Origin of the sequence: Psychromonas arctica, from assembly GCF_038155225.1 — a bacterium.
Classification (GTDB): Bacteria; Pseudomonadota; Gammaproteobacteria; order Enterobacterales; family Psychromonadaceae; genus Psychromonas; species Psychromonas arctica_B.
In genome coordinates this window covers 1-57,671 of sequence record NZ_JBAKBA010000013.1, presented here as the reverse complement: position 1 = coordinate 57,671, position 57,671 = coordinate 1, and the positions used below count along the sequence as shown (strand labels likewise).

The 57,671-nt window shown below is 35.9% G+C and carries 50 protein-coding genes and 1 pseudogene (1 of these 51 running past the window's edge); 24 read left to right on the top strand and 27 right to left on the bottom strand.

From position 1 onward, the window contains the following. The 5 genes from V6255_RS07520 to V6255_RS07500 all read right to left on the bottom strand — a co-directional run. On the bottom strand, positions 1 to 587 hold the 5' end (the start) of the coding sequence (locus V6255_RS07520; protein ID WP_341627590.1) for a glycoside hydrolase family 1 protein. The gene continues 823 nt to the left of window position 1, outside the view; the window shows 587 of its 1,410 coding nt (coding positions 1-587); it begins with the start codon at positions 585 to 587; its stop codon lies off the left edge, out of view. Between the two features lie 177 nt (positions 588 to 764). After that, positions 765 to 2,168: a glycoside hydrolase family 1 protein gene (locus V6255_RS07515; RefSeq protein ID WP_341627589.1), complete on the bottom strand. Its 1,404-nt coding sequence runs from the start codon at positions 2,166 to 2,168 to the stop codon at positions 765 to 767. 68 nt (positions 2,169 to 2,236) lie between these two features. Further along, positions 2,237 to 2,545 carry a PTS lactose/cellobiose transporter subunit IIA gene (locus V6255_RS07510; protein ID WP_137297465.1) on the bottom strand — a complete coding sequence of 103 codons (309 nt, stop codon included), beginning with the start codon at positions 2,543 to 2,545 and terminating at the stop codon, positions 2,237 to 2,239. A gap of 77 nt (positions 2,546 to 2,622) precedes the next feature. Continuing rightward, the gene (locus V6255_RS07505) at positions 2,623 to 3,915 is read right to left on the bottom strand and encodes a PTS sugar transporter subunit IIC (protein ID WP_341627588.1); all 1,293 of its coding nucleotides are present in this window, start codon (positions 3,913 to 3,915) and stop codon (positions 2,623 to 2,625) included. 13 nt (positions 3,916 to 3,928) lie between these two features. Further along, positions 3,929 to 4,234 carry a PTS sugar transporter subunit IIB gene (locus tag V6255_RS07500; protein ID WP_137297467.1) on the bottom strand — a complete coding sequence of 102 codons (306 nt, stop codon included), beginning with the start codon at positions 4,232 to 4,234 and terminating at the stop codon, positions 3,929 to 3,931. A gap of 883 nt (positions 4,235 to 5,117) precedes the next feature. On the opposite strand from V6255_RS07500, the gene codB reads away from it, so the two are divergent. From codB to V6255_RS07445, 11 genes are all read left to right on the top strand, one after another. Further along, complete coding sequence (gene codB, locus V6255_RS07495; protein ID WP_341627587.1) at positions 5,118 to 6,374, top strand: cytosine permease; 1,257 nt, start codon at positions 5,118 to 5,120, stop codon at positions 6,372 to 6,374. Positions 6,375 to 6,377: 3 nt separating this feature from the next. Further along, on the top strand, positions 6,378 to 7,571 hold the full coding sequence (locus V6255_RS07490; RefSeq protein ID WP_341627586.1) for a PucR family transcriptional regulator: 1,194 nt from the start codon (positions 6,378 to 6,380) through the stop codon (positions 7,569 to 7,571). A gap of 11 nt (positions 7,572 to 7,582) precedes the next feature. Further along, on the top strand, positions 7,583 to 8,833 hold the full coding sequence (gene codA, locus V6255_RS07485; RefSeq protein WP_341627585.1) for a cytosine deaminase: 1,251 nt from the start codon (positions 7,583 to 7,585) through the stop codon (positions 8,831 to 8,833). A gap of 405 nt (positions 8,834 to 9,238) precedes the next feature. Further along, complete coding sequence (locus tag V6255_RS07480) at positions 9,239 to 9,391, top strand: hypothetical protein (protein ID WP_341627584.1); 153 nt, start codon at positions 9,239 to 9,241, stop codon at positions 9,389 to 9,391. Positions 9,392 to 9,636: 245 nt separating this feature from the next. After that, on the top strand, positions 9,637 to 10,920 hold the full coding sequence (locus V6255_RS07475; RefSeq protein ID WP_341627583.1) for a hypothetical protein: 1,284 nt from the start codon (positions 9,637 to 9,639) through the stop codon (positions 10,918 to 10,920). An 87-nt stretch (positions 10,921 to 11,007) separates the two neighbouring features. Beyond that, positions 11,008 to 11,385 carry an ankyrin repeat domain-containing protein gene (locus V6255_RS07470; RefSeq protein WP_341627582.1) on the top strand — a complete coding sequence of 126 codons (378 nt, stop codon included), beginning with the start codon at positions 11,008 to 11,010 and terminating at the stop codon, positions 11,383 to 11,385. A gap of 296 nt (positions 11,386 to 11,681) precedes the next feature. Beyond that, a complete protein-coding gene (locus V6255_RS07465) occupies positions 11,682 to 12,125 on the top strand; it encodes a hypothetical protein (protein WP_341627581.1) in 444 nt (147 codons plus the stop codon). A gap of 312 nt (positions 12,126 to 12,437) precedes the next feature. After that, positions 12,438 to 13,559 carry a DNA cytosine methyltransferase gene (locus V6255_RS07460; RefSeq protein WP_341627580.1) on the top strand — a complete coding sequence of 374 codons (1,122 nt, stop codon included), beginning with the start codon at positions 12,438 to 12,440 and terminating at the stop codon, positions 13,557 to 13,559. An 85-nt stretch (positions 13,560 to 13,644) separates the two neighbouring features. Further along, entirely contained in the window at positions 13,645 to 15,564 is a 1,920-nt protein-coding gene (locus V6255_RS07455) for a DUF262 domain-containing protein (RefSeq protein WP_341627579.1), read from the top strand. Beyond that, positions 15,561 to 16,685, top strand: a complete 1,125-nt coding sequence (locus tag V6255_RS07450; RefSeq protein ID WP_341627578.1) for a DUF3696 domain-containing protein — start codon at positions 15,561 to 15,563, stop codon at positions 16,683 to 16,685. The genes V6255_RS07455 and V6255_RS07450 overlap by 4 nt, the downstream gene beginning before the upstream one ends. A 1-nt stretch (position 16,686) precedes the next feature. Continuing rightward, positions 16,687 to 17,685, top strand: coding sequence for a hypothetical protein (locus V6255_RS07445; RefSeq protein WP_341627577.1), 999 nt, complete (start codon positions 16,687 to 16,689; stop codon positions 17,683 to 17,685). Positions 17,686 to 18,110: 425 nt separating this feature from the next. On the opposite strand, the gene V6255_RS07440 is transcribed toward V6255_RS07445, so the two are convergent. Then, the gene (locus V6255_RS07440) at positions 18,111 to 19,490 is read right to left on the bottom strand and encodes an RNA-binding domain-containing protein (protein WP_341627576.1); all 1,380 of its coding nucleotides are present in this window, start codon (positions 19,488 to 19,490) and stop codon (positions 18,111 to 18,113) included. Positions 19,491 to 19,575: 85 nt separating this feature from the next. Then, entirely contained in the window at positions 19,576 to 20,439 is an 864-nt protein-coding gene (locus V6255_RS07435; RefSeq protein ID WP_341627575.1) for a YicC/YloC family endoribonuclease, read from the bottom strand. 84 nt (positions 20,440 to 20,523) lie between these two features. Between V6255_RS07435 and V6255_RS07430 the strand changes: the two genes are divergently transcribed. After that, the gene (locus tag V6255_RS07430) at positions 20,524 to 21,099 is read left to right on the top strand and encodes a GTP-binding protein (RefSeq protein WP_341627574.1); all 576 of its coding nucleotides are present in this window, start codon (positions 20,524 to 20,526) and stop codon (positions 21,097 to 21,099) included. 44 nt (positions 21,100 to 21,143) lie between these two features. On the opposite strand, the gene V6255_RS07425 is transcribed toward V6255_RS07430, so the two are convergent. From V6255_RS07425 to V6255_RS07415, 3 genes are all read right to left on the bottom strand, one after another. Beyond that, positions 21,144 to 21,974, bottom strand: a complete 831-nt coding sequence (locus tag V6255_RS07425; protein WP_341627573.1) for an HDOD domain-containing protein — start codon at positions 21,972 to 21,974, stop codon at positions 21,144 to 21,146. 251 nt (positions 21,975 to 22,225) lie between these two features. Beyond that, positions 22,226 to 24,109 carry a bifunctional diguanylate cyclase/phosphodiesterase gene (locus tag V6255_RS07420; protein ID WP_341627572.1) on the bottom strand — a complete coding sequence of 628 codons (1,884 nt, stop codon included), beginning with the start codon at positions 24,107 to 24,109 and terminating at the stop codon, positions 22,226 to 22,228. A gap of 272 nt (positions 24,110 to 24,381) precedes the next feature. Beyond that, positions 24,382 to 26,724 carry a fatty acid cis/trans isomerase gene (locus V6255_RS07415; protein WP_341627571.1) on the bottom strand — a complete coding sequence of 781 codons (2,343 nt, stop codon included), beginning with the start codon at positions 26,722 to 26,724 and terminating at the stop codon, positions 24,382 to 24,384. Between the two features lie 192 nt (positions 26,725 to 26,916). Here V6255_RS07415 and V6255_RS07410 point away from each other — a divergent pair, with 192 nt between their 5' ends. The 3 genes from V6255_RS07410 (at position 26,917) to dapB (ending at position 28,274) form a co-directional block, all read left to right on the top strand. Further along, complete coding sequence (locus tag V6255_RS07410; protein WP_160064977.1) at positions 26,917 to 27,132, top strand: DUF1289 domain-containing protein; 216 nt, start codon at positions 26,917 to 26,919, stop codon at positions 27,130 to 27,132. 64 nt (positions 27,133 to 27,196) lie between these two features. Then, a complete protein-coding gene (locus V6255_RS07405) occupies positions 27,197 to 27,523 on the top strand; it encodes a DUF2956 domain-containing protein (RefSeq protein ID WP_341627570.1) in 327 nt (108 codons plus the stop codon). A gap of 19 nt (positions 27,524 to 27,542) precedes the next feature. Beyond that, positions 27,543 to 28,274 (top strand): 4-hydroxy-tetrahydrodipicolinate reductase, encoded by a 732-nt coding sequence (dapB, locus tag V6255_RS07400; RefSeq protein WP_341627569.1) that lies wholly within the window; start codon positions 27,543 to 27,545, stop codon positions 28,272 to 28,274. 91 nt (positions 28,275 to 28,365) lie between these two features. Here dapB and V6255_RS07395 read toward each other — a convergent pair whose 3' ends face one another. From V6255_RS07395 to V6255_RS07355, 9 genes and pseudogenes are all read right to left on the bottom strand, one after another. Further along, positions 28,366 to 29,544: a hypothetical protein gene (locus V6255_RS07395; RefSeq protein WP_341627568.1), complete on the bottom strand. Its 1,179-nt coding sequence runs from the start codon at positions 29,542 to 29,544 to the stop codon at positions 28,366 to 28,368. Then, positions 29,545 to 30,450: a cyanophycin synthetase gene (locus tag V6255_RS07390; protein ID WP_160064969.1), complete on the bottom strand. Its 906-nt coding sequence runs from the start codon at positions 30,448 to 30,450 to the stop codon at positions 29,545 to 29,547. After that, positions 30,450 to 31,298, bottom strand: a complete 849-nt coding sequence (locus V6255_RS07385) for a hypothetical protein (RefSeq protein WP_341627567.1) — start codon at positions 31,296 to 31,298, stop codon at positions 30,450 to 30,452. Before V6255_RS07385 ends, V6255_RS07390 begins: the two co-directional genes overlap by 1 nt. 18 nt (positions 31,299 to 31,316) lie before the next feature. Further along, positions 31,317 to 31,808 carry a hypothetical protein gene (locus V6255_RS07380; protein ID WP_341627566.1) on the bottom strand — a complete coding sequence of 164 codons (492 nt, stop codon included), beginning with the start codon at positions 31,806 to 31,808 and terminating at the stop codon, positions 31,317 to 31,319. Between the two features lie 2 nt (positions 31,809 to 31,810). Beyond that, the gene (locus V6255_RS07375) at positions 31,811 to 32,266 is read right to left on the bottom strand and encodes a YHS domain-containing (seleno)protein (protein ID WP_341627565.1); all 456 of its coding nucleotides are present in this window, start codon (positions 32,264 to 32,266) and stop codon (positions 31,811 to 31,813) included. A 249-nt stretch (positions 32,267 to 32,515) separates the two neighbouring features. After that, positions 32,516 to 34,009: a sodium/proline symporter PutP gene (gene putP / locus V6255_RS07370; protein WP_025563473.1), complete on the bottom strand. Its 1,494-nt coding sequence runs from the start codon at positions 34,007 to 34,009 to the stop codon at positions 32,516 to 32,518. A 307-nt stretch (positions 34,010 to 34,316) separates the two neighbouring features. Continuing rightward, a pseudogene (locus tag V6255_RS07365) lies at positions 34,317 to 35,270 on the bottom strand (DUF2860 domain-containing protein). 341 nt (positions 35,271 to 35,611) lie between these two features. Further along, entirely contained in the window at positions 35,612 to 35,833 is a 222-nt protein-coding gene (locus V6255_RS07360) for a DUF3820 family protein (protein WP_341627564.1), read from the bottom strand. Continuing rightward, positions 35,827 to 37,236 (bottom strand): PLP-dependent aminotransferase family protein, encoded by a 1,410-nt coding sequence (locus V6255_RS07355; protein ID WP_341627563.1) that lies wholly within the window; start codon positions 37,234 to 37,236, stop codon positions 35,827 to 35,829. The genes V6255_RS07360 and V6255_RS07355 overlap by 7 nt, the downstream gene beginning before the upstream one ends. 106 nt (positions 37,237 to 37,342) lie before the next feature. On the opposite strand from V6255_RS07355, the gene V6255_RS07350 reads away from it, so the two are divergent. Together V6255_RS07350 and V6255_RS07345 are read left to right on the top strand one after the other, a co-directional pair. After that, positions 37,343 to 38,212: an EamA family transporter gene (locus V6255_RS07350; RefSeq protein WP_341627562.1), complete on the top strand. Its 870-nt coding sequence runs from the start codon at positions 37,343 to 37,345 to the stop codon at positions 38,210 to 38,212. 88 nt (positions 38,213 to 38,300) lie between these two features. After that, complete coding sequence (locus tag V6255_RS07345) at positions 38,301 to 38,966, top strand: HAD family phosphatase (RefSeq protein WP_341627561.1); 666 nt, start codon at positions 38,301 to 38,303, stop codon at positions 38,964 to 38,966. A 31-nt stretch (positions 38,967 to 38,997) separates the two neighbouring features. Here the strand turns inward: V6255_RS07345 and V6255_RS07340 are convergent, their stop codons facing one another. Next, a complete protein-coding gene (locus V6255_RS07340) occupies positions 38,998 to 39,534 on the bottom strand; it encodes a lipocalin family protein (protein ID WP_341627560.1) in 537 nt (178 codons plus the stop codon). Positions 39,535 to 39,602: 68 nt separating this feature from the next. Next, positions 39,603 to 40,616: an AraC family transcriptional regulator gene (locus V6255_RS07335; RefSeq protein ID WP_341627559.1), complete on the bottom strand. Its 1,014-nt coding sequence runs from the start codon at positions 40,614 to 40,616 to the stop codon at positions 39,603 to 39,605. 627 nt (positions 40,617 to 41,243) lie between these two features. Between V6255_RS07335 and V6255_RS07330 the strand changes: the two genes are divergently transcribed. The 6 genes from V6255_RS07330 to V6255_RS07305 all read left to right on the top strand — a co-directional run bounded on the left by V6255_RS07330 (position 41,244) and on the right by V6255_RS07305 (position 49,517). Then, the gene (locus tag V6255_RS07330; RefSeq protein ID WP_341627558.1) at positions 41,244 to 42,224 is read left to right on the top strand and encodes a rhodanese-related sulfurtransferase; all 981 of its coding nucleotides are present in this window, start codon (positions 41,244 to 41,246) and stop codon (positions 42,222 to 42,224) included. Between the two features lie 695 nt (positions 42,225 to 42,919). After that, positions 42,920 to 46,243 carry an MHYT domain-containing protein gene (locus V6255_RS07325; protein ID WP_341627557.1) on the top strand — a complete coding sequence of 1,108 codons (3,324 nt, stop codon included), beginning with the start codon at positions 42,920 to 42,922 and terminating at the stop codon, positions 46,241 to 46,243. Between the two features lie 23 nt (positions 46,244 to 46,266). Continuing rightward, entirely contained in the window at positions 46,267 to 47,250 is a 984-nt protein-coding gene (locus V6255_RS07320; RefSeq protein WP_341627556.1) for a two-component system response regulator, read from the top strand. Positions 47,251 to 47,452: 202 nt separating this feature from the next. Next, a complete protein-coding gene (gmk, locus tag V6255_RS07315) occupies positions 47,453 to 48,079 on the top strand; it encodes a guanylate kinase (RefSeq protein WP_341627555.1) in 627 nt (208 codons plus the stop codon). A gap of 86 nt (positions 48,080 to 48,165) precedes the next feature. Further along, complete coding sequence (gene rpoZ, locus V6255_RS07310) at positions 48,166 to 48,441, top strand: DNA-directed RNA polymerase subunit omega (RefSeq protein WP_025563521.1); 276 nt, start codon at positions 48,166 to 48,168, stop codon at positions 48,439 to 48,441. A gap of 92 nt (positions 48,442 to 48,533) precedes the next feature. Then, positions 48,534 to 49,517: a calcium/sodium antiporter gene (locus V6255_RS07305; protein ID WP_341627554.1), complete on the top strand. Its 984-nt coding sequence runs from the start codon at positions 48,534 to 48,536 to the stop codon at positions 49,515 to 49,517. A 274-nt stretch (positions 49,518 to 49,791) separates the two neighbouring features. On the opposite strand, the gene V6255_RS07300 is transcribed toward V6255_RS07305, so the two are convergent. From V6255_RS07300 to V6255_RS07280, 5 genes are all read right to left on the bottom strand, one after another. Beyond that, a complete protein-coding gene (locus V6255_RS07300; protein ID WP_341627553.1) occupies positions 49,792 to 50,604 on the bottom strand; it encodes a formate/nitrite transporter family protein in 813 nt (270 codons plus the stop codon). A 161-nt stretch (positions 50,605 to 50,765) separates the two neighbouring features. Then, positions 50,766 to 51,092, bottom strand: a complete 327-nt coding sequence (gene nirD / locus V6255_RS07295) for a nitrite reductase small subunit NirD (protein WP_341627552.1) — start codon at positions 51,090 to 51,092, stop codon at positions 50,766 to 50,768. Further along, complete coding sequence (nirB, locus tag V6255_RS07290) at positions 51,092 to 53,638, bottom strand: nitrite reductase large subunit NirB (RefSeq protein ID WP_341627551.1); 2,547 nt, start codon at positions 53,636 to 53,638, stop codon at positions 51,092 to 51,094. The genes nirD and nirB overlap by 1 nt, the downstream gene beginning before the upstream one ends. A 255-nt stretch (positions 53,639 to 53,893) precedes the next feature. Continuing rightward, complete coding sequence (locus tag V6255_RS07285) at positions 53,894 to 54,703, bottom strand: dTDP-glucose 4,6-dehydratase (RefSeq protein ID WP_341627550.1); 810 nt, start codon at positions 54,701 to 54,703, stop codon at positions 53,894 to 53,896. Positions 54,704 to 54,727: 24 nt separating this feature from the next. Beyond that, positions 54,728 to 54,919, bottom strand: a complete 192-nt coding sequence (locus V6255_RS07280; protein WP_025563515.1) for a DUF1289 domain-containing protein — start codon at positions 54,917 to 54,919, stop codon at positions 54,728 to 54,730. Between the two features lie 99 nt (positions 54,920 to 55,018). On the opposite strand from V6255_RS07280, the gene V6255_RS07275 reads away from it, so the two are divergent. After that, entirely contained in the window at positions 55,019 to 55,375 is a 357-nt protein-coding gene (locus tag V6255_RS07275) for a glutathione S-transferase N-terminal domain-containing protein (protein ID WP_025563514.1), read from the top strand. Positions 55,376 to 55,426: 51 nt separating this feature from the next. Here V6255_RS07275 and V6255_RS07270 read toward each other — a convergent pair whose 3' ends face one another. Then, a complete protein-coding gene (locus V6255_RS07270) occupies positions 55,427 to 57,367 on the bottom strand; it encodes a permease (protein ID WP_341627549.1) in 1,941 nt (646 codons plus the stop codon). Between the last annotated feature and the right edge of the window lie 304 nt (positions 57,368 to 57,671).

Sequence of the window (57,671 nt, the reverse complement as noted above, 5' to 3'; positions counted from 1 at the left end):
AAAACATTATGAATGGCTTGGAAATATTTTTTAGGGTCATTCTGAATGCCTGGTGGATGTGCACCCGCTAAATAACCTAAATTACAAAATACGAAGGTTTCATTAAAAGTGATAAAGTTTTTGACACGGTCGCCAAATGCTTCAAAACAAATTTGGGCAAAATTAAGATAGGCTTCACCCGTTTCTCTGTTGAGCCATGCGCCCTTTCTCTCTAGAGGTAACGGTAAGTCCCAGTGGTAAAGCGTCACAAAAGGCACAATGCCATACTTTAAGCATTCATTGATAATATTGTTATAAAAATCAATGCCTTTTTGATTAATCTCTCCGGTACCCGTCGGTAAAATTCGCGCCCAAGAGATAGAAAAACGGTACGACTCTAAGCCCATTTCAGCCATTAAAGCGATATCTTCTTGATAGCGGTTATAATGGTCAATGGCAACGTCACCATTTGTGCCTTCAAAAGTTTTTCCTGGTATTTTTGTAAATTCGTCCCAATTAGTTGGACCTTTACCATCTTGATCCCATGCCCCTTCAATTTGATAAGAAGCGGTGGCAGCACCAAATAAAAAATCATGTGCAAACTTCATAATAGATTCCTAGTGATACCAATCACAGTCAGCCATTATGCTACTTTGCTGTTTAAAGCTTACTTTGCATAAAATAGACATAATGGACTGAATGCTATTGGTATTAAAAATTCAATAAACGATGAGAAATAATGCAGTTATAAACGCTCACCGTGTAGATTAATAAGAATGACTTACTTATAAGCCATTCTTTTCAATCAATGATTGATACCAGTAAAAGCTTTTCTTCTTGCTGCGTTTTAAAGCCTTAAGATCAAACTCTTCGCGGTCAACATGAATAAAGCCATAACGTTTTGAACAACCTTGATGCGTACTAATTAAATCAATTGCTGACCAAGGGCTATAACCAAAGACTTCAACACCATCACTAATCGCTAACTGCACTTGCTCAATATGTTGCTGTAAGTAGGTAATACGGTAATCGTCATTGATCTCATCGTTTGCTTCCACCTTATCGAAAGCACCTAAACCATTTTCGGTAATAATCAGTGGTAATGCGTAGCGTTCGTAAATTTCACGCATCGTAGTACGAAAGCCCACGGGATCTATTTCCCATCCAAATTCATTTTTAACTAAATGCTTATTTTCAACGCCTTTGTAAGCCCCAATCTCTCCGATAGTGATTTGTTGATCGCCCGTAGAGTTGATATCACTTTCATCACCCGCACTTTGTGCGACGGTTTGCGAGTTGTAATAATTAAAAGCAATAAAGTCTGGTTTTGCCTTAGCCAGTATTTCCATATCACCAGATGTAATAGTTGGTGTCGCATCTCGCTCTTCTAAAAAGCGCCATGCCGTTGAGTTATAACGACCATAAACTGCCATATCCAAATACAACCAGTTACGCAAAGCAGAAAAAGTATTCGCAGCTAATATATCTTCAGGTTTACATGAAGCAGGGTAGATAACTGAGATGTTAGGCGCTGGGCCAATTTTTGCTTGTGGTAATAATTGATGACAAAGCGACATTGCTTTTGCCTGAGCCACCAGCATATGGTGGTTTTGTTGATACAGGTCTTTCATCGGATTATTTGCATCTACATGCTTAGTACCCAATGCATCGCCGTGCAAAATCATCATGTTTTGTTCGTTAATTGTCAGCCAATATTTAACGCGATCTCCAAAGGCTTCAAACAAGGTTCTACTGTAAGTTGCAAAAGCTTCCACCGTTACCCGATTCGACCATCCGCCTTTTTCTTGCAAAGCATAAGGCAAATCAAAATGATACATAGTGGCAATTGGTTCAATACCATTAGCAATTAATTCATCAATTAAATTATTATAGAAATCAATGCCTTTGGAGTTTACTTCTCCTTCACCACTTGGGAATATTCGTGTCCAAGCGATAGAAAATCGATACGCTTTCAAACCTAATTCTGCAAATAATGCGATATCTTCTTTATAACGATGGTAATGATCACTGGCCACTTTAAAATCTGTTGTGCCTTCCACAACTCTGCCCATATCAATCACTGATGGGCCTTTGCCATCTTCGTCCCATGCACCTTCAACTTGATAAGCTGAAGTAGAACCGCCCCAGAAAAAATCACTTGGAAAACCGTTAAGATGTTTGCTTTGCATGTTCATTCCTCATCATTTAATACTTAACTATTAATAAATAACTGTGCTGTTACGATCTACATAGATAATCACTTTAATTTGCGATGAATATCTATAATCTCTTCAATTAATTCACGCGCTAACATAGCTGTCATAATATGATCCTGGGCATGTACCATAATCAAATTCACTGGTACCTTACCTTCGCCTTCATCCAAACCAATTAGTTCTGTTTGTACTTTATGTGCTCGTTTTGACGCTTCTGTCGACTCCGCGAGCAAACTATCAACCTCAGCCCATTCGCCTTTCTTTGCTGACATCAAGGCCTGCATTGCTAAACTTTTTGATTCACCGGCATTGATGATTAACTCCATCACCGTCATTTCTAAATCCATCATAAAACCCCGCGACTTATTAAGGAGCTACAGGGCAGTAGCTCCTTAATAATATAAAATTGAGAATGTACGATTAACACTTATGCGTTTGCTTCACTTTCTTTTGTTTCTTCAGCAATAAGTTGTTTCTCGTAAATTTTGAAGAATGGGTAATAAAGCACCATATTGATCCCGATAAGAATGAATACCAAAATGGCATTATTAATCTGCCAACCTGCACCCCACGCAGCACCGATTGGCGCAGGAGCAGTCCAAGGTACTAATGAAATCGTTTTACCAATTAAATCCCAGCTTGCTGCACAATAAGCGATAGTCGCATTGACCATCGGAATACAAACAAACGGAATAAACATAGTTGGGTTCATCACAAAAGGTGTACCAAAGATAATTGGCTCATTAATGTTAAATATGGAAGGTACTAAGCTTAATTTACCAATGGCTTTTAGGTGAGCTGATTTACTGCGTAAATACATCAATACCAAGCCAAATGTTGCCCCAGAGCCGCCCAAGGTCACAAAGAAAGACCAGAATGATTCTATAAAAATATGTGGTAACTCCATACCAGCCGCTAATGCTTCTTGGTTTGCACCTAAGTTAGAAAGGAAGAACGGTGCCATAATACCGCCAACAATCGCAGCTCCGTGAATGCCTGCAAACCAAAGCACGTGTGCAACTAATACCGCTAACAAAATAGCCGGGAGCGTGTCAGATGCAGAGATTAAAGGTTGGAACACTGCCATGATTGCACCTGGGATAATCAAGTTGAATTCATGCTGTACTAATAAATTAATTGGATAAATGGTTAAGATGATAATCAATGCAGGAATTAATAAATTAAATGACTCACGAATCTTATCTGGCACTTGCTCTGGCATTTTAAAGCCAATGTTTTTTCGATGAAGGAAATAAGCTAATTCTGTCACTAAAATTGAGATGATAATGGCAGTAAATATCCCTGTACCTCCTAGATATGAGGCAGGAAGTGCCCCCTCTTCCATCGGCGCAGAAATTAATAAAAACGTCATTAACGCTAACATACCTATTGATAAACCATCGAGTTTGTAGGTTTTTGCTAAGTTGTAAGCGATACAAGTACAGATATAACAGGACATAATGCCCATCGTCATATGGAAGGGCGTCATGATCTCACCAAAGTACTGCTTAGATAACCCTAGCCACCATTGACCAAAACCAAAAGAGGTTTCTGGTGAAAATGGTGGGAAAGCAAATACGAGGAGAAAGGAACCTACAATCATAAAAGGCATTGCGCCAATAAATCCGTCACGAATAGCACAAATATGCCTTTGAGCAGCGAACTTACCAGCGATCGGCGTTAACGTATTTTCTAAAAATTCAAAAAATTTGTTAGACATTGTATAGCCCTCTTTAATTAATCATCGCTAATGCGTCAGCTAAGATTTTTTCGCCTTTCATCATGCCGTAATCCATTTGGTTAATTACAGCGATCGGCTTACCTGCTTGATCAGCCTTAATCTTAAAATCATTTAATTTATATTTGATTTGAGGACCCAATAAAAAACAATCATATTCCGCAAGATGTGAATCAAACTCTTCCAAACCGATAGCATCAATTTGAACTTCAATACCTTTATTAGTAGCAGATTCACGCATCTTTTTAACAACCATACTGGTTGACATACCAGCAGCACAGCAAAGTAGAATTTTAGTCATAAGATTTACCTTTTATTGGGTTGAATAATTAAAAAACTATCAGATATTTATATCTACATCTTAATCTAATACTAAAATGTAACCGGTTACAGAAAGCGGTTACATTTTTGTGATTAAGTTCTTTTAATTACTATTAATAATTAGTTTTGCTCAATTTATAAGCATTTTAAAAGGTAGATCACAGATAAGACTAAGTAAGGTGTGCTTGTTTAAAAAAGTAGTTCGCCATAAGAATAAAGCACATGAGACCGATTAATGAATTGTTAATTGTTAATTGTTAATTGTTAGCATTAATCCACATTAAATTCATTATCATTTTACCGTGAGGATAGTGACATAACAGGTATTAAAAGGATGAATACTAAAATCGCAAACTATTGAATAACTACTTCCACTAATAAACCAATTTGATCAGCTTTCACCAACAGTTAATTGCGCGTGGATAACGTCAACATTAGACAGCGGATAATCTACTGCAAAAATATGAATGGAATTCATAGAGTCGGTATACTCTGCCGTTGCATTAACATTTAATCGCTCAAATACTGTTTATTTAAGTCATCACATTCACTAATGTACAGTCATTTCATTCATACCGGTCTGTTCATACCTTCCTGCATAGTTAAATAATCAAGATTAACCGCACAAAATTAAAGCATTTATTGCACTCTTTGGTGCGCAACTGTTTATTAAATCTTTTTAAGAAAATAGATTAAAAAACTCACTTGTGCACCTGGTACACAAAGAGATGCTGACTGATGCTTTATTGCACAATATTATTGCAACTATTTTTTGTTTACTAAACTGGCACAGATGTTGTTAATTACTTATTAACCATTGCTTAGTCATTACTAACATTCTGTTTTTTAACAAGGAGTAAAAAATGCAAAATACAAATGATTTCCCCCTAAGTGCAGTGCCCGCAGATCAACGTAAAAGTCTATGGTCAATGATGTCAGTATTATTAGGATTTACCTTCTTTACTTCTACTATGTGGGCTGGCGGTAACCTCGGTACTGCCTTTGGTTTTTATGAGCTATTAGGTATTATTTTACTCGGTAACCTTTTACTGGGCTCCTACGCTGCAAGCCTTGCATATATTGCTTATAAAACAGGTTTGAATACAGTATTGTTGGGTCGCTATAGTTTTGGACTGCAAGGCAGTAAATTATCAGATTTTGTTTTAGGATTTACTCAAATAGGTTGGTATGCATGGGGAACAGCAACACTTGCTATCGTGTTGGTTAAATTATTAGAGCTGCCTCAAGGATGGACAACCCCTTTAATGGTGTTATTTGGTTTCGGCTTTTGTATCAGTGCCACCATTGGTTATAAAGCATTAGAGCTACTGTCAAAAATATCAGTTCCATTAATGTTATTTTTTATTGGTTTATGCTTTTATAAAGGTGTCATTGATGTGGGTGGTATCGGTGAATTAATTATAAAACAACCTACTGAAAGCATGTCTGTCGCAGCGGCAATAACTATTGTTTTCGGTACTTTCGTCAGTGGGGGTACGCAAGCAACCAATTGGAGTCGTTTTGCTAAAACAGGTAGAGTAGCTATCTTTTCAACGTTAGCGGCTTTTTTTATTGGTAATGGTTTAATGGTATTCGTTGGCGCCTTTGGCGCTTTAGTTTACCAACAATCAGATATCGTCGACGTATTAGTTTCTCAAGGGTTTATGATAGCAGCAGTATTAATGCTATTTGCTAATATATGGACAACCCAAGACAATACTATTTATAACTTTGCTGCCGCTGGCTGTAATCTATTTCGTACCGAAAAACGCAAGTTAATCACGGTTATTGGTGCTGCTCTGGGTACTATTATGGCGATAATGGGCATGTACAATATGTTGATCCCATTCCTTATTTTATTGGGCACCTTTATTCCTCCCATTGGTGCAATCATCATGACAGATTTTTGGGTACGCTATCGTGGCAACATGCCATCATTATCAGACGTCAACTTACCACAATATAATATGATGGGCCTATCAGCATATGTTATAGGTTCTACTGCGGCTTATTTATCACCATGGATTTCACCACTGGTTGGTATTATTGTTGCTTCATTGTCTTACAGTCTGTTTCTATACATCAACTCAAATAAAGAAAATGTACAACAAAGAGCTTAATTTATGATTAAAGTACAATCGTTACCGCTTATATCTGGGTTAGAGGAAATCACTTTGAGGGCAGGATTCCAAGGAGAAAATAACATTATTCGTTGGCCTTATATTGCCGAGAATAGTGATATCAGTAACTGGATATACGGGGGCGAACTAATTTTTGTCACTGGCTTAAATTGGCAATGGCAAACTGAAGACTTTAAACAACTTATTAGACTAGCAAAAATGAAAGATGCGAGTGGGTTAGTGATTCTAACACACTCCCCTTTTATCACCTCGATTGCAGAAGAACTCATTGTGTTTGCTGACCAACAAGGGTTCCCTGTTTTTGAACAACCTTACTCGTTACCAATGGTTAAAGTAACGGAATTATTATCTAACTCAATCATTAAGTCTGACCTTGCCTACCAATCAATAAGATGGTTGATGCAACATCTATTAGAAAGTCAACAACCCGCAGAAATAACTTTAATAAAAGCAGTAGAATTTGGCATCAACACAACTGGTTCTTTTTCGGTAGCGGTGATCACACCAGGACTGCAACAAAAAGGCGATCTTAGTCGCGGTCAATTCTTACTTAACCAATTTCTTTCTGAGCATAATAGTGAATTTCCATTATTGGAGTATCACCAAGGTTGGTTACTCTCATTGCCTTGCGATACAAATAATCACATTAATATGTTAGATATATGGCAAAATTTATACATGGTTATGGATAAACAAGGCTTTAGTTGCAATATTGGAGTCAGTGAAGGAACAGGATTAAACGCATTTCGTCGCGTTGCACTACAAGCAAGGCAAAGTGTTGATTTCGCCATTTATCAAGCAGGAAATTATGTTGTACATTACCGCGATTTAGGCATAAACCAACTTTTTTCAGGTGTTGACGATCATGACAAGCTAGCTACTTTTTGCCAACAGAATTTAGGCGGTTTATACAACTGCACTACGCCACAAACCAATCTACTAAAAAAGACGCTGCGCTGTTATTTTGAACAACTAGGTTCAACACGAAAAACAGCTCTATTACTAGATATTCACCGCAACACACTAACTAACCGATTAAATAAAATTGAACAGCTCACTGGCAATAGTTTGAGCAATGCACAGCAACGTTTATGTTTACAAAATGCATTGGTAATGGAACGACTGATCTTAGACAGCCCCATTGACAATCAATCATCATCTATAAAACACAATTGATAGGAAGAAAAATGAAAATAGTTAACGCTCGTTTACGTGGGAAACCAAATTTATATACCATCACTTGTGAAGATAAACTGTTTTCTAACATGACTATTCAAAACGAAACAGTAAACATGGATGAGGCAGATATTGATGCAAAAGGGAACCTCTTATGCTCCCCATTCATAGAGCCGCATATCCATTTGGATGCAGTATTAACTGCTGGGCAGCCAAACTGGAATATGAGCGGTACCCTATTTGAAGGAATTGAACGTTGGGCAGAAAGAAAACCCATGCTCAATCATCAAGATGTACAAGATCGTGTATTAAAAACAGTCGAATTATTACTAGCAAATGGAGTGCAATATATACGTACTCATGTAGACGTCACCGACCCTGATTTAGTAGCATTAAAAGCAATTCATGCACTTAGAGAAAAACTGGCTCCTTACCTTGAATTACAGATCGTCGCTTTTCCACAGGAAGGAATTTTATCTTTCCCTAACGGTAAACAATTAATGGAACAAGCACTAGAAGAAGGTGCTGATGTTATTGGTGGTATTCCGCATTTTGAATTCACCCGTGAATACGGCGTAGAGTCAATGCAATGGATAATGGAATTAGCAGAAAAACACGATAAATTAGTAGACGTTCACTGTGATGAAATCGATGATGGTGCTTCGCGATTCCTAGAAGTATTAGCTACGGTTGCCTTAGAAAAAAAAATGGGACATCGTGTTACCGCAAGCCATACGACTGCTATGCATTCATACAATAATGCATACTGCCATAAACTATTCCGTTTATTAAAAATGTCTAAGATTAACTTTGTTTCTTGTCCCACTGAAAGCTTACACCTCAACGGTCGCTTCGATTCATATCCTAAGATCCGCGGTATCACACGCGTCAAAGAGCTTCGCGATGCAGGCATGAATGTTTGTTTCGCTCAAGATTCAATTCAAGACCCTTGGTATACCTTAGGCAATGGCAAACTTTTACGTGTTCTTGATTGCGGCATACACGCCTGCCATATGATGGGATATGAAGATCTTGCCACAGCCTTAGATCTAATTACAGACAACAGTGCAAAAACACTAAATATCTCAGAACGTTACGGTATTGAAATAGGCAAGCCAGCCAACTTCATTATCCTAGAAGGTGAAGATGACCTTGAAGTCATACGTCGTCAGGGAGAGGTTTTATGGTCAGTAAGACATGGTAAAGTCCTTGTTTGCCGACAACCCAGCACACTCACTGAACGTGTTAATTTGATAGATTAGTAAATAAAAAAGACAAGTAGAATTTGTAGTCATTTACAACCTCTACGAGAACACTTTGCAAGTCGCTTATTATATACAACAACATAATCATTGCGACTTGCAAAAAATATGCTGGTATAGGATGTTTTAATTTCCATGTGATATTCATTGGTTGGCTGCCTTCATATTTGACGAAATCGACAGGATCCAATAACCGGTACCGGTACCGCTAACAATAAATATATAAATGAGAAATCTATACATATCATTTAACTAATGTATAGTTTTTAGATAAATCTATACATATAACTCCACTTAAGCCTTCTTGTGCAAAAAAATAAAAAACTCTCCACTTACAATGCCGCATTCAATCGATGTAATTGATTAAATATATTTCCTGTTCAATCAACCTTTAAAGGAAATATTATGTCTAACTCAAAATCGAACCAATCAACACCAATGACTCCAACTGCAGCTGCGCGAATTCAAAGTTCGCAAGCAAAGGCAAATGGAGGGCAAGTCATAAAAGGCAGTTTTGCTGCAAGAGCTCAATCTTCAGCTGCTAAAAACAGTAAATAAAGGAGAAAGAGCAGCCTTAGTACCTTAAGGCTGCTCTTATTTTTTATGCGTAAATATAGCAGCGATAAAGACATCCACAAGTTGGTTTGCAGTTTAATTAAAAAAAATTGGCGATATCAACGCGGAACAAAACATGGTTCGCTTCGCTCACCTAGTGGGTTTAAAATGACTATTCCCGGTTCTCCGAGTGATAGACGAGCTTACCGTAATTTTTTAAAAGATACACAACGTCAGGTATGGAAATAATGAAAATTAAAACACCTTATTTTACCATTCAGCATCTGCTTCGAGAATTCTCTAAAGGGTTAGGCACTAAATCTTTGGCAGGAAAAGAAATTGATGATGCATGTAAGCATAACGAGATTGCTCCACAGCAATTAGAAAAATTAAAAGTAGCATTAATACACAAGCCATTGACTCAATATGTAAATGTATATTTTGCTGATCATATAATGAAAGAGGTAGAAAAAGTATTTCAATATTATCTTGATGTTATTACTACAATACCACTAGATGGCGTTAACGCAGAAAAATCACAAGCTATTATTAATCAATATTTTATGTCTTTTTCAATAAGCAGCATTTGCACAGGTTGCTTAGATGGGATGAGAACAACACCACAAGCAATGGCATTAAGTGGCAAAACCATGCTTGATTATACATTTAAAAATTTACGACGAAGTAATGAATGGTGCGAGTTTGAAGGTAAGTGCACAAAAGAACAAAAAGATCGCTTTAGGTTATGGACTTTAAATGAAGGTAATGAATTACCAGATATCACTAGCATCGCAGCTTTAGGTAAAGAGTGGCAACATGGCAATAGCTGGGGCACATTCAAAGCCCGTTTGATTACAGCACGCTTTTGGGACCACTTTTTCTACCGAGATGAAAGTTGTGATTTAGACTTAATTAGCTCATTACGCCCCGCAGCATTAGACCGCAGCTTCCAAGAACAATTAATGAGTTTATTGCGTAGTGAAACCATTAAATATAAAGATACAAGCATAATGGGTTTAAACCTGTTTGAAAAACTACGCTTAAGAGAACCAAAAACCTTACAAGACAAAACCTATTGTGAAAAATCACTTCCTGAATTAAAAATTCAATTAGATAAGCTCGATCAAAATGATCAAGCAACTTATTACTATTACTGGATGCTGGCGCGCTTTAATTTACACCAAGGACATTTAAGTGATGCCTTAGAAAATTATAAATTAACATTTGATCGTGTTATATATCGCCAAGGTGAAAATATGAAGAGCATTATTCAAGAGTCATTAATGCTTGCTTGTCGCTCCCCTCAACCCGATAAAGTCTTTATTAATAAATTAAGAAGAATGGCAGTTATATTTGGAATTGACGCTTCACCTACGGGAAGTAATAAAGCAGAGGACAAGAAAAAACAAGAAGATATCGAATCTTGGGAAATTAGCGCTTATGCTAAAGACTTTACATCATTCTTTACTAAAGAATCGTTTTTCCCAGATGCCGTTTACCCTCCATTATTACAACCTAATTATGGCCTTTGAGCTGTAGATGAATCAGCACATCAACTAGACCTACGTAGCCCAAATAAAACCTTTAAAGTTGGCATGAAAGGAGGATTAATTAAAAAAATGCCTCAGATTGTCTATTTTTCAATGCAAGACGATATTGAAGCAGTGAAAAAGCTAATCGAAGCAGGTGCAGATGTTAATAAGCTTTCTTCCTCTAATGAATCAGCCTTATTAATGGCAGTGCAAGATATGCAAGTAAACCTTACACCATTGAATTCAATGCTCTCAACAAAATTTGACCTGATAGCTGCTTTACCACACAACGAAAAATCAGTAAATGCGGTCACGTTGAAGAAAAAATTAACGCCTTTAGGCTGTGCTGTACAAACAGGCCGCTTGGATATTGTCAAAAAAGTCGTAGAGCTTGGAGCAAAAATCGATCAACGTCATGACGTCGGAGATGAAACATCATTGTTTACATGTATTAGGGTCTGTTGATCTTTCGAGTTCGTTTTTACAGCAATTTGTTGACTATTTATACAGATCTGAGCTTATGTAATGTGGTTGTTCCACATAAATAAGCGAAAAAGCATTATAAATTGTCAAAAAATACTGTCCTCAGGATTATTATGCTCTTCGTTAGGCAAGATTTGCTTAGAATCACTAAGCTACACCTTACTGGCCGTGATCAAAACGTGCTGGATTGAACAAAATTCGAACGGCAAAGATCAACAGCCCCTAGTTTAATGATTCATCACACAAGACCTCATATACCCGAACAACTCGCTGAAGACATGAAATATTCAACATTAAATATACAATCAGTAAGGGCTCAATCAGCAGGTTTACTTCCCCATGATTTAACACAGTTAAAGCGAGTTATTGCAGAACAAGAAAAAGCCCCTTTATTTCAAAAATATTCTCAAATAGCTAAAAATATGATGCAAGCGAATATCAAAGAACATACTACCGCCAATGCTTTTAGAGAGATTGCCTTATTTCTTATCCAACAAGGTGCTAATCCTAATGCAAAACATAATACTGCATTACAAGGTTACACGCCTTTAATGATGGCAGCAGAGCTTAATGAAGATGAACTCTTTTATGTGATGGCTAAAGCAGGTGGTGATATAAGCGATTCTTGCGTTAATCCTCAGGATAACCGAAGAGTTTCCTGTATTGATATTGCAAGACATTGGAGGTCAGATAAAATACTAGCGTTATACAAACAACCTTAAAAATGTGTAGAAAGAGAATAGCGCTCAGCTATTCTCTTTATTCAATTTATGAGTAACCATAAAACGAGTCTCATTTTAATGAATATCTTGTAACACCTTTAAAGAAGTAAAAGTTAGTCAGATGAAAAACTCTAACTTATTAGCCCAAATATTAATACCGCTAACTTTTTGTTAAGTTTTACTCTAATAGATGTATAAAAACTAAAATAAATAACTTAAAAAGCCAGTTGTAGGCTTTCATATAAGAATTTAATAGAATATTCCTATATGATCGCCCTACTAATTTTATTTTTTAATTGTTAAGGCTCATATTTGTCTGCTCAAAATAAACCCATTATATTTTCATTTTTTTCTGGAAGTGGATTTTTAGATCTAGGCTTTGAGTTATCAGGCTTCGATGTACGCTTTGTAAATGAATTTCACAAACCATTTTTAGAAGCATATAAATATTCAAGAAAAGTAATGGGATTACCTGACCCTAAATATGGTCATTTTTTAGGAAGCATTGAAGATTTTGTTACCGGAGAAAAGGCTGGAGAGCTACAGGACTTAGTAGAAAAGGCAAAAGCTGACTCTTTAGTGGGTTTTATTGGTGGGCCACCTTGCCCAGATTTCTCTATTGCAGGTAAAAATAAAGGTTCAGAAGGTGAAAATGGTAAATTAAGCCGAGTTTATATAGATGCAATTATTAATAATAAACCAGACTTTTTTTTATTTGAAAATGTAAAAGGACTTTGGAGAACAGTAAAGCATCGGGCTTTTTACGATGAAATGAAAGTTCGTTTAGAAAAAGCAGGTTATATACTGACAGACCGTCTCACAAACTGCATTGAATACGGAGTACCTCAAGACAGAGATCGTATATTACTCTTTGGTATTCATAAATCCCGAGCGGGAAATATTAGCGCCGTAGAACTAGAAAAAAAATTCGATTGGGAAGATAAAATAAAGTTCGATAAAAATATCGTTTTAGACAAAAGCATATGGCCGAGACATGAAAAATATATGCAAAATTCTAAAAAAGAGTGCCCTCAAATTTTAACTAAGTTTCATGAGTTGACTGTTGAACATTGGTTTAACAGAAATGATGTTAATAATCACCCTAACGGAAAACATCATTTTCAACCTAAATCTATGCAACGTTTCAAAACTATTTTGGAAGGGGATGACAGTAAAAAATCATTCAAACGTTTACATAGATGGCGATACTCACCAACTGCTGCCTATGGAAATAATGAAGTACACCTCCACCCGTATAAAGACCGGCGCTTAAGTGCCGCGGAATCTTTGGCTATACAGTCGTTACCTAAAGAGTTTTGTTTTCCGGCAACGATGACACTATCAAATATGTTTAAAACCATCGGTAATGGTGTGCCATATCTTGCAGCTGAAGGTTTAGCAGAAACTATTCAAGTATATCTAAAATCATTATAAAAAATTAAATGTCCGCTTTAGTACTTTTTTCTTGTACATGATAAACTTATGTTTCCTGCAATTATGAAAGAAGTAAAAAGTTCTTATGTTATTTGATGAAGTATTAGACTATTTAGAGCTGATGGTTGGTGAAGAGCTTCCATCCTTGAACCCTTCAACGGAACCTACTGTAATACTAAAAGTAGATCGTGCTACAAAGCGCTATCAACTGGCAGCCACTTCTTCGATAAAATCAGCATCTCGTTCATTTAATCATTTAGAAATGATCTGTTCAGAACTTTCTAAAAATGGCTTTGTTAATATTGAACAAGCCCTTGGTGGAGCAGGCTCAAGCCGTCATCAGCTAGAAACCATAATTGCAAACTTACCAAATGTAGAGCACTTTAAATACAACAAGAAAAAACATCTATACCTTAGGGATTCTGATACACATCCACTAGGTACTATCAAAGCATTAAGTTCATCAGAATCAAGAAACATAAAGAGTAGAATTGATAATTATCGTGACTTTGATATTGCTCAGTTCCATACGTCTCATAATCAAAAAATAACTTTATTAAAGAATAAACTTAATAATGTTTTTACCAAATATCCGGGAGAAAGTGATGTTGAAGATATTGGACAACTTCTAATAGATTTAACAGAGCTTGGGGGAAGACTTTCAGGAGCTATCGTTAATATTGATATGTCTCATTCAGAACCTTCAAATGATGATGACAGCATTACTAATCTTAGTGATGATGGGGATGGGGATAGTGATGATGATGATGATGATGATGATGATGAACATACTCTCAATGCAGCTGAAACTCAAGGCTTACAACCAACTCGAATCTCACAGGTAAGCCCAACTATTTCTTTACTCTACGATCGAGTTCTCCATGACGAGATAGATTTACAACCTGAATTTCAAAGAAAAGACAGAATTTGGCCGAAAAAAGATAAAGCGAGATTAATTGAGTCTATTTTACTTGGGCTACCATTACCTGTTTTTTATTTTGCGGAAAGACCAAATCCAAACCCTAAAGCAGATCTTGATTTTGATTGGGTGATAATTGATGGATTACAACGTATCACTTCTTTAATCGATTTCATGAAAGGGCTTTTCCCTCTTACAGATCTAACCATGTTAGGTAAGTTCGACACCTGTTATTTCAAAGATTTACCAAGGCGAGAACAACGAAAAATTCGTGAGTATCAGATACATGGCCACTTAATTCAAATATCCAAAGATAGTGATGAAATGATTAGAGAGCTTTTCCATCGGATAAATACCTATGGAAAAAACCTAAGCTATCAAGAAATTCGTTCTGCACTGTATCCCGGCTCGGCGAATCGATTTATGAAGTACATTGCAGAAAGTGATCAGTTTATCGATGCTATACCTGCAAAGATTAATCCTGAACGTATGTTAGATATTGAGTATGTTCTAAGGGCTGTATCGTTTATTATTCTGGGATATGAAAAGTACACTTATGCTAAAAATGATGACTTCTTATGCAGAACTTTAAAGGTTTTAAATAAGTATACATACGTTGCTAATAATACTTCTATTAACTCTGATGAAATTTACGATGACCTTGAGTACCGAATAAACTCAGCATTTATTACTATCAATAAAATTTTTGGTAGGGATTCTTATAAAAAAGGCCCAGAAGGAAAAATAAACAAAATACTATTTGAGCTTATAGTTTCTATATTTGCGTTGATGAATGATCAACAAAGAACAATTGCATCTACCCCCAATAACGCTGATGCAATTAAGTGCAGATTATTTGAAATGATTAGTGATGATATTGACTCTGAATCTGATTGGATATCTGAAACTTATAAAGAACAAGACCGTGGATTTAATTACGCAATTTCAAATTCGACCAGTAAGAGGGTAACAATTCTATTTAGATTTAGAAGTATTATTAATATGATTAATGATATTACTAAAATGGATTTTCTTCCTAAACCTCTTTTAGAAGACCAAAATGTAAAAGAAGGTGATAAGTTATGATTAATTCTATCACCCTTAAAAATTTTAAATGCTATAAGAAACAGGAATTTAAACTATCTAACCTGACTGTTTTTTGCGGGAATAATTCCGTTGGTAAAAGTACAGCGATACAAAGTATTTTATTAGCTATTCAAAATAATTTTGCCTCAAAACTTCCTTTAAATGGAGATTTTGTTTCATTTGGAACGTTTTTTGACATACACAACCGATATGCTGACCCAGATACTATAACTTTAACTTTAAAATTTGAGGATAAAGAAACCACATGGGGGCATGATCTTGATGACATGACTTTACCTCACTATGAAAGTGCTAGAAGTCGCGATAGTTTAGAAGAGCAACCTTTACCTTTAATATCTGATACTAATGAAATGCGTGAATGGCTTAAAGAGACTTATCATAATGATTTTCAATATCTATGTGCAGAACGTTGGGGACCAAGAAATAACTACCCCTACTCATCCCAAAGAAGATGGAAAGACTGGCTTGGTATTCGGGGAGAATACGTCCCACAAATAATGTCTAGTGTAACATCAAGAGCGCCGCTTGCAGAGGGAGACTTTAGGTTACATAAAAATTCATCAACGCATTCACTTGCAGAAAATTTATATGAATGGATGGGGGAGGTTTCTCCAGGAGTATTCATTAAATCGGACTCTAATAAACAAGCAGATATTTCTACAAATCAATTTCAATTTGGGGATGAATCATATCGACCTGTGAACGTTGGATTTGGATTAAGTTACTCGTTATCTATAGTACTTGCTTTACTAATAACTAAACCCGGGGGGTTAGTTATTATAGAAAACCCTGAAGCTCATTTACACCCTAGAGGGCAAAGTTATTTAGGCCGCCTTATTGCTAAAACAGCAGAATCAGGTGTTCAAATAATAATTGAAACGCACAGTGATCACTTGTTAAATGGAATACGAGTAGCTGCACGTTTAAGTGAAACTTATAAAAAGGGTTTCAAAGTATTCTATGTTTCTGCAGGTAAAGAAGAAAGTGGAGTAGAAGCAATTACGATCGGAGAAAAAGGAGACCTTTCTAGTTGGCCGGATGGTTTCTTTGATCAACAGGCTATGGATATTAGAACCTTGATGAAAGGAAAGGAAGTTTAATATGTTAGTTTCAAAATCTTATGGTAACGCCTATTCATTTAGTTCAATAGACAATAAATTAGATTTTGATGCTGTAGAACTAGAAATATCAAATCTAAAAAAGGTTATAGGAGAGTTTTCTAACTCAAAAAATAACAATATTGAATTTTCAACTGATTACTATGACCTCTCAGTAAGTACACAATCATTAGAGAATAACTTACTAGACATCACTAACGATACAAGTGCAACAATCCACCTATTAAGTGAGATAGAAAAAGCAATAGGGCCAAATAAATCGTATTTAGATACACCGACAATGTTAGCTCAGGTTAAAGCAAATAACCTTCAAGGCTTTCTGTATGAATACCCGTACACTTTAAAAAGTACTTGGCCAGGCATTCCTGAGAGTTCACTTATCTATACTTATCGAGATGCATGTAACCATAATTCTTTTAACTTCAGAAATGGATTAACAACTCCTAAGGAATTCACAGATAAGGCGATTCTAACATATGAACATATAGAGTTTCATGAGGAATTCGAGGATAGATTAAATACGATTAAACGAGGGGTATTCTCTGATTATTTATCTGAATTTAGCCATGCATTAAATACGTTAAATCAAGCTTATTTTGATATTTCTAAAGACGGGAATCAAAATGCAAATGATTTAATCAAAATCCAAAATATTTCTCGTCATAAAAATTTACAAGGAAGGGAATTAGCCTGCACACAACAAGCTAAGAATAAACCATTTTTTAATTTCCCAAACTTACAAATAAAAAACACTCGTAATTTACCAAATGGTACTAAAGTATTAGAACATCCAATAGAAAGTGTAAACTGTGAATTTCATCTAAAATTAAATTTCAATGATCAAAACATCAAGTTACCAGATGATTATAATAGAGCGTATTTTGGTCTGAAATATTGTGATATTACAAAACGAAAATATATAAAAATTGCTTATATTGGGGAGCACTGGCCACCAAAAAAAGGAGGGAAAAAAAGAAAGTAACTTATTGCCATAATTAGCAACCCTAAAGCTTTCGTGTTTATTCAGCCATTTTTAACGAATAGCAACTGTTATAATTTCAGCTAGTTTGACTAAAGTTTACCTCTTCTATTCAAAATAGTCATACCGTTCATAGACCACTTCAATACCTTTTAAAAGACATTCAGCTACATGGCCGAGTATTTCTTATACAGCTAGCATGCTACGGTAAGTAAGCCTCAAATTATATACGATAAAGTATTCCATCATATTCTAAAATTATTTTTCTTCTTCTTACCTACCTCATGCCTGAACAGCTTAGTAATAGTTCAATTAGCGTAACTTTACCATACAAAGCCATTTATAATTCTAAGATAAGGAAATACGTAATCAACTCTACAAGCGCTGAGTTGAAGCTACTTTCAATTAATAAATCACTTCTAATAATTTTATTTTTTAATACCAACCGTATAAAACATTTGCTTTGGACTAGTTGGCTTATCAGGAATGGTTAACTGTAATTGTCCTGACTCAATCAATGGACTTAAGATCGATTTCCTAACATGTTCATTATCTTTTAAGCCTAGATGCGCCTTAATTTCATTTCTGCTTTTAGCTGTTTGACAAAACAATAATACTTTATGAGCTTGCGAACTAGCTTCCGGGGTAGCTTCCGGGGTAGCTTCCGGGGTAGCTTCCGGGGTAGCTTGCATGGCAATTCCCTGTTCCTCGATAAACCCTGTTGCGTAAGGCATGGTGATTCGGATAAAATTATTAGTAAAACGGTAAATGCTTTTTGGATAAGCCTGTAAAATACGCGTAATGCCTGAGCCCATTTGCTCAACCATATCGAGATCTCTAAATATGCGCATTAGTTCTTTATTTCGTGGAATTGAATAACCTTCAAAGAATTCATCCAGACTAAAACCTTCTGGTAGTTTACCAGCAGAGGTGATCTCTAAACGATCACTAAATAGTTCAAACTTAGGGGGAATTTCATTACTAAAATCATTATGTATAATGGCGTTGATCACCGCTTCCCTTAATGCAACAGGGTCAAGCATTTTTCTCTCAATACGCTCTTTTGCTGTGATTTGAGTGAAGGTGCGATTTTCAATACTCAGCTTATCTAATACAAACTTTGTTGCTTTCACCAAGCAACAATGGCCAAACTCTTCATTTTCAATCAAGTTCACGCGATCTATTCCGCTATATTTCCCTATTTTTATTGAGCAACCATTTCTATCCGCCAGTAAATAACCAGCATAGTTATATTCTTTTTCTTTGGTCTGTAATTCAAGATTATTAGCAAATTGATCATTAAGTGTATAACTACTTTCGTTATAATAAATTTTAAGTTGTTCAAAGGTTAAATCTTGATAGCGAGAGGTAATATTACCAATAGAATCTCGTACACGCGTTGCAAATAATGTTTCCATCATTTCACTTGGCATCGGTTCACTAGCGCTGCCGAGTCGAATAAAGCATCCCTTTGGTGACATGCCCATTTTACTTAGGTAGTAAGGTTTTTCACTACCACTTGCTACAATAACTTTTATAAGTGTTTTCTTTTCTTGCTGTAATAACACAATATCAAACAGCCCCATCGTAGAAGGGGTAATATTATGCTTAAGCTTGTCTTTTATCTTTAGTTGTAATGCATCTGCATCGTCGACACCAATCACTTCACCAGTATCATCAACTCCGATAATAACTTCTCCGCCATCTTTAGCATTTAAAAAGGCAATAATCTCTTTTTCTAATTTTTCAGTTAATTCTTTTTTAAACTCTAAATGTTGCGACTCTTCTTTGAATCCATTAAATTTCATTAAGAACTTACCTCTTTTAGAAAAAGAGCGGGGTATAAAAAATGTTTTACACCTTAGATCAGACATTCGAAAATAAACATTGATTTTACTCGATGTTTTGTACCTGTTCTCGCATCTGCTCAATTAACACCTTACACTCAACCGCTGCTGCAGTGATGTCAGTATTGATTGCTTTTGAGCCTAATGTGTTCGCTTCACGGTTAAATTCTTGCATCATGAAGTCTAAACGACGACCTACTGCGCCACCTTTTTTGAGGACGTTACGCGCTTCTGAAATGTGAGAGTCTAAACGGTCTAGCTCTTCTGCTACGTCTGATTTTTGTGCTAACAATACAAGCTCTTGTTCAACACGTGTGCTGTCTAAATCAACTTTAGCATCTTCGAATTTTTTTAGGATGCGCGCTTTTTGCCAAGCGTGTACCTCAGGCATAAAGTCACGGACTTTAGCTGCTTGTTCGCCAATACTTACCAAACGTTGGTCGATAAATACTGCTAGGTTTGCCCCTTCTGCGGCACGCGCTTCAACAAACTCGTTTAAAGTTGTTTGAAAACCAGCCATTAATTCTGCACTAACCGCATCAGCGTCTTGCTCTGGTGCTTGCATCACACCTGGCCATTTTAAGATATCAACAGGGTTAACTTCGCCAGAGCCCATTTGATCTACAACCCATTGTGCATTTTGCATCAATTGCGTTGCTAGTTCTTTATTCATACTCAATGAAGTACTACTTGCTGAGTTTGCTTCAAAACGTAAACTACATTCGATTTTTCCACGCTCTAAACGTTGTCGGAATGTTTCTTTTAATTTAGTTTCTAAACCACGGAATTGTTCAGGTAAACGAAAATATGTTTCAAGATAACGCTGGTTCACTGAGCGAATTTCCCAAACTGCAGTACCCCAATCACCTTTTAATTGTTTGCGTGCAAACGCCGTCATGCTGTAAATCATATTTTCCCCTTTAAATTTGAATTCAGAGTATAACTGACTAACCACTAAATATGCTACGATGCGCTTCATTTTGGAGTCGATTTAATGCAACAAAAAATAAGCTGTCACCTAATCGCTGGTTTTTTAGGAGCAGGGAAAACACACTTTATTAAACAATTAACCGCTAACAAACCAATTAATGAACGTTGGGTCATTTTAGTTAATGAAGTGGGACAGCAAAGTTATCCAATTGATCAACTGAAAGCACAAAACATAGCGGTTAAAACAGTATTAGGTGGGTGTTTATGTTGTACTGCAGGTTTACCTTTCCGCGTTGCCTTAAATGAGATGATTAGGGATAACAAACCCGATCGTATTTTTATTGAGCCTGCTGGAGCCGGACATTTAGACAATATTAAGACGTTATTAACAGGTCAGTTTTATCAACCGATTATTAATATCGCCCCCACTCAATGCTTATTAAATACAGCGCATTTAAATGATGCTACATTTTCCGAGCATGAGAGTTATCAACAACTCATACAACAGTCTGATGCATTGTTAATTTATTCAGGTGAAGGTGTCAAACAAGCAGAAGTGATGGCTGAGCGCTTTGCTAAACCATTAACTATTTTACAGAGCAATAAACAAGATTACCGTTTATTGCATGCGGTCGATTAAATAGCGTTGGATAGTGTTGGTATAAAACAGTTAATGGTTATCTATCATTCTTTGATCATTCGCGCTAAATCTTGGCCTTCTTCTATCATGCTAGAGAAGGTGTCTAAAATGCCATCTTTATCTAGTTTAATCGCATTGGTTAGCGGCTCAGGAAAGCGTTGGACGATCATTTCAGGTGGTAATCCAGCAGCCCATGCAAAACGCATAAAGACCGATAAACGAATCAAAATAGCGGCTTGTGAGGGATTATCATAAGATAGGGGATCAAGTTGTTGTTCAATAGCATTGCAAAAGGTCGATGAAAAGTTCCAGTGCTTAGCTAATTCAACGCCTACCTCTGTGTAATCGAAACCAAAAAATTCACGTTGTGCATATAAGCGAGGTTGGCCAGCTTCAATTGCGGCTTTTATTAACGCACACTCTTCAGGTTTGATTATTTGTAATAATAATTCACCAATATTATGCATCATGGCACAAGTAAAGGCCGTTTCATTATTGATAGTGGTATGTTTTGCTAAGTTTTTTGCGATGCTTGCTGTTATAAATGTTTCTTTCCAAAATTTATCTTTATCAAATCCAGCAATCTCAGGAAAAACATTAGAGAACGTTGCTGCAACCACAATACTTCTTACTTGATTAAAACCTAAACGGATCACCGCTTCTTCAATGGATTCAACTTCTTTACCACGACGATAAGCCGTTGAGTTCGCCATTCGAATCACTTTTGCGCTAATTGATTGGTCTTGAGCTACCTTTTTTGCAATGTCTTCTACTCGCGCCTCTTCATCTGAAAACGAATCCATAAGTTCAACCAATATATAAGGTAAAACCGGTAGCTTTTTTACATCTTTAAAAAGTTGTGCAGTTAACTCCATGTGAATATGTTGCCTATTAAATAATGAATTAGATAAAATAAGCCGAAATGCATATAAAATCAAATATTAACTCTTAATGGGTATTGGTTAATAAGTTAAATATCACGATGTTTGCTAAGGAATAAGTCGAAATAACTATTAATATCAGTTAATAAGAAGGTTAAGAGAAATTTAAAATAAAATATAAAAACTCATAAGACACTATTGCCACTTATGATGGAATACTGTGTATTCATGTTAATTGAAATAAGTTAACTTATTAACTTAATCGCTTCTGAAAGTTGGACTGGTTTACTAAATAAGAACCCTTGGTATTTATCAACACTTAACTTTTCTAAAATTGTTAACTGTTCTTTCTTTTCAACGCCTTCGGCTATCACTTTACAACCAATCATATGCGACATTTTAGTCACCGCTGACACAATACTTTCATCTTTTGAATAGTCACAAATGTTATCAATAAAAGACTTATCGATTTTAATATAATCAACAGACAATTCTTTTAACACAGAGATTGAAGAGAAACCTGTCCCAAAGTCATCAATCGAGATATGTACGCCAGTATTCTTTATTTGTGTGATCACTTTAGATAGATATTCTAAGTTTTTAATCATCACCGTTTCAGTAATCTCTAAGTGAACATTACTTGGTTCAACTGCATAAGTTTCTATTAAACCAGCTAATAGCGCTAAAAAATTATGGTTTTCTAATTGCAGTACAGAGACGTTAATTGAGAGCGCGAGTGTGCTATCTAATTCATTTAACTGTCTCAAACTTTGAATCGCTTGTTCTAGAACAAACTCACCGAGAAAATTAATTTTCCCATACCTTTCAGCAATATCGATAAATTCAGATGGGGGAATAAATTCATCATTAAACTGCCATCTCAATAAGACCTCAAATGAAGTTATTTTATTACTCGTAATATCTATAATAGGTTGGTAACAAAGATGAAAGTCTCCTTTTTCAATACAGTCTTTAATTGAACTGCGTAATGTTTCTTCTCGTTTTAATGAAGCACACATACGTTCATCAAACACAGAAATTTCATTACGGCTTTTTTTGCCTTCATACATGGCAACGTCAGCATATTTTATTGCTTGGGTAAGGTCGAATGCATCATGTGTAAAATACAGCCCAATTTTAAAAGAAGGTTTTATCTGATAGTGCATGTTATTAACAGGTTTGGTTAATTCATCTACTAAACCGGTAATACAATCAAATAAGGTTTCTTTTGAGTCTTGGCGAGTATAAAAAATAAATTCATCGCCACCCCACCGACAAGCAATAAAACCATTATCCTTCTCTGAGCTAACCAATCGTCTACCTATTGCAGCTAAAACAAAATCTCCAAAATCATGACCATATTTATCATTGATAACTTTAAAATAATCCATGTCTAAAAATAAAATAGCTTTGATACCATTACTATTTTCAGCTAAATCAAGTTCAACGTTAGAGACAAAACTTTCTCGATTAAATAACTGTGTGAGATGATCTCTTTGTTCTAAAAGGATTATTTTATCTGTTCGTAATTGTACTTCTTTTTCTAAATCATCAATGAATAGATCTAATTTCAACTCATTCATTATTGATGATTTAACATCTTTAGCGGTACGTACAGCAGTTACAAAACAAAGAATAAACCATAATACGAGACCTAATACACCTAACATTTGCTCATCACCAATAGGTTGTAATAATAATAAAATACTAAAGGGGACGAGTAAAAAAGTGATGTATGAAATAGAAGAACGAATATCTGACGCTAAAACATTAACACCACCTCCGGCCAATGAACTGAATACAACCAACGATATGAATTTTTCTTGCATCAACATTTGTTCAAAAAACAAAATAGGGAAAAGCCCCCATGTAAAAGCAGTTAATAAAACACCGATAAAATAAAAATTGTATTTATTTTTATTGTTGTTACTAACATAAAGGTGATTAAGGACACGAAGAAGGGAGATAAACGTTAAAGCAATGAACCAATATAGTTTTGCTTCCGCACCGCTATGATTGATGCCGCTGAACACAACAACACAAGATACTATTGTATTAATAATGATAGCAGAGCTAAAGTAAGAACTAACGAAGGCTAATCGCTTGTCGTGAAAGTTATTTGTTTTCATCGTTATCTTTGTTGTTTAAATAGACCATTTATTATGATTAACAGTCTACTTAAATTACATAATTTTAAACAGTGTATAAAACGTTAATACCTAAATAGAATTAAAAGTAAGGAGCAATTTTATTTTCAATGTAACTCGTTAAACTGTTTAATCATTTTTAGTCGCTAGGTTTCCACTCTTTAAAACAACATCTAGACAATTAAAAAATCGTCTAGATATTCATTCACATTTACCGGCTCATCTCTTCTAAGGATAATATTTCCAATGATAAATCAACGGTTAATTAAACGATTATAATCAAACAATCCATATTCAATCGGATCTTGCTGTAAGTACAAATCGTGTAAATGATCACTTACTTCCCAAAATTTAGTATCACTCCGCCTTACACCATATCGCGTAATGAGATCTTGAAGTTTTTGTGGGTTACTTGCTTGTAAGAACAGACTGACGAAATCCCCTTTATCAGCAGAAGATACTTTAAATATAAGCCCTGGATAGGTTCCTAAAAAGCCTTTAAATACTTCAGCGGTGTCTTCAGAGACTAAACGATTTGCTTCTTCATTAAGTAAGCTAGCAACATTTTTATGCGCGTTATGACGTATTAGGGTATAAGCTCTATCGTCGTTCTTTTTATCTTCAATAATGACAAAAGAGACTTGAGGTAATGCGACAACAACTGAATTATCCAAACTGTTCAAACGTTTTAGCTCAAGATCTTCCTCTGGCACTCGATATTGCTCATTTTTAGCTTTCAACATAGGTTGTGTATAAACATAGTGTTTTAAACGATTTAGTAACTCTGCTTTTGGGAATTCCGTTTGATATTTAATACCTGATGGGCGAGCATGCATCAGGTTCTTATCATTCAAGTATTCATTTAACTCTTTAGTTGCCCCTAAGTACCAACTAGCGAGTACCGGCTTTCTAAACTCATTAGGTATAAAAGAGATAAAGTTAGTTTCTGACTCAATGCGCAAAAAGTCCATGTATAAACGAGTAGTCACTTGATGGCCTACATTACCGTAAACATCAAAACCAGCCACCAATAGATAATGAATTCGTTCTAAAATTGGGTAATCAATTAACCAAGCTGTTTTAGGCTGCTTACCTAATGCGCCCTTTACTACCGTCGCACTATCAATATGTCTAAAAACAGTGAGTGCCGCATTTTCATTACCAGACCAAATATTAGAAAGATTTAATCCCGTATCATGATTCATAAAGCGCTTAATATAATCGCTTTTTGCTTTCACATATTGACGGCTACCTTTTGCATAAGAAAGCCATTCGATAACCGATAGGTTATTACTACTTGATTCCGCAGGTAGCCTTAGATTATTAGCTTGCTCGTAAACAAAATGATCAACATCTGCGTTACTTGTCGAGTCAGGCTCTACAAAAAACACCCAGAATTTATCATTAATAACATTCACAGCCACTTGCCCACGACAAACAGGTCCTTTAATAAAACCGCTAATCGTGAAGTAAGCCTCTTTCAACATAAATTGGTAGCGCGCGCTGCTTGGAATATCTTTAAAAACCATGAAAGGATTAAAATCTTTATAACCAGGCAACGTATCGATCGTGAAATCTGCGTTATAAAATAATTTGTCCCATAATTGTTCACGCTGCTCATTAAATACATAAGGTAAGTTAGTTTTAGCTAACGTTGTTGCACGATCTAACATTAAACGATAATAAACACGATCCACTTTAGGGTCGTCGTAAGGACGGCGTGTTGGGATTATTTTTAATGGCTCACCTGACGGTGTTGATGAGCGCACTAATTTGAAGAATCGTGGAGGCGTATCAGTGCTAATAGGCAGAGCGTCAAAATAGATATGCCCAATAAAAAGGTGTTCATAAATATAACGAGCCACTAACCGTTCTTTAGGTGAATCACCATTTAATTTTTGTTCCCAATGAACAACTAGTTTTGAAGTCGCTTCAGATAAAGGCAAAGGCTCCGACATCGGTGCACCTTTGGCAATCCATGCTTCTAATGTTTTAAACTCATGGTTGCTTAAGTTAGGTAATCCGTATGGCATTCCACCTAATGGGAAATCTTCTTGATAATCATCTAATTGATTAATGTCTGGGCATTGATCTTGACGATCTAAGGAGTAATTAAACTCTTCCGGTAAGATGCCTTGCAGATCAGGATTATTTTCTTTTTGTAATAACAGCTTATACATTATGCTGCCTTGTAAATTAGCCAGCATGGTTTGATCACGTTCATTCAATACCGATGAAAAGCCTTTTTCACGCCATTGTTCCGTATCATGTGCATCGATAAACAAACGTGAAGGTTTCGCACCTAATAAACGCTGACCGTTATAAACTTGATCTTTACTCGCTCCACGATCGATTCCTTCAGGTGAAGATAGTTTTAACTGGCAAGGTGCATCATAACAACCATGACAAACAACACAGCGTTTCTCAAGAATAGGCATAACTTGATCTCGATATTCCTTTGCTAACAAATCATCTATAGATAATTGTCTAGGTCGTGCTTGGTCTTTACCATAGTCTTCGTTCAGTTGATCTTCTGTATCAGAGCAAGCACTAATAAGTACGCTGCATAGTAATATAATTAATGCTTTAAAAGTCATGAAGCTGCTCTCTAAAATTGCTAGAATATATAATCAGTTGCTAATGCGAATGTTAACAATTATCTAAGTTACTATACAGCTTGATGTATTTAGATAAGTAAATAAACCATTATAGATACTAAAAAATGCATGGAAGCAAAGAATTAGTATAATAATCAGATAATTTAGTATGAAAGAAACAGGATACATCAAATGAAATTTAGTCCATGCACAGGTGACTGTACGAGTAATGAAGATCGTTGTGGCGGTTGCGGCAGAAGTAGAGAAGAAATCACTGAAACGCAGTTGATCACCAAGCAACTAGTAGAGCATTTAGTCAAATATAATTACGATGATCCTGAAAAATTTTTAGAAAATGTAAATAGAAAAGCAATTAAGCGCTCAAAGAAGGCTCAAGAAAGTAATTAAAACTTTTAATAGATAAAAATCCAACTATAAAGCTCATTCACGTTCTAAATACAGAAGATATCAAATGGCTAAACATCATAAACCAGTCGTATCGCAAGAAACACAAGATGAAGCACTCGCCATGGCAAAAAAAGTGCAAAAACCAGGGCAAACCAAAGAACAAACTAGATTGATTGCATTAGGTATTCAAAAAGGCATTGCTGAATATAAAAAACTTGCAAAGAGCAAACAACGTGAAGCAGACAAAGCTAAAAAGAAGAAAGCACCTGCCATTGATGCAGAACCAGAAATAAGTATTAGCAACAATAAATCTAATAATAACTTCCTACCTTGGACATTACTTGTGTTGAGCTGGATTGGGTTTATTGGCTACCATTTTTTAAATTTATAAATGAAGTAAAGGAATAAACATGGTTAAAGTAATTGTAAACGGCGCAAAAGGTCGTATGGGCGGAGAAGCCGTTAAAGCCGTTAATAATGACAATGAGTTAGAGTTAGTCGGTGCTTGTGATTTTGGTGATGATTTAGCGGCCTTAATTAAGCAAACAGGCGCACAGGTTGTTGTTGATTTAACCGCTGCCTCTGCTGGGTTTAATAACACACAAACTATTCTTAATGCGGGCGCATGTCCTGTTATTGGTACCAGTGGTTTTCTAGAGCAGCAAGTAGAAGAGCTACAAGCACTTGCTAAAGAAAAACAACTAGGTGGATTAATTGCACCTAACTTTTCAATAGGTGCCGTATTAATGATGCAATTTGCTGTACAAGCAGCAAAATACTTACCTGACGTAGAAGTCATTGAAGCGCATAGCCCACAGAAAGAAGAAAGTCCGTCAGGTACTGGTATTCGTACTGCTGAGTTAATTGCAGCAGCGCGCACGAAAGCAGCGACACCTTGTAGTGACAAAGAGCTAATTGAAGGTGCTCGAGGTGCAGAATTAAATGGCGTGAAGTTACATTCGATTCGTTTGCCGGGTATCGTTGCTCAACAAACTGTCTTTTTTGGCGGTTTAAGTGAAACCCTTAAAATTGAGCATAATTCACAACATCGTGAATCGTTTATGCCTGGTATTTGCTTAGCTTGTAAAGAAGTCGTGAAACGTTCTGAGTTAGTTTACGGGTTAGAATATTTAATGGATTAATAGTTTGTTAGATTCTAGTTAATAAAACGCCAGCTTCTGCTGGCGTTTTTATTTGTTTTACTTCGTTATAAGTACAATGTAAAAATATTCATCACGCATGTGATAATTGATTGGACGATTTATTACCATAAATAAAATAGACTAAAACAAGCGGGATACACAAGTAATATAAGACCTGTAATTGTTGTAATGCATGCCCTGTCGATACGGTAAAAAATCCAATAACACTGAACAACAGCATCAACATAAATTGTGAGTAGTAACTTTTACAAATAATATAACGTGTCGGTTGTTCACGACGGGCAATATCATAAAAGCGTTTATTAAAAGCCAATCTAAAAAAGTTACTCAAAAAAGCAATCAATAATAAGCTGCTGTATAACATAATCGTGCTCGACTCTTCATTTAACTGAGCTCGAAACAACCATGAACAAGCGTAACCAATCACTGCGACGCTATAAATAACTCGCACATTAATACGATCAATTTGTTTTTTTATAAAGAAGAAAATAAGTGCCAATAAAATACTGAGCGCAACTAAAATCAACCCTAACTGCATTACGTTTTCCTGTGTCAGCATATAAATGGTTAACATCCAAAAATAACTTTCTAAAAACAAAAATAAACCATCAACAGTAAAAATCATCACTGAATGATGTGAATCTTTAAATCCAATAATTTGCTTTAAACTAAAGGCTGGTACTTGCTTCAAATCGTATAACTCACTTTTTCCTTGTAAGCTTTTATCAACCAAACTAAACCCTAAGAAGGACAACAATAAAGAAAGCACAAGCAATCCAATAAAATATTCCATCCCTAAAAGGTAACTGCCAACTAACACACCTATTTTTAGCGCAAACACAACTAAGATTTGAAAATTGCCAAAGGTGTTACCGGTATTTTTATCTTCAGTAATGGCCTGAAATAAAAGGCGTTGTGTAGACCAATAAAAACAACCTGCGGCACCATTAATTAAAGCACCTATTGTCACTAGTGCTAGTTGGTTATCCCACACTAATAACAGCACAAATAGACTTTGTAAAATAAACGATAAGCTTATTAACTTGCGCCAACTATGAGTCGCTCGAAGGCGATCCCAATAATATAATGCAGCAACAAACCCTGCTGCAGTCAGCGCAATAAAATAAGAGATATGGCTAATGGTTAAGCCTTTATCCCATAAAATAACGGCAATAAATAAAGGCAATAACCCTAATAGGAAAGAATGAAACCCTGTAAATAGATAAAAGGTACGAGTTAAACCTGACACTTAGAAGGTGTCTGACTGTTTAACATCTAACGCATCTAATTGATTGAAATCATCACTTAAATCTTCAGCTTCACCATAACGAGGATACGCATGCATTTTTAAATACGGGCGAGAATTAACTTCAAGGAAAATACACTTTTGATCGCGATAATCAAATTCAATGCCTTTTTCTAAAATAACATCAATACCTAGAATATTCGCATCAAATAAATTGAGTACATTTTTAAATAGTGCATTGTTAACTTCTGGTAACAACTGTTTATTAATCACTTCAACCACACCACCGGGCGCTAAAGAGATACGGTAAAATAAGGTCACACGTTGCTCTGCTTTAAGCACAGACTCAAAATTTAAACCTTGTTTCGCTAAGAATGCTTTAGTTTGTGCACTTTCTTTTAATGGATAAATGACAGGGTATAATTTCATCTCTTCACGAATTGCATTTTCTTTTAACATCAACTCTCGAATCGTTGAAGTACCATCGCCTTTTACAGCGGGTGCATAACGTTGTAATACAGAAACAATTTCTCCGTTAGCCACAACAACGCGGTAGTTGTTACCTTCTAAGAATTGCTCAACCACTGTAAATGGCCACCAAAGTTTCGCTAAGAAAATAGCTTTCCATAATTCTTTATAATCTCGAATGGGAAAATGACTACCCCGAGAAAAGCCACTCACATTAGGCTTAATGACTAAAGGAAAACCATGTTGTTTAGCAAAACGGATAGCTGCAAAAGGGTTTAAGAAAATTAAACCTTGAGCATGAGGGATCCCACCTAATTTAAACTTGTCACGAGCTTGCTCTTTACTACGGCAGCTTCTACGAACTTCTAAGCTGTTGTAGTTACTACAACCACCCATAAATTTTTTACTGATCCATGCATATATTATTTTTTTTATGTTCATTAAGAGAGCTCATTTTTTATATTCGATTTTAATAACCGAGCTGATTGTAATTTTTGAAAGAAGATAGACTTAACCGGTTGTGAAGCCGGAATATCTTTTGTTACTAACGATAATTGTTTCATACCTGAAAATACAAACTTAAGTTTAGATTTTAAGCTCATCTCTTTCGTTAAGAGTATGAGTGGCATCGGTACATAAACATTAATTTCTACAATAGAAAACTGTTCGTCAAGCAAAGCTTGTAACGAGTCTGCTCTCGCACAAAAACGGGCGATTTTGAAATTACCAATTTTAGAGAATAATGATTCAATTTTTTGCAGTTGCTCTGCATTTAAATGCGGCATACAAGATTGGTAATAAGTATCGCTATTATAAATACCATTCACTGGCATTAAGTCATCACTATTATTACAGGTTTCAGTCACTGAAATAATTGCAGAAGATTTATTAGTGGTCGCTCCTGGAATATAGAATATTTCAAATTCTCGCTTCCCTTTTGCTGCCGCTTGTATCAAATAACGAGGGCTTTTTTCTGCACGATGTTGGCGATGCTCTTGTAGGTCTGCAAAACTATCAACACGACAAACACCCTGTGAGTTCTGTCCCCATTCAGGTTTCAGAAACACAGGATAAGTATCTGGCTGTTTATTAGTTTGCTCATCACCTTGATCAACAAACTGCATTAAACGCCATTTTTCAGGTATTAGCAGATCCATATCTAACTTAGAAAAAATATGTCGATGCTGATTAAAGTAATTGGCATTTAATTGAAAGTACTTCCAAGGTGCAATCAAAAATCGACAACACCATAAGATATAAGAAAGTACTAGCAGTATACGTATTAGCAAAATTGTGCCTTATTGATTTTATTTATTTTTATAATCACGGTAATTAGTAACAAAAAGGATAAACCCTAAGATTACGATAGAGACTGCAGTATAAAATAAACTACCGCCATCACTTTGGCCTTCATGAATAACTTCAATACCTAATGGTGTAAATAGGTGGAAGAAAGCTGCACCTGTCATCACACCACAAGCCATTAAACCACCAATCGCATGCATTAAACTACGGCTTGGTGCACATCGTAATAGGCCTATTTTTTTCAATACCCAAAATAAAGCCGGTATTAATAAAACAATTGAAGTAGTTAATTCCACAGTCCCTACTGCATAAGAGCCATAGTTTGCGAATAAGGTTCCAATGGCATTACCAAATAAACCTTGCATCCATACGCCAATCGTACCAAAAATATGCTGTGTGTCTGGATGTAACGTAAACTTATAAGGTAGCGATAATACAAAAACCTTTGCTACCCACAACACAACAACCCAACTAAAAATAGGTAATACTCTCATTTTTATTCCTTGTCTAATTTAGACCAATTAAGGTCAGCTTTTTTAATAAAACCATCTTTATCTGCAACCCATGTATCTTGAATAGATTGGTCATAATTTAAGTATAGTTTATCATTATAAACTGTCCAAAAGGCAGGTTTACCTGGAGCTGTATCATTTCCAGCCATCGCCCATGCACAATATCCACCATATTGTGGTGCATATTTTTCAGGATTATTTTTAAATAAAGCTAAATGTTCTGCACTCGAAAAGTACCAATCTGCTCCGTTATATTCTAATTGATACTTACTGCTACCTTCTACTGGTTTATTTTCAGTAAAGTAAGCAACAACATCATAACCACCAGCCGCTTTATCACTAAAGTAGCTTGTATAGACAGCATCAGCAGCATTCGCACTTTGAAACAAAGCAAAGCTCATTAATGCTATCACTTGGAAAAGAGAAAATATTTTTTTCATGTTTAGTCCCACCTTTTTTGAATTAATATATCTAACAGACCACAAAAGATACTTTTTTATTGCTAATAATAGCTAAATAATAAAAATTTATTTAAATTATTTCATTTAAACAAGATGATATAGAAAGCTTTAATGAGAAATAATAGTTAAAAGGTTGGGTAAAATTGATTAGCCTTACTTTTTAAAAGGCATAAAAAAACCTCACTTAATTACTTAAGTGAGGTTTTAGCAATAAACAAAAAGTTTAAGTTATAACACTGATAGTTTATCTTTCATTTCTTGATGTTTTGCTAAGATACTCTGACTTGGTGTTTTGCTTAACAAGCTCACAACAACAATCGCTATTAGTGCGAATATAATGCCAGGAACAATTTCATAAACATCAAACCACCCGCCCGTTAATTGTTTCCAAACAACAATAGTTACACCACCAACAAGGATTCCTGCTAAAGCGCCATAACGCGTCATACGAGACCAGTACAAGCTTAAGATAATAACTGGCCCAAATGCAGCACCAAAACCAGCCCAAGCATACGATACTAAGCCAAGCACTGAACTCTCAGGGTTAAACGCAAGTGCTAATGCAATCAGTGATAAACCAACTACCCCTAAACGCCCCACTAATACGACTTTTTCAGAACTTGCTTCAGGATTAATATGTTGTTTGTAAAAATCCTCTGCTAACGCTGAAGATGATACAAGCAACTGCGAATCAGCCGTACTCATTATTGCAGCAAGAATTGCCGCTAATAAAATACCTGCGATCACAGGATGAAACATACCATTCACTAAAATCATAAAGATAGTTTCACTATCTTCTAACACACCACCTAAGTGAGAATCTACGTAAGTGATACCGATTAACCCAACAAAAATAGCACCAATGATTGAAAGAATCGTCCAAATTACTGAGATACGACGTGCTGTTGTTAATGATTTATTACTGCTTGCAGCTTGGAAGCGCGCCAAGATATGTGGTTGTCCAAAATAACCTAAGCCCCATGCAAGTAATGAAATAATCGCGATAACACTCATTGGCGTACCGTCATTATTAGTAAAAGCATCTAATAACTCTGGATTTTTAGCCGCTAATGACGTGGTTAAATCACTTATTGAACCATCTAAAGCCAGAATCGGCACTAACATTAATGCAGCAGCCATTAATAAGCCTTGGACTAAATCGGTCCAAGATACCGCTAAGAAACCACCAAATAAAGTATAAGACACAACACAAACAGTACCGATGATAACGGCTAACTGATAGTTAAGATCAAATACAGTTTGGAATAATTTACCGCCAGCCACTAACCCAGCACTGGTATAAAAAAGGAAAAATAACAGGATAAAAAAAGCTGAAATAGTTTGTAACATTTTGCTTTTATCTTCAAAACGACGAGCAAAATAATCAGGTAAGGTTAATGAGTCATTAGTAATAATGGTATAAGTACGTAAACGTTTCGAACATATTATCCAATTTAACCAACTACCGACTAATAAACCACCAGCAAGCCAGAACGATCCATACCCTGCAACAAGAGCGTAACCAGGTAAACCAAGTAATAACCACCCACTCATATCAGATGCACCTGCTGATATAGCCGTTGGCCAAGGTCCTAGTTGACGTCCACCTAAAAAGTAATCCGAAGAATTAACGGTCTTTCTGAAAGCCCAATAACCAATACCCATCATCATTGCTAGATAAAGGATAAAAGTCCCAATAACCGCAAAATTTTGTTCTATCATAAAAATTAAACTCCTAAACACAGCCTTGTGATAATTAGTATTAATAAGAACACAATCATTCCTTAATCACAGTTCCTAACAATACCCTAACAAAATCACCAGTTGTTAATCTAGTCTATTGATATTTCACAGAGGATTAAATTTGATTAGGTTGCCTTTAACAATCTTTATACGATCTAGATCACACTTTATTTATAGATAAAAAATAACACTGACATTATGATTCAGAGATGAGAAGAATAGAGTAATCGCCAAACTTGCCTATTTCAAACGATACTCGCTCACTAATTAAGCAGTAATAAAAAGTTTAAAATTGATATGACAAGCCAGTAGAAACAATAATACTTTTGCTATCGTAAAAACTAATATCTGAGTTTTCTTGGCTATACCCTGCCATCATAGTCTAACTCCAACGATCCCAGTCAAACGGCCTTTTATAGCTATAAATAGAAAAGACACCTGCATGATTTAGATTTTGCTTAGCATCAAAAATGGGATTAATTTGCTGATACACACGAGTACCTGCATTAATCGTAGTAATTAAAGTATGTCGATCACGGAAAATCAAGATAGACAGTTGTGCTGTATATTGATCATAACTATTAGCGTTACCCTCTGCATTACGGTGAGTATATTGAAGGTTAGGTTTTAACAATATACCTTTTGCTACTGGGAATAAGGTTTCAACATCGACCCTTTGATAAAGGCTATCACGTTGTAGTGTGGCAATTTCAGCAGCATCAGTTAATTGACTTTGTCCACTGCGTTCATTATCAATACGACTACTGGCAATCGCATATTTTAACGTCAATGGACTACCAAAAATTCTCTCTACAGCAATTCGCCCTCCTCCCACTTTTTCATCGGTAGTTTGTCGGTCACTACCCACTAAAAAAGGGTCTTCCCAAGTTTCATTCAACATTGATAATTTTGGAAAAATGGCAAAGGTTAACTGAGTATCATCATTGAATTGATGAACAACACCAATCTCATATTGAAATTGTGCTGTTGAAACTTGTTCACGGCTGTTACCTAAGAAAAACTGAGTTTTAAGGCTATCTAATGTGTATTGCGCTCGACCTAATGGATAAGCCAATACAGAAGACTTCGATTGCCCACTATTATTTAAATTATTAGTGGTCTCATTATCACTGTCCGTATCAAATTGAGACTCTCCACCGCTGTAACCAACATTTACACTTAAGGTAAACTCCCACCCTGCTTCTTTACTTAACGGTTGAGCAACAATAGAGCAGCTCATTAAAGTACCTACAGTGAAACAACTTATTCCTTTTAACATGATCTTTTGTCCCTATTATTTTTTGGCCACTATTTTTTGGTCACTATTTCAGTGTTAAATAATGTAATTAATAGAATGTAATGTAGCGATGGCAGAATAAAACGATGAAACGCCTTATCATTATCATATTAGTACGTAATGAGTTCTTTAAAGTTCATCTCTTTATTTATCAGGTAGATTTTAGTCATAAAGAAGATCAACATTAACGATAGTCTAATCCTTACGACGAGAAACAAGTATCACCACTTAATAAGCCATCTAATCTTTCATTTTCCCTTTGGCTCTCTTTTTATTTTACATCATTAAGAGGGTTTAATTAATGGTGCCAGCATTGTCTCCAAGCCATTTAATTTAACTTCATACATCAAAGCTAATTGTTCGCCTAATTTGCCTTCAGGAAAACCTTTACCATGAAACCACACTAAATAAGGTTCAGGTAAATGGATCAGCTTTCGGCCTGCGTATTTGCCAAATGGCATCGTTTGGTTAATCGCATCACTAAGGGCTTTAGGGTTATCTAACATGTTGTATCCTCTGAACAAATTTTAACTAATTTAATTAAATGATTTAATTGTAATTTAACCTCTGCAGCAGTCATACTAAAACCAATATTCAATCTAAAGCAATGTGGGTACAAGCCTAACGTACTAAAGCTATCGCCCACACGTATATCTAGTTTCTTTTGAATGCCAAGCTCTCTTAATTTAGACGTATTAAGATCAGCAACCTCAATCCATAAAACAAAACCACCAACAGGTTGACTAATTTTACTGTTAACGGGTAAATGCTGTTGTAAATAAGCAATAAATTGCAATGTTTGTTGATGTAAGTGTAAGCGTACTTTTTTAAGGTGGTTTATATAATCACCGCGTTGAATAAAATCAGCAATAGCAAGCTGTAGTGGAGATGTCACACCTTGATTTGCAAATAAACGTTGTTGTAAATAAGCCTGTAAATACCGCCCTGGTAAACACCAGCCTAAACGATAACCTGCCGCAATAGTTTTAGAAATAGAACCACACCACAGGATATAACCCTCTCGATCCCAATGTTTTGCAGGTAATGGAATCACCTTTTCATAACCTAACTCAAGATAAACATCATCTTCGATAATGGGAATTTTATACTGAGTCGCTAATTCAACAAGTTTTTGCTTTTGCAGCGAACTCATTGACGTACCTTGTGGGTTCATGTGTGAAGTACAAAACAAACCTGCTTTTATCGCCCCTAATTGCATCTGCTTTTGTAATTGTTCAAGATCAATACCCTCGACAACCGAAGGGATCTCAACCACACGCCGCCCCATCACACCTAATAACTCTAATAAACCAGAAAAACACGGTGAACTGATAGCAATAGCATCACCGGTTTCTGTGGTGATTTCAATGGCTGTTCTAATCGCATCTAAACAACCATGTGTGATCACACACTCTGCAGCAGGAAAGTGAAAATCAACCGTTTTAAAGTGCTCACTCAAGTTATCACGTAATATTATTTCTCCTTGTGGATTAGGGTAATGGCTAAGTCGATTACCTTGTTGTTTCATTGCTCGCCGAAAGCTTTGTTGTAGTTTATCCACAGGTATTAAATTGGGATCGTAACGTGCAATGCCAAATGGACAGGGATCAACAAACGGATTATACAAAGCAGGTAATTGCGGCTGTGTAATAGCACTTTGAAAGCGAATAAAAGTAGGCGTTTGCGGTTTTTCAACTAACAATGATTTTTTAGCGACGTAATACCCTGACTGTGGTTTTGCTAGTAACCATCCCAAAGACTCTAAATATTGATAGCAATTTAACGCCGTTGTCATGCTGACATTATGTAATTTTTTAAAGTTACGTAATGAAGGCATTTTACTGTTTACAGTAAGTTGTCCAGATTCAATCTGTTGCACACATTGTTTAGCTAATTGTTTATAACGCATAAATTGTACCGCTTTATTTTAAGTTTTTTGTATCTGTTATCTTTTTTAGTTTGTTTGATAATACACATAAGCGCAAGAACACATTAGGTAAACTAAAGGGTCAGTAATGAAAAAGAACGATTTGATACTAGGTATTTTAATCATGGTTGTCTGGGGGTTAAATTTCTCAGTGATCAAGTTAGGCGTAAACGAAATTGATCCTTTGTTATTAACGGCATTAAGGTTCACTTTAGCAACATTACCCGCTATATTTTTTGTCAAAAAACCAGATGTCTCATGGTGGTACCTGATCGTTTATGGCTGGTTATTCGCGATTGGTATTTGGGGCATGGCTACGTGGTCTATCCAAGCAGGGTTAAGCGCCGGTATGGCCTCTGTTTTATTACAGATGAACGTCGTATTTGGTTTATTCTTAGGTTGTTTTTTATTAAAAGAGCCGCTTCCTCTCAATAAAGTGATTGGTAGTGGTATTGCTTTAGCAGGTTTATTATTAAGTTTAACCGTAACAGATGGTTCAGTAACGCAATTAGGACTCATGCTAATTTTATTCGCTGCTATATCGTGGAGTTTAGCGAGTATTACGGTTAAAAAAGCAGGCACAAAACAGGTCTTTGCATTTAGTTTATGGGCAATGGCTTTTGCGCCTATTCCTCTATTCTTAATCGTCTACTTTCAATCAGGTAGTGATGCTTTCGTACAATTATCAACACAGTTTAATGAGCGTATTATTTTCTCTGTTTTATTTCAAGCATATCCGGTAACTTTATTGGGCTATTGGATTTGGAACCGACTACTAGTTACCTATCCACTAACGACTGTGGCCCCACTGACCTTACTCGTTCCTATTTTTGGTTTATTAGGAGGTGTTTTGTTTTATCAAGAAGAAGTTGGAATAATTAAGTTAGTTGCAAGTTTGTGTGTGATCAGTGGCATTTTAATTGGCTTTGCTAATGTTAGAAAACTTAAGAAAATTTAAAAGTAGAGACCATTAATAATCACTCACTTTATAGATCATAAAAAATAGGTACACTAGCTCGCAATGTTAATTATTGATTGAGAAGTTTATGTCCTACCAAGCTGCTATTTTTGATATGGATGGCCTACTACTAGATACCGAACGTGTTTGTATGCAAGCTTTCGAGCAAGCTTGTGTACAACTATCACTGCCTTTTGTTAAAAGTGCTTATTTGAAAATCATTGGCCGTAATGCCAAAGGGATTGAAGAAGCAATTATGTCTCATTATGCACAGTACATTGAGTATGCTCCTTTACGTAAAGCTTGGATGGATGGTTACTGGCCAGTAGTAGAGAATCAAGCTATTCCTGTAAAATCTGGCGTCATTGATTTACTAGAATGGTTGAAAGCACAAAACATTCCCGTGGCTGTTGCGACTTCAACACACAATAAGTTAGCAGCGACTAAGTTAAGATTGGCTAAAATAGATCATTATTTTGAACATATCAGTAGTGGTTGCGAAGTCACTCATGGCAAACCACACCCTGAGATTTTTTTGTTAGCAGCAAAACGTTTAAATGTTCCAGCAGAACAATGCTTAGCTTTTGAAGATTCAAGTAATGGGGTTTTATCAGCGCTAGCTGCAAAAATGCAAGTTTACCAAGTCCCTGACCTAGTCATACCAGATCAGGAAATCATTGCTTTAGGCCATCAAATTCAACCATCACTTGATGTTGTTTTAACTCAGCTTAAACAGCAGAAAAAAGCTGATTAATGATGAAAGCACCTGCTGTATGATAGGTGCTTTATTTGGTGCCTGTATTGGTTGGCATTTGATCAACAAAAATAAGTTGCTCGGTTGAAAAACCATATTCAGCGGCAGTATTAATAAAGTCTTGTTTCACTTCATCACTTACCTGTGGCGTACGAGATAACAACCATAGATATTCATGGTTATAGCTACTAATAAAAGCATACTGGTAATTTACTTGGTCCATTTTAAAAATAATATACGAACCATAAAATGGGCCAAAGAAAGACACTTTTAAGTGGCCAGTGCTTTTATCATCAACAAAGTACGCTTTACCAACCGCTTCTTTCCATTCTTTATCTTCTGCAGAGTATCCTTTGTTAACGACTTTAATGCCGCCATCATCACGCATTGAATAAGTCGCTGAAACTTGTTCAAGTCCACGTTCAAAGGAATGGTCTAAACGTGCTATTTCAAACCAAGTCCCTAAGTAACGCTCACTTTCAAAATTTTTAACGGCTTTCATACCATCTGGAACGCCTGTACAAGCTGTTTGTAATAAAATTGCTGCGATTAATAATAAGAATTTCATTTTTACCCCCTAATAATTAAGCCATCATAGATTTATATAGCTTAGTACGTATTAGTCTCAGATAAAGCTCACCATGACACATTCTTTTTCAATAATTCTATATTGCGCAAGCGTATATATTCTCTTGGCGTAATGCCACTCCAACGTTTGAAAGCGCGTACAAAATTATTGGCATGAGTATAAGAAAGCTTTTCGGCTAATACCTCATAATCATGTATATCTTGCTCAATCAAATCACATGCTTGCTGAAAACGTACTTCATCGAATACCTGCCGTAATGAAGTACCTTGAGCATGTAACTTTCTTTTTAAAGTGCGAACACTCGTATTTAAAATAGAAGCTATATTTTCAGCTAACCATCCTTGTCCAAAGTAATTTTGCCTTAGGAGTAACTTAAAACCTTGTACAAAAGAGTCTGGAATATAATCAAGGCCAGACGGCTTAGAAAGCTTGTTTTCTAATGAACGTTCCTTTAAGAAGATATGATCGATTGCAATAGCAGAATAGGGTTGCCCTAATGTAATGTCAGCGTTTTTAAAAAAACGAGACTGCTCTATTCCAATTGCTTGATTATCTTGTAGCTTTATTTGTTTTGGGAGCCAACCGGGGCCTGCATAATGTTCGATTAACATACAAATCAAAATCATTACATGTTGTTCAACTTGCCATTGGTTATCTTTAACATAAGGGTGTTGAGGACGACAAATCCAAATGCACTGTTCGCTTTCTTTGATCCAAAAATAGTTATTATTATGGTGCAAACTAATTTCTTGGATTAAAAATTGTAAGGCCTGATAAAGATTCTCTGCTTTTAACAGTTGCTCAGTGAATTCACCATATTCTGACAAATGGCTCTGTTCTGTTAAAGACGTCGCTAAGTGTGGCATATTATTGAACTCAGCAGCGAGTTCTAAAAAGTGCCAGACTTTATTTTCTAGAATCAATTGGTTAGGTTCTATTAATAAATCTAGGCTTAACTCTGCTTGCTCAAGCAAAGACTCTACTGGCATCGATAAAGTTTGCATATACTGAATAACAGGACTTAGGTGACTTGCTCTAATCAAATGTAATCGCGTTGGCATTTTACCCCTCCATGTTGATGAATCAGAATTTACTTTTTAAGTAAAAAGCGTATTAAGCGCTAAAGCAGTATAAACATTAATTGTTAATCCTCTATCGATTAATACCTCAAAAAGGGTAATTTTATTTAAAATTGACCATTAACTTTCATTTTTGTCATCTTGATCGTTTAAAACACCTTGTAGTTGAAAATAATTATTAATATCAAATAAAAACAAGGTATTAGACAATAATGGAGAAAACCCCCTTTAGCTTGATCAATAAGGATAGGTTATAAAATAGAAGCCTTTATCTTTTTTCATTAATGCAGGAAAAACCTATCATTGGGCCGATAACGCATAAGAGGCTGCTTAAAAGAATCAACAATCCATCGATTGATTAACTTAAATAAGAAGAAATAACATTGAATACTTGAAAATATATCATCACAAAAAAAGTGTTTAGTGCGGTAAGGAGTTATCTTAAAACATGTTACGTTTCAAACGTTAACCCAAAGAAGCTAGTAATCTCAAGGCTTCTAGGCACATTGATTGATAGGATAAAAACAATATAAAAATTGCTTATAGCATTTCTATTCGTATAATGCGTTGCTAAATTTACGTTTCAGTTCGTAGAACGAGGAAAAAAACATGTCAAATACTGTTGTTTGTGCTTTATATAGGTTTGTTGATCTAGCAAATTACGAAGAGATCCAAACCCCACTACTTAATATATTAAATGCAAACCAAGTTAAAGGCACTTTATTGTTAGCAAGTGAAGGTATTAACGGTACGATCGCTGGCGATCAAGAGGGTATCGATAATGTGCTCAACTGGTTAAAATTTGATCCTCGTTTAGCTGAGCTAACGGCGAAGTTTTCATTTGATACAGAAAATCCTTTTTACCGTACTAAAGTAAAACTGAAAAAAGAAATCGTGACAATGGGTATCGAAGGTATTGACCCAAATCGTGTCGTAGGTACTTACGTAAAACCAAAAGATTGGAATGCCTTAATAAGCGACCCTGAGGTTTTATTAGTTGATACACGTAACGATTACGAAATCAGTATTGGTACTTTTGAAAATGCAGTTGACCCAAAAACAACTAATTTCCGTGAATTTCCAAAATACGTAAAAGAAAATCTTGATCCTGCAAAACATAAAAAAGTAGCTATGTTTTGTACTGGTGGCATTCGTTGTGAAAAATCAACAGCTTACTTGAAGGAACAAGGTTTTGATGAAGTTTATCACCTTGAAGGTGGCGTGCTTAAGTATCTTGAAGAAGTGCCTGAAGAAGAAACCATGTGGAAAGGTGAGTGTTTTGTCTTTGATAATCGCGTATCTGTTAATCACCAACTAGAAAAAGGTCAATACGACCAATGCCATGGTTGCCGTTTACCTATTACTGAAGAAGATAAGAAGTCAGAAAAGTACATGCAAGGTGTTAGTTGTCATCAATGTCACGACAACATATCTGAAGAGCAAAAACAGCGTTTCCTAGAACGTGAAAAACAAATCCGTTTATCACTTGAACGTGGACAAGCGCACATTGGTTCGGAAGCGGTAACGCAGCTAGAAGAAAATAAAGCCAAAAAACAAGCTCAAAAAGAACAACAACGCGAAAAAGTATAGCTTATAAATTAATACCAACAGTTAGCCTTAACTGTTGGTAGCTTCCTGCATATGCTATACCAATCAAACTCATTAACTGATCTATTTTACTTGTTAAAACAACTTATTTTTTCGTTGTAAACTTCGTAAATGAAACAACCATTTAGCTCAATTTATGCCTTAAACTAAGTCATTTTCCCTGCGAAAAACTTAGAACACTTATTGAATGTAATTAGTATTACCTTCCCTAGATTTAGATATCACCTTCTGTATCATCATTTGAAAACAGCAACACTATCGCTCTAACCACGATAAGTCATACTAAGATTAAATTAATATTTTGAATTTTTGCTTAATAAGTAAACCACTACTACAGTCTCTAGCCATTAAATTATTAGTTTTATTGAAACAAACCAATAATGACAACAAATATAAATAACAATTTCATCATAAACCATAAAAATACATCAAAAACACTCAATAAAATTCAACTTTATTGAAAGATCGCCGATAGTAGTAAAATAGAACTCAATTCAAATAATAAAAAATAAGTTCTTAGTGAAAAATATGAGCCAATAACACCTCTTTTTACGTATTTTTAATAAATACTTATTTTCATCAATAATATCGATCTGCTATTTAATGACATTTGCATAAATAACTTATCCTTTTTATAAAAATAAAATGTCTTTTAATATAATAGTGGTACTTAATATATGTTAGAACAGATCCTAGAGATTTTTCATTATAATCAATCCAGCTTATTTGTACTCTCAAAGTACAATCCATGGCTTGTTTTATTATCAATATCTATTGCTATTCTTGCTTCTTTTATGGGCTTTCAAGTTGCACATCAAGCACAAGATGCAGCGCCTCTACGTAAAAAGATATCTCTTATCATTGGTAGTATCGTTTTGGGCGGTGGTGTTTGGTCAATGCATTTCCTTGGCATGTTGGCACTCGATCTTTGTACTAATATAACCTATCAAATAGATACGACGCTAATCTCTGTTCTCCCTTCGATAGCAGCATCTTGGGTAACACTTAATTTAATAACTCGTAAAGAAATAAAGGGTTGTCAATTAGTGTTTGGGGGAATATTGGTTGGTTCAGGTATCGGTGCGATGCATTATATTGGAATGGCAGCGATGGAAATGGCGCCGTTGCTACGATACGACCCTCTTATGTTTATCATTTCTATTTTAGTAGCTGTTGTTCTTGCCATATTAGCGTTATGGATCAGCTTTGGCTTAGATAAGCATAATGCTCCTCGCTTTAACAAAAATATAAAAATAGCTATTTCAAGCTGCGTTATGGGTGCAGCCATTACTGGTATGCATTATGTTGGCATGGTTGCGGCTCGCTTTGTATTACCACCAGGCATGGAGCTTTCTGAGCAAACAAGTGAAATTTCTACGATATTAGCGTTAATTGTGACTGGTATTACTGTTGTCGTTATCTTTATTGTTTTAGGTGCGAATATCATTTTTCGCCATAAAGATATTTCAACAAAAGCGATGAATAATGAACGTCGTTTAATTGCGACAATGAATACTGCGATAGATGGCATCATAACTATTGATTCAAAAGGTATTATTATTAGTGTGAATAAGGCTGTATCTATTCTATTAGGTTGGCAATCAGAAGAGCTTGTTGGCAATAACGTTAAAATGATTGTGCCAGTTCCTTATCAAAATGGTCATGATCAATTCATTGATAATTACTTACAAACTCGAGAAGCTAAAATAATAGGCGAAGATAGGGAAGTAGAAGCGCTTGCTAAAGACAATGAAAAGATTCCCGTTCGCCTAGGTATCGGACATATAGAATTAAATAACCAACACATGTTTGTTGCCTTTATTTCAGACCTACGTGAGCGAAAAGCAATGGAAAGCTCATTGCGCAACAAAGAAGCTAAAATACGCTCTTTAGTGGCTAATATTCCAGGTATTGCCTATCGCCACTTAGATACTCCTGGTTGGCCAAGTGTGTTTATTAATGACGAAGTAGAGAAAATGCTGGGTTATCCTGCTGAAGACTTTTTATTACCTAATGCTAAACGGACTATTGCCGACTTTGTGCATCCTGACGATATGCAAATTATCCTTGATACTGACTTATATCATCCAGATGGTTATCAACTTGAGGTAAGAATTATTGACCGTTATAAAAATATAAAATGGATACTCGGCTACGGTAGAGCTGTAAAAGGAGAGAAACCTGATGAAAGATATTTTGACGGTTTTATTATGGATATTAGTGATCGTAAAAAAATGGAATCTGCATTAATTTCAGCAAAAGAAAAAGCAGAACAAGCCGCGGCAACACGCGCAGCCTTTTTAGCGAACATGAGCCATGAAATACGCACCCCAATGAATGCGATTATCGGCTTTAGTGATATTTTGTTAGATGAAAAACTGGATAATAATCAAAGAAAACAACTTAATACGATTAACCAGTCTGCAAAATCACTGCTACATATTCTTAATGATGTACTTGATAGTGCAAAATTAGACAAAGGTAAATTCCAATTAGAATACCGTGACTTTTATTTAGTGGAAGAAGTCGATTCAGTGGTATCGACTTTGTGGTTACAAGCACAACATAAAGGTTTACAAATTAACCTTAATATAGACAAAGATGCACAATGCTTCTATAACGGTGTGCCTGATAGATTAAGACAAGTGCTTACAAATATCATGGGAAATTCGATCAAGTTTACAGAAGCAGGCAGTGTAACTATTGCCATAAAAAATACTCAGTTAGGCTTTTTGCACTTTGCTATTTCTGATACTGGTATTGGCATGACGCAAGCTCAATTAGACTCTGTATTTGAACCCTTTGCACAAGCAGATGAGTCAATGAGTCGTCGCTTTGGTGGAACAGGTTTAGGCACAACCATTAGTAAACAGTTAATTGAACTAATGGGAGGAACTATCTCTGCTACAAGTGAGAAAGGTAAAGGCTCAACTTTTGAATTTAGTATTCCACTTAAATTAGCTAATGTCCCTACTCAATCAAAGTTGAAAGAAATTTATACTGAATTACCACAACTCAGCATATTAATCGTTGATGATATTGAACAAAATATTGATTTAATGAGTTTAATATTAAAACGTAATAACCACTCTTTTTCAGTTGCAAGAAACGGTGAACAAGCACTGCATAAAATGGAAAATGAACGTTTTGATATTGTGTTAATGGATATCCAAATGCCCGTCATGGATGGGCTAACAGCTTCAAAGAAAAGACGTGAATATGAAGTAGAAAATGGACTCCCTAGACTGCCTATTATTGCTTTAACAGCGAGCGTATTGCCTCAAGATAGAAAATCAGCTGGAGAATCAGGTATGGATGGTTTTGCTAACAAGCCAATCGATCTTCGCCAATTATTAAATGAAATAGCAAGAGTATTAACCTTAAACAAAGCAATAGTTAATGTGAATGAGAATAAACCAACACAACAAGTATCGATTAATATTGAGAAAGGAATTGATTTATGGGGTTCAAAAACAACGTTATTTAGCGAAATAGTACAATTTTTAAGCCAATCTAAAGCTAATATTTCAGCACTACCACAACTCATAAAAAATGCAGAATGGGAATCAATAGAAAGTACTGCCCACAAATATAAAGGAGCAGCTGGAAACCTCGCATTAAACCGATTGATGCTAGCATTGACCTCGTTAGAAGATGCAAGTCGTAAACATAAAGAAAAAGAAGCACTAGCATCGCTTGAAAGTATTGAACTTGAAATTAATTCAATCACTGAATGTACTAAAAAAATGAGTACCAGAACGTATCAAGAAGTGAAACTAGAGAATACTTCCCATGAAGTGTTACTGGAAACACTATTAAAGCTTAAAGTTTCTGTTGATAATAATGAATTTGATGATGATCAGTTAGATATATTACAAGCTGTTCGTTCTGATTATAATAAAGACATTGAATCTATCATTACCGCATGTAATGACTTTGATTTTGAATTAGCCTTGAGTCATATTAAAGTGCTTATTCAATCGCTAAAATCTTCTGTTTAAACAAGTGTAGATGAGTAATTTAGATGCCAAATAGTAAACAAAAAATACTTATTGTTGATGATGAACCTATTAATTTAAAGGTCTTAAACAATATTTTAAAAGACATTTATAAACTCATTTTCGCTAAAAGCGGCACTGAGGCATTGCGTTTAATTGAAAAAGAAAAACCTGACTTGATTTTACTCGATGTCATGATGCCTGAAATGACCGGGTATGAAGTGTGTCAACATCTTAAGCAAAATCCTTTATACAAAACAATTCCAATTATATTCGTCACCGCTTTAAACGATGCCGTTGATGAAGCAAAAGGGCTTAATATAGGTGCGGTCGATTATATTTCTAAACCAGTAACACCTGCCGTCGTAAAAGCACGAGTAAAAACACATTTGTCTTTAGTTGATATAGATGAACTGAAGCGCACTAGATTACAAGTCATTCAACGATTAGGTCGAGCAGCCGAATACAAAGATAATGAAACGGGTATGCACGTGATGCGCATGAGCCATTACTCTAAAGTCATTGCTTTAGCTTATGGCCATTCGGCAAAAGAAGCAGACGCATTATTTTTAGCCGCTCCGATGCACGATATCGGTAAAATTGGTATTCCTGATAGCATCATGCTTAAACCAGGAAAACTAACCGATGAAGAATTTGTAATAATGCAAAAGCATCCTGAAATAGGCGCTGAGATATTAGGTGAATCCGATTCAGATTTAATTGAATTAGCTAAAATAGTTGCAATGACACACCATGAGAAATGGGATGGAACTGGTTACCCTAATCAATTAAAAGGGACTGATATCCCAATTGAAGGCCGTATAGTTGCGCTTGCCGATGTCTTTGATGCATTAACCAGTGTGCGCCCTTACAAAGAAGCATGGCCAGTTCAAAAAGCATTAGAGTTAATCCATTCTCAAAAGAGTAAACACTTTGACCCAGAATTGGTTGATTTATTTGAATCACAACTAGATAAAATTATCGAAATAAAAAACCGCTGGAAGGATTAGTCTGCATTGGGTTATTAATACACGATATTTTATGTATTAAATAACAGTGATCAACGATCTCATTCTTTTTATAAAAATAGTTGATCATTAAAAAGACTTCATTCATAAAATAAGGGATAATCCGCGCTTACAAAAATTCAAGTGCTCAAAATTCCACCAGCCTGGCACTTGATTTACAAAAACTGTTTCAGGAAATTTAACTATGTCCCAAGTTGGCACTCTTTTTATTGTATCCGCCCCAAGTGGCGCAGGAAAATCGAGTTTAATTACAGCACTACTTGCTGAAAAACGAGATTACCCTGCTCAAGTATCAATTTCACATACAACACGTTCACCAAGACCAGGTGAAGTGAATGGTGAACATTATCACTTTGTTACTGAAACTGAATTTAAACAATTAATTGCTGAGAATGCTTTTTTTGAATGGGCTGAAGTATTTGGTAATTATTACGGTACCTCTCGTGTGACTATTGAGCAATCTTTAGCACAAGGCATTGATGTAATGCTAGATATTGACTGGCAAGGTGCTCGTCAAGTACATAGTGCGATGCCAAATGCGAAAGGTATTTTCATCTTGCCGCCAAGCCGTGCAGAATTAGAAGCGCGTTTAAACAAACGTGGGCAAGATAGTACAGAAGTTATCGCTAAACGTATGGAAAAAGCACAATCAGAGATGTCGCACTATAATGAATACGATTATTTAATCGTCAATGACGATTTTGATACAGCTACACAAGAGTTTTCTGCTATTGTACGCGCATTGCGTAATGAGCAAGAAAAACAAGCGATTAAACACCGTGAAACAATCAGAGAGTTATTAGAAGTATAATCTCTATACTAAGATGCTGGATCAATTCGTATTTAGCACATATAATAACCGCCCTTTTTTATGTAATTAATTTTTGGAGTTCAGCAATGGCACGAGTAACCGTTGAAGATGCAGTAAATGTAGTAGGCAACCGTTTTGATTTAATCTTAATGGCTTCTCGCCGAGCTCGCCAGCTTGCTACTGGAGGTAAAACACCTTTAGTTGATCCAGAGAATGACAAACCAACCGTAATTGCTTTACGTGAAATTGAAGAAAACTTAATTACTAATGAATTAATGGATATTCAAGATCGCCAAGAAAGACATGAAAAGCAAGCAGCTGAATTAGCGGCTGTTGCTGCAATTGCAGAAGGTCGTGGCTAAATACCCACAGATTTTATAAATTTAAAAGAGCGCTGATCATGAAAATGTTCAGCGTTTTTTTATAGGTAATTCAAAATACTCAGGAGGAAGTTTTGATCACTTTATTATATCCAACATTGGCTATCCTAATTGGTTTTGCACTGCTTATTTGGAGTGCAGATAAGTTTGTATTAGGCGCATCTAATACAGCCCGTAGCTTTTCTATATCGCCTTTGATTGTCGGTGTTGTTATTGTTGGTTTGGGTACATCTGCCCCGGAAATGTTAGTGTCATCTATGGCCGCATTAGACGGGAATACAGGACTATCAATTGGTAATGCAATTGGCTCTAATATTACCAATGTAGGTTTAATGTTGGGTTTAACCGCTTTATTCTACCCATTACATATTCATTCAAAACTGCTTAAACGTGAAATGCCTGCTCTTTTAGCAATCATGGGTATAAGCTACTTTCTTTTGTGGGATCAATACCTTAGCTTCTTAGATGGTTTGTTACTCTTAGTAATGATGTTTGCAATGTTAGGTTTTACCATTTGGGAAGCAAAAAGTAATGGAGAAGACACCTTACCGCAGGAAATTTTAGATGAATTACCAGAAGAAATCGGTAAAGGCGCTGCATTAAAATGGTTAATTATTGGCATTCTTATTTTAATCGCTTCTTCTCGGGTTTTAGTCTGGGGTGCGGTAGAAGTTGCTGAATATTTTAAAGTAAGTGACTTAATTATTGGGTTAACTGTTGTTGCTATCGGTACAAGCTTACCTGAATTAGCAACAACCATTGCAGCAGCTCGTAAAAAAGAGTTTGATTTAGCAGTGGGTAATATCATCGGCTCAAATATGTTTAATATTCTGGGTGTAATGGCCTTACCAGGCTTAATTCATGCAAGCAGTTTCGATATCGCAGTATTAACACGTGATTATCCCGTTATGATTGCACTAACTTTAGCGTTGGTTATTTTCTCAATTGCTTGGAGAAAAAGTAAAATAGCCATATTGGGACGCATTGAAGCCGCTTTATTATTAATCGGCTATCTTGCTTATATGGTGTGGTTGTATAAAGACGCAGTATCAATCTAGATTTAACCGCTGCTATCTTTATAAGAATAAGAAGTTGTTCAAACGATTAACCCTAAAGAAATGATAAAAATAAAAAAATATAGTGTTAATACTTTTTAATCCGTCATCGTATTACGTAAGGTTATACCGATGACATTAAATATGTTATCTAAATTTTGCGCTGGAAAAACAGTTCAACTCAAGGCGTAAATGGCTGTTCCCTTTACGAAATTTACAACGAGGAGTTGGGCTGTTTTAACAAGTAAAATAGATAATCTATTTATTGTGATTGGTATTATACAAGATTACGAGCAGGTTTTGTTTTAGCATGCGTAATGTACAGTGTCATACCAGTAAAGACCAAACCACCAACTATATTGCCTAGAGTAACCGGTAGTTGATTCCATGTTAACCAGTCCATAATAGTAAATTCAGCGCCTAACATCATGCCGATTGGGAACAAAAACATGTTAACAACGGCATGTTCAAATACTAATGCAAAGAAAATGAAGATAGGAAACCACATTGCTAGTGTTTTACCACTCACTGATTTTGAAACCATTGCCCCAACCACACCTAAACAAACAAACCAGTTACATAAAATACCTTTCACAAAAGCCGTGATCCAACCATCCATACCGTGCTCAGCGAAACCAAGTGAACGAGCTGTTGATGCTTTAATAAAAGCTTGCCCTACCGCACCTGGCTCGACGCTAAAATTCATCGTAAAGGTTAAGGTTATTAGAAAGGCGACGCTCACTGCCCCAATCAAGTTGCCTAAGCCAACTAATAACCAGTTACGTAATACGCCGGCTTTAGTCACCCCTTTTCGTTTATCAAATAATGCTAATGGCGCTAATGCAAAAACAGCCGTTAATAAATCAAATCCCATTAGATTTAATACAACAAATCCGACAGGAAAGACTAAAGCGCCCACAATTGGTAATCCAGTTTGAACAGCTGCGGTAATCGCAACAACAACGGCAACCGCTAAAATAGCACCAGCCATGATGCCTCGCAGAATGGTGTCTCGAGTTGACATGAACACTTTATTTTCGCCTGCATCGATCATGGTTTGAACAAATTCAGCTGGTTTAATGTAAGACATAGTTAAGTACCTATTGTTAAGTTTGAAGTTAAAATTGAATAGTGAAAGGCTCCTTACTTACTTTATGGACAACAGTCGTACCATCATAAGTAAGAAGCATTTAAGCTATTTAATCTTTACAGCTGTGCCTTTTATAACTAAGTTTTTTATAATTGAAATTTTTATAATTGAACCTCGATACTGCCCTCTTTAACACGTGTTTTATAAGTCGCCACTGATACTTGATCATTTTCTAAGCATCCACCATCCACTAAATTGAAACGCTGTTTTTTAAGTGGTGAAGCAACCCATAACTGCTCTTTATGTTCACAAATAATACCGCGAGATAGGACATTTGATCGTGCAAAGGGATCCATATTATCCATTGCAAATACTTGTTCATCGTCACGAGGACGAAAAATAGCGACTTGCTTACCATCTATTAATGCACATACGCCTGTCGCAGGATAAAGACTGTCTAATGTACAAACTTGGTTCCATTTGCTCATTATATTTCCTCCAAGTTAATAGTGTAAGTTAGGGCTTTTTCTTCAATAAATGCTGGGCGTTTTTGACCACGCTCAGACGTGAACACAACATTATCATCTTGTTGATCACTATTAATGAAGTGTGAGAAACGCGATAACTGCTGTTGGTCTGATAGCGCAGTTGTCCATTCACATTGGAAGCTATTAATGGCTTCAGCCATCTCTCTTTCGAGCTGATCATTAATACCTAATTTGTCATTCATGATCACTTCTTGTAAGTATTCAATACCACCTTCAAGATTCTGCAACCATACTGAAGTCCGCGTTAACTTATCGGCTGTACGTACATAAAACATCATGAAACGGTCTAAGTATTTAACTAAAGTCTCTTTATCTAAATCAGAAGCTAATAATGATGCATGTTGTGGCTTCATACCGCCATTACCACATACGTAAAGATTCCAACCAGAGTCTGTTGCAATAATGCCTACGTCTTTACCTTGTGCTTCAGCACATTCACGAGTACAGCCCGACACACCAAATTTTATCTTGTGTGGTGTACGTAAGCCTTTGTAACGATTTTCAAGCTCAACACCAAGCCCAACACTATCTTGCACACCAAAACGACACCACGTGCTTCCCACACAGGTTTTAACCATGCGCAGTGCTTTCGCATAAGCTTGACCCGTTTCAAAACCAGCATCAATTAGTTGTTGCCAAATATCAGGTAAGTCACTTTTATGAGCGCCAAATAAACCAATACGTTGTGCACCTGTTATTTTGGTATAAAGTGCATATTGCTCAGCCACTTTAGCGACGACACCTAATGCTTTTGGCGTCACTTCACCACCAGCCATGCGAGGAATAACAGAATAAGTCCCGTCTTTTTGCATATTGCCTAAGAAGATATCATTGGTATCTTGTAAACCGTTATGGTCTTGAGTTAACACAAAATCATTCCAGCAAGACGCTAAAATAGATCCCACCGTAGGTTTACAGACTTCACAACCGTAACCTTTACCGTATTTATCTAATAACGTTTTAAAAGTTTTAATGCCGCCAACACGAATCAAATGAAACAGCTCTTGACGAGAGTACTCAAAATGTTCACAAATATGGTTTTTAACTTCCACGCCTTGTTTTTTTAATTCTGCATTCAATATTTGTGTAATAAGCGGAACACAACCACCACAGCCAGTACCTGCTTTGGTTTCCATTTTCACAGCACCAATGGTTGTATGACCAGCGGCGACTGCTTCAGAGATATCTGATTTTTTAACATCGAAACATGAGCAAACTTGAGCTGTTTCAGGTAAAGCATCTACACCTAAACCCACTTTTTCAGCACCAGAATGACTAGGTAAAATAAGTGCATCGGGGTGTTTTGGTAACTCAATATCATTTAGCTTATATTGCAATAAATCACTGTAGCTACTGCTATCGCCAACTAATACAGCCCCTAATAATTTTTTACCGTCTTCTGAAACAATAAGACGTTTATAGATTGATTTACTGCCATCTAAATACACATAACTTTGACAGTTTGGTGTACGGCCATTCGCATCACCGATACTACCGACATCAACACCTAACAGTTTTAATTTTGCGCTCATGTCTGCGCCAGTAAATGCATTTTCGTTACCTAATAACGTATCTACAGCTACTTTTGCCATGCTGTAACCCGGTGCCACTAAGCCAAAGAATTTTTCATTCCAAGAAGCACACTCACCAATGGCAAAGATATTTGGATCAGACGTAATACATTGATCATTAATCTGAATACCACCACGCGGTGCAGTTGCTAGGCCACATTGTTTTGCTAATTTATCTTGCGGGCGAACACCAGTAGAGAAAACGATAAAATCGACTTCTAATTCACTACCGTCGGCAAATTGCATGGTATTACGTGCGGTTTCGCCTGATGCAATAATTTCTTTGGTATTTTTACCGGTATGTACGTTCACGCCGATACTTTCAATTTTACTACGTAATATTTGGCCACCTTGTTGATCAAGTTGTTCAGCCATTAATACAGGCGCAAATTCAATAACGTGGGTTTCCACTCCCAATGCTTTTAATGCACCAGCAGCTTCTAGCCCTAATAAACCGCCGCCGATAACTGCACCACTTCTACTACGACGAGCAGTACTTTCTATAGCATTTAAATCTTCAATAGTACGATAGACAAAACAATCTTTGCTTTCGTTGCCTTTAATGGTTGGTACCCACGGATAAGAACCTGTTGCCATGATAAGCTTATCGTAAACGATGGCACGACCCGTTTGAGAATGAATCACTTTTTCAGCACGATTAATGGTTAAGGCACGTTCACCAACAAACACTTCGATATTATGTTTTTGGTAATAACCTTCTTTTACTAATGACAATTCATCAGCAGTATGATGAGAAAAGTATGAAGAAAGATGTACGCGATCGTATGCAACACGCGGCTCTTCACAGAAAGTAACGATATCAAAATGCGCTAGACCACCTTTATCAACAAACTCTTCAATAAAACGGTGCCCGACCATGCCATTACCAATAATGACTAACTTTTGTTTACTCATAATTTCCTCATCCACCAGCTAAAACTAAATTCAAGTGAAAGATAACCTACCCCTTCAAACAGAACTTGATAGATATCAATAGAAATCACATAACGCTTAAAATAAGTACGTTTATTTTAAGAAACGCTATAAACCCTACTTTATTTATGGTCTTTTTGTGGTATGGGATAAGTAATATAGGCGTGAGGCTGTATTAATTTCATTATTAATACAGCCTCATAAGAAGATATTATTTGCGAATCAAAAGAAATGGAGTTAACAGATGATATTAAATATATCAGGATAAATAAATTGATAACCTAGCTGTGTTTTTATTTTTTCATTGCACACTATTTTAGAGGCACTTGGCTCTGCAATAAAGCACTCAGGTTCTGGGTACCCTAGTGATAATGCCATTTTGGTATAATATGACTTTTTAGTGGGATGATTATCAGCACAACCATTAAACACTTCACCCCATGCTTGTTGCTGTAAAATAGTTTCAATTAATTTAATGCAATCAAATTGATGAATTAGGTTCACCTTAGCATAACCATCTTTAATACTTTTACCTCCAGCGAAGAATCTACCGGGATGGCGTTTACGTCCAATTAACCCAGCGAAGCGAATAACTGAACAATCAAAGTGTGCATTATCTGTAAATAACTTTTCTATTTTTCGTAAATTAGTTTCAGTTTCTAAGAGGTCACTTTCTTTACATATTCCTTGGTTATTTCCATAAACCGAAGTAGAGCTAATAAATAAAACGTGTTCAATGGGACTTGTTTCGATTTCAGCCACAAGTTTTTGAAATGCAGGTGATGACTTACTAGTAATATTGATAATAAGTGTATTAGCTTGTAAAAAATCTTGGACGTTATTTAAATTATCGAGGTCATCTAGGTTATATAAGCTGCTTTCTATATCAACCACATAAGATTTAAAGTTCAAACCAGTTAACTGTTTCGCTTTGCTTGCCGTTCGAGTTGATAAGCGCACCGTTTTCCCTGCAGCCTGTAAACTACTCGCTAATGGCAAACCTAACCAGCCGCTGCCCAATATACTCACCATATCGTTCTGATTCATACTCATAACCTATTTAAATATTAACTACGATGGAAATGATTGAGAGGCTTTAATCTTCTCACGGCGTATTTTTGTATTAACAACAATATCTTGCTTACCTGAGTCTGATGCTTGTGACCAGCCAGTGATTTCAGTCAAACTACGAAAACAACCTAAACAGATATCTTCTTCATTTAAACAGCAATTTGAAACGCATGGAGAGGCAGGAGTACTCATTTATCTTCCTTAATTAATATTCGGGGGGTAATCATCTTTTATGAACCTCTTGGATCGGTTACAATTTTACTCTCAACAGTCAATTACAAAGAGAAAAAAATGAAAATAATTCGCTGGCTATTAGGCCGTTTAATTTTAGTACTGAACTTTATTTTTGCACCTAAGAAAGTAAAACGCAAAGACGATTTACAACAAAAAGTTGACCAAGAAACAAAGAGCCTACAATTATATCAATTTGCTGCTTGCCCTTTTTGCGTCAAGGTTCGACGTGCGATGCGACGTAATGCGTTAAATATTGAATTAGTCGATGCACAACAACCTGAACACAAAAAGGTACTTGCTGAACAAGGCGGTCACGTAAAAGTACCTTGTTTACGTATAGAAGAAAATAACACCGTTACTTGGATGTATGAGTCATCAGACATTGTTAGCTATCTAGATAAAAGATTCGCTTAATAACTTGAGTACGCGAATCATAACAATATGATTGGCGTACTTTTAATATTTTTAGTGATGATGATGGCGATGTTCTAATAAGCTTTTAGGTAATAACTCCGCAATAAACGCACGCGCGCCTCTACGTAATAATGAAGCAAAATACAAAACAAGAATAATGGCCAAACTAACAAAATGCCACCAAGAAAAATCAGCATCTAACTCACCTAACCACGGCAATGGGAAAGCATCAATATACTCATTTAACGATAATCCAATTAAGAAAGCAGTCACCAGCATCACCATCGCAAAAGCAAAAGCGGCAAAGTAACCTTGTTGAAGCTTTAATTGTTTTAATAAATCTAAACTAATACTTGGTCCAATTAATAAACAAGCAATGGCCGCTCCTGGCGATAAACCCGCAATTAACATCACTGCAATAATAGGTGTCATTCCCGTTGCACATAATGCAAATGGGAAAGCGATAAGCACCATCACTAACACCTGTAACCATAAGGCTTGCTCAAAGAAAGCCCAAGCAGGTGTAGCAGATAAAGTAGCCGCTAACGCCCAACCAAAAATAACCCAAGGTGCAGTGTGATCTAATTGGTGTTGATAACCTTGTTTTATCGCCGTTATAAAGCGTGAAGTTGGATGTCCACCCTGACAACTTTGTGCGACAACAGCAGAGATTGGATTCTTAAAGTGTCTTCCTAATAACCATGCGATTATCGCAGCAAATAAAACCGCAAATACAATACGCAGTAAAACTAATTGCTCACCTAATAACGGTATAGAAATTAAAATAGCGTCAAAACCAATGATTGGAGTCGCAATTAAGAACGCAGTCGCAAAAGTTTGATTCGCTCCTAAGCTTAATAATTGTTGGTGCATTTTACTCGCGGCAGGTGAACAAATAGGTAAAGGAAGCCCATATAAAACACCTTTAATGGCATCTTTAAAGTGACCTTTATTTCCCTGGGCAGGTAACACATTTAATGCAGGTTTAAAGTAATGCATTAACCCACTTAACAAGTAAGCAAATAACAACATAGGTGCACTGTATAAAGCTAATTTACCGAAGTTAACTAGTGTTAATGCTGTATTGTGTTGTTGATGTAGCGCCTCGCTTTTTTCGATACTTTGATTATGATGTATATCTTCATGCTCATGTTCGTCATGGACTTCATCCTCGTGCAGATTTTCTAAGTGCACCCCGTCATGTACACCTTCTTGTACAAGAAGGTGAGACTCGTGAGCTTCATGCTCATTCGATACAGCATGATCATGGTTATGTTCTATATAGCCAAGCCAATGTGGTAACAATACAAACCCTAAAACCACTAAACCGAAGAAACTACCGATACCAGCAGCATATTTATGTTCTTTTGTATTACCTTGTTGATGTTTTTTATGATGCTGTAAATAAGGTCTATGCAATACAACATGCATAATAGAGCCCATAACAAAAGCTTGGAACCAAGCAAGTAACTGTCCATCTAATTGAGCCATAGACAGCTCTGCATAAGAAGCCCCCAGTAAAGTGGCTGCTGCCATACTAATTAATACAATAAAGGGTAAAACGACACCATATTGTGGGCGTAACAACCACCAGATAGTCAAACCAACTGGAAAACGATGTAATAAAACACCTAATGCTAATAACCATTCTGTATGGTCAGATTGATTTGCTAATAACACAGTACCATCAAGGCTAGCATGTAGTACTAACCCTAATACACCAAGAAACAAGGTTGTGTTATGCGCTTTATTAGCCGCTTTATGGAAGTATTTTTCTATCAGAGAGGGTGTTAATAGCCCTAAGCCTGTTAAGACCAGAACTAATAAACCACCTTCATATAATAATTCAGGGAGAATATGAAAGAGTACAAGGCCAGATATGCTAACAAATATAAAAGCATCTAATAGATCTAACCAACCGGGTTGTCGTTGTAATAGTCGGTATGTAACAGGACCTAAGAATAAGGCTAAAATGCTTAAAATGAGTAACATAAAAAAACCAATTAAATTAAAGGTGTTATAATATAACACCTAAAAATAACTGGCTATTAGAAATAACGATAAAAATTATTTAACCTCAATTCTGGTTAATGAAAGCAGTATTATATTTAAAATCATTAAGGTTATACTTTTTACTAGTCAGTACCTTTAGTTTTGCGTAGTTCAAGGCGAATTATTGAAGTAATAACTGGTTATTGAGAAATAATTTAACTCAGAAATAGCGGTGTTGTATCGCTTTGCTTATACCGATTACATTAAATAAGTGATCTAAATTTTGCGCAGGAAAAATGAGTTA

What these genes read in the sequence shown, in the direction of transcription:
- codA (WP_341627585.1), top strand. Translation starts at nt 7,583, where the DNA reads ATGAAAATAGTTAACGCTCGTTTACGTGGGAAACCAAATTTATATACC.
- V6255_RS07455 (WP_341627579.1), top strand. Translation starts at nt 13,645, where the DNA reads ATGTTATTTGATGAAGTATTAGACTATTTAGAGCTGATGGTTGGTGAA.
- V6255_RS07415 (WP_341627571.1), bottom strand. Translation starts at nt 26,724, where the DNA reads ATGACTTTTAAAGCATTAATTATATTACTATGCAGCGTACTTATTAGT.
- V6255_RS07500 (WP_137297467.1), bottom strand. Translation starts at nt 4,234, where the DNA reads ATGACTAAAATTCTACTTTGCTGTGCTGCTGGTATGTCAACCAGTATG.
- V6255_RS07330 (WP_341627558.1), top strand. Translation starts at nt 41,244, where the DNA reads ATGTCAAATACTGTTGTTTGTGCTTTATATAGGTTTGTTGATCTAGCA.
- V6255_RS07380 (WP_341627566.1), bottom strand. Translation starts at nt 31,808, where the DNA reads ATGAGAGTATTACCTATTTTTAGTTGGGTTGTTGTGTTGTGGGTAGCA.
- V6255_RS07335 (WP_341627559.1), bottom strand. Translation starts at nt 40,616, where the DNA reads ATGCCAACGCGATTACATTTGATTAGAGCAAGTCACCTAAGTCCTGTT.
- V6255_RS07490 (WP_341627586.1), top strand. Translation starts at nt 6,378, where the DNA reads ATGATTAAAGTACAATCGTTACCGCTTATATCTGGGTTAGAGGAAATC.
- V6255_RS07270 (WP_341627549.1), bottom strand. Translation starts at nt 57,367, where the DNA reads ATGTTACTCATTTTAAGCATTTTAGCCTTATTCTTAGGTCCTGTTACA.
- V6255_RS07440 (WP_341627576.1), bottom strand. Translation starts at nt 19,490, where the DNA reads ATGAAATTTAATGGATTCAAAGAAGAGTCGCAACATTTAGAGTTTAAA.
- V6255_RS07350 (WP_341627562.1), top strand. Translation starts at nt 37,343, where the DNA reads ATGAAAAAGAACGATTTGATACTAGGTATTTTAATCATGGTTGTCTGG.
- V6255_RS07360 (WP_341627564.1), bottom strand. Translation starts at nt 35,833, where the DNA reads ATGTTAGATAACCCTAAAGCCCTTAGTGATGCGATTAACCAAACGATG.
- V6255_RS07475 (WP_341627583.1), top strand. Translation starts at nt 9,637, where the DNA reads ATGAAAATTAAAACACCTTATTTTACCATTCAGCATCTGCTTCGAGAA.
- V6255_RS07435 (WP_341627575.1), bottom strand. Translation starts at nt 20,439, where the DNA reads ATGATTTACAGCATGACGGCGTTTGCACGCAAACAATTAAAAGGTGAT.
- V6255_RS07285 (WP_341627550.1), bottom strand. Translation starts at nt 54,703, where the DNA reads ATGAATCAGAACGATATGGTGAGTATATTGGGCAGCGGCTGGTTAGGT.
- V6255_RS07340 (WP_341627560.1), bottom strand. Translation starts at nt 39,534, where the DNA reads ATGAAATTCTTATTATTAATCGCAGCAATTTTATTACAAACAGCTTGT.
- gmk (WP_341627555.1), top strand. Translation starts at nt 47,453, where the DNA reads ATGTCCCAAGTTGGCACTCTTTTTATTGTATCCGCCCCAAGTGGCGCA.
- V6255_RS07390 (WP_160064969.1), bottom strand. Translation starts at nt 30,450, where the DNA reads ATGAACATAAAAAAAATAATATATGCATGGATCAGTAAAAAATTTATG.
- rpoZ (WP_025563521.1), top strand. Translation starts at nt 48,166, where the DNA reads ATGGCACGAGTAACCGTTGAAGATGCAGTAAATGTAGTAGGCAACCGT.
- V6255_RS07465 (WP_341627581.1), top strand. Translation starts at nt 11,682, where the DNA reads ATGAAATATTCAACATTAAATATACAATCAGTAAGGGCTCAATCAGCA.
- nirD (WP_341627552.1), bottom strand. Translation starts at nt 51,092, where the DNA reads ATGAGCAAATGGAACCAAGTTTGTACATTAGACAGTCTTTATCCTGCG.
- V6255_RS07345 (WP_341627561.1), top strand. Translation starts at nt 38,301, where the DNA reads ATGTCCTACCAAGCTGCTATTTTTGATATGGATGGCCTACTACTAGAT.
- dapB (WP_341627569.1), top strand. Translation starts at nt 27,543, where the DNA reads ATGGTTAAAGTAATTGTAAACGGCGCAAAAGGTCGTATGGGCGGAGAA.
- nirB (WP_341627551.1), bottom strand. Translation starts at nt 53,638, where the DNA reads ATGAGTAAACAAAAGTTAGTCATTATTGGTAATGGCATGGTCGGGCAC.
- V6255_RS07355 (WP_341627563.1), bottom strand. Translation starts at nt 37,236, where the DNA reads ATGCGTTATAAACAATTAGCTAAACAATGTGTGCAACAGATTGAATCT.
- V6255_RS07280 (WP_025563515.1), bottom strand. Translation starts at nt 54,919, where the DNA reads ATGAGTACTCCTGCCTCTCCATGCGTTTCAAATTGCTGTTTAAATGAA.
- V6255_RS07300 (WP_341627553.1), bottom strand. Translation starts at nt 50,604, where the DNA reads ATGTCTTACATTAAACCAGCTGAATTTGTTCAAACCATGATCGATGCA.
- V6255_RS07470 (WP_341627582.1), top strand. Translation starts at nt 11,008, where the DNA reads ATGCCTCAGATTGTCTATTTTTCAATGCAAGACGATATTGAAGCAGTG.
- codB (WP_341627587.1), top strand. Translation starts at nt 5,118, where the DNA reads ATGCAAAATACAAATGATTTCCCCCTAAGTGCAGTGCCCGCAGATCAA.
- V6255_RS07420 (WP_341627572.1), bottom strand. Translation starts at nt 24,109, where the DNA reads ATGAAAACAAATAACTTTCACGACAAGCGATTAGCCTTCGTTAGTTCT.
- V6255_RS07375 (WP_341627565.1), bottom strand. Translation starts at nt 32,266, where the DNA reads ATGAAAAAAATATTTTCTCTTTTCCAAGTGATAGCATTAATGAGCTTT.
- V6255_RS07445 (WP_341627577.1), top strand. Translation starts at nt 16,687, where the DNA reads ATGTTAGTTTCAAAATCTTATGGTAACGCCTATTCATTTAGTTCAATA.
- V6255_RS07430 (WP_341627574.1), top strand. Translation starts at nt 20,524, where the DNA reads ATGCAACAAAAAATAAGCTGTCACCTAATCGCTGGTTTTTTAGGAGCA.
- V6255_RS07480 (WP_341627584.1), top strand. Translation starts at nt 9,239, where the DNA reads ATGTCTAACTCAAAATCGAACCAATCAACACCAATGACTCCAACTGCA.
- V6255_RS07425 (WP_341627573.1), bottom strand. Translation starts at nt 21,974, where the DNA reads ATGGAGTTAACTGCACAACTTTTTAAAGATGTAAAAAAGCTACCGGTT.
- V6255_RS07325 (WP_341627557.1), top strand. Translation starts at nt 42,920, where the DNA reads ATGTTAGAACAGATCCTAGAGATTTTTCATTATAATCAATCCAGCTTA.
- V6255_RS07505 (WP_341627588.1), bottom strand. Translation starts at nt 3,915, where the DNA reads ATGTCTAACAAATTTTTTGAATTTTTAGAAAATACGTTAACGCCGATC.
- V6255_RS07510 (WP_137297465.1), bottom strand. Translation starts at nt 2,545, where the DNA reads ATGATGGATTTAGAAATGACGGTGATGGAGTTAATCATCAATGCCGGT.
- V6255_RS07275 (WP_025563514.1), top strand. Translation starts at nt 55,019, where the DNA reads ATGAAAATAATTCGCTGGCTATTAGGCCGTTTAATTTTAGTACTGAAC.
- putP (WP_025563473.1), bottom strand. Translation starts at nt 34,009, where the DNA reads ATGATAGAACAAAATTTTGCGGTTATTGGGACTTTTATCCTTTATCTA.
- V6255_RS07405 (WP_341627570.1), top strand. Translation starts at nt 27,197, where the DNA reads ATGGCTAAACATCATAAACCAGTCGTATCGCAAGAAACACAAGATGAA.
- V6255_RS07450 (WP_341627578.1), top strand. Translation starts at nt 15,561, where the DNA reads ATGATTAATTCTATCACCCTTAAAAATTTTAAATGCTATAAGAAACAG.
- V6255_RS07410 (WP_160064977.1), top strand. Translation starts at nt 26,917, where the DNA reads ATGAAATTTAGTCCATGCACAGGTGACTGTACGAGTAATGAAGATCGT.
- V6255_RS07515 (WP_341627589.1), bottom strand. Translation starts at nt 2,168, where the DNA reads ATGCAAAGCAAACATCTTAACGGTTTTCCAAGTGATTTTTTCTGGGGC.
- V6255_RS07320 (WP_341627556.1), top strand. Translation starts at nt 46,267, where the DNA reads ATGCCAAATAGTAAACAAAAAATACTTATTGTTGATGATGAACCTATT.